This is a genomic window from Caballeronia sp. GACF4 (assembly GCF_023631025.1).
Taxonomy (GTDB): Bacteria; Pseudomonadota; Gammaproteobacteria; order Burkholderiales; family Burkholderiaceae; genus Caballeronia.
In genome coordinates this window covers 56,096-112,117 of the sequence record NZ_JALQDW010000014.1, presented here as the reverse complement: position 1 = coordinate 112,117, position 56,022 = coordinate 56,096, and the positions used below count along the sequence as shown (strand labels likewise).

Annotated in this window: 59 protein-coding genes and 1 riboswitch (2 of these 60 only partly in view); of the genes, 37 read left to right on the top strand and 22 right to left on the bottom strand. The window is 62.5% G+C overall.

What is annotated here, in order from left to right:
- Positions 1-6, bottom strand: partial view of a flagellar basal body P-ring formation chaperone FlgA gene (flgA, locus tag NCR40_RS13085; RefSeq protein WP_250509644.1) — the beginning only. 1,482 nt of this gene lie to the left of the window's left edge; 6 of the gene's 1,488 nt are visible here — the first part of the coding sequence; its start codon is at positions 4-6; the stop codon falls past the left edge of the window.
- 462 nt (positions 7-468) lie between these two features.
- Between flgA and flgB the strand changes: the two genes are divergently transcribed.
- From flgB to NCR40_RS13020, 13 genes are all read left to right on the top strand, one after another.
- Positions 469-972, top strand: coding sequence for a flagellar basal body rod protein FlgB (flgB, locus tag NCR40_RS13080; RefSeq protein WP_250509643.1), 504 nt, complete (start codon positions 469-471; stop codon positions 970-972).
- Between the two features lie 14 nt (positions 973-986).
- Positions 987-1,412: a flagellar basal body rod protein FlgC gene (gene flgC, locus NCR40_RS13075; protein ID WP_244826559.1), complete on the top strand. Its 426-nt coding sequence runs from the start codon at positions 987-989 to the stop codon at positions 1,410-1,412.
- An 11-nt stretch (positions 1,413-1,423) separates the two neighbouring features.
- Positions 1,424-2,155, top strand: coding sequence for a flagellar hook assembly protein FlgD (locus NCR40_RS13070; RefSeq protein WP_250466045.1), 732 nt, complete (start codon positions 1,424-1,426; stop codon positions 2,153-2,155).
- 27 nt (positions 2,156-2,182) lie between these two features.
- On the top strand, positions 2,183-3,400 hold the full coding sequence (flgE, locus tag NCR40_RS13065; RefSeq protein ID WP_244826557.1) for a flagellar hook protein FlgE: 1,218 nt from the start codon (positions 2,183-2,185) through the stop codon (positions 3,398-3,400).
- A 34-nt stretch (positions 3,401-3,434) separates the two neighbouring features.
- On the top strand, positions 3,435-4,187 hold the full coding sequence (gene flgF, locus NCR40_RS13060; protein WP_244826556.1) for a flagellar basal-body rod protein FlgF: 753 nt from the start codon (positions 3,435-3,437) through the stop codon (positions 4,185-4,187).
- A gap of 33 nt (positions 4,188-4,220) precedes the next feature.
- Positions 4,221-5,009, top strand: a complete 789-nt coding sequence (gene flgG, locus NCR40_RS13055) for a flagellar basal-body rod protein FlgG (protein WP_244826555.1) — start codon at positions 4,221-4,223, stop codon at positions 5,007-5,009.
- A gap of 27 nt (positions 5,010-5,036) precedes the next feature.
- On the top strand, positions 5,037-5,732 hold the full coding sequence (locus tag NCR40_RS13050; RefSeq protein ID WP_244826554.1) for a flagellar basal body L-ring protein FlgH: 696 nt from the start codon (positions 5,037-5,039) through the stop codon (positions 5,730-5,732).
- A gap of 6 nt (positions 5,733-5,738) precedes the next feature.
- A complete protein-coding gene (locus tag NCR40_RS13045) occupies positions 5,739-6,866 on the top strand; it encodes a flagellar basal body P-ring protein FlgI (protein ID WP_244826553.1) in 1,128 nt (375 codons plus the stop codon).
- A 13-nt stretch (positions 6,867-6,879) separates the two neighbouring features.
- Positions 6,880-7,920: a flagellar assembly peptidoglycan hydrolase FlgJ gene (gene flgJ / locus NCR40_RS13040; protein WP_244826552.1), complete on the top strand. Its 1,041-nt coding sequence runs from the start codon at positions 6,880-6,882 to the stop codon at positions 7,918-7,920.
- 307 nt (positions 7,921-8,227) lie between these two features.
- Positions 8,228-8,980 (top strand): flagellar brake protein, encoded by a 753-nt coding sequence (locus NCR40_RS13035; RefSeq protein ID WP_250509642.1) that lies wholly within the window; start codon positions 8,228-8,230, stop codon positions 8,978-8,980.
- 352 nt (positions 8,981-9,332) lie between these two features.
- A complete protein-coding gene (gene flgK, locus NCR40_RS13030) occupies positions 9,333-11,258 on the top strand; it encodes a flagellar hook-associated protein FlgK (RefSeq protein WP_250509641.1) in 1,926 nt (641 codons plus the stop codon).
- An 11-nt stretch (positions 11,259-11,269) separates the two neighbouring features.
- Positions 11,270-12,505: a flagellar hook-associated protein FlgL gene (gene flgL / locus NCR40_RS13025; protein ID WP_244826549.1), complete on the top strand. Its 1,236-nt coding sequence runs from the start codon at positions 11,270-11,272 to the stop codon at positions 12,503-12,505.
- A gap of 195 nt (positions 12,506-12,700) precedes the next feature.
- Positions 12,701-13,174 carry a hypothetical protein gene (locus NCR40_RS13020; protein ID WP_250509640.1) on the top strand — a complete coding sequence of 158 codons (474 nt, stop codon included), beginning with the start codon at positions 12,701-12,703 and terminating at the stop codon, positions 13,172-13,174.
- 23 nt (positions 13,175-13,197) lie between these two features.
- Here NCR40_RS13020 and fliR read toward each other — a convergent pair whose 3' ends face one another.
- Genes fliR through fliL form a run of 7 tightly spaced genes read right to left on the bottom strand, consistent with a single transcriptional unit; the run spans position 13,198 to position 17,549 of the window.
- Positions 13,198-13,995, bottom strand: a complete 798-nt coding sequence (gene fliR, locus NCR40_RS13015) for a flagellar biosynthetic protein FliR (RefSeq protein WP_250509639.1) — start codon at positions 13,993-13,995, stop codon at positions 13,198-13,200.
- An 8-nt stretch (positions 13,996-14,003) separates the two neighbouring features.
- A complete protein-coding gene (gene fliQ, locus NCR40_RS13010; RefSeq protein WP_244826546.1) occupies positions 14,004-14,273 on the bottom strand; it encodes a flagellar biosynthesis protein FliQ in 270 nt (89 codons plus the stop codon).
- A gap of 28 nt (positions 14,274-14,301) precedes the next feature.
- Complete coding sequence (fliP, locus tag NCR40_RS13005; RefSeq protein WP_250509638.1) at positions 14,302-15,072, bottom strand: flagellar type III secretion system pore protein FliP; 771 nt, start codon at positions 15,070-15,072, stop codon at positions 14,302-14,304.
- Complete coding sequence (gene fliO / locus NCR40_RS13000) at positions 15,072-15,587, bottom strand: flagellar biosynthetic protein FliO (protein WP_250509637.1); 516 nt, start codon at positions 15,585-15,587, stop codon at positions 15,072-15,074. The genes fliP and fliO overlap by 1 nt, the downstream gene beginning before the upstream one ends.
- On the bottom strand, positions 15,584-15,976 hold the full coding sequence (gene fliN / locus NCR40_RS12995; RefSeq protein WP_244828135.1) for a flagellar motor switch protein FliN: 393 nt from the start codon (positions 15,974-15,976) through the stop codon (positions 15,584-15,586). The genes fliO and fliN overlap by 4 nt, the downstream gene beginning before the upstream one ends.
- A 46-nt stretch (positions 15,977-16,022) precedes the next feature.
- Entirely contained in the window at positions 16,023-17,021 is a 999-nt protein-coding gene (gene fliM, locus NCR40_RS12990) for a flagellar motor switch protein FliM (protein ID WP_244826543.1), read from the bottom strand.
- 36 nt (positions 17,022-17,057) lie between these two features.
- Positions 17,058-17,549: a flagellar basal body-associated protein FliL gene (gene fliL, locus NCR40_RS12985; protein WP_244826542.1), complete on the bottom strand. Its 492-nt coding sequence runs from the start codon at positions 17,547-17,549 to the stop codon at positions 17,058-17,060.
- A 424-nt stretch (positions 17,550-17,973) separates the two neighbouring features.
- On the opposite strand from fliL, the gene NCR40_RS31290 reads away from it, so the two are divergent.
- The 3 genes from NCR40_RS31290 (at position 17,974) to NCR40_RS12975 (ending at position 19,757) form a co-directional block, all read left to right on the top strand.
- Positions 17,974-18,099 carry a hypothetical protein gene (locus NCR40_RS31290; protein ID WP_284507766.1) on the top strand — a complete coding sequence of 42 codons (126 nt, stop codon included), beginning with the start codon at positions 17,974-17,976 and terminating at the stop codon, positions 18,097-18,099.
- A 678-nt stretch (positions 18,100-18,777) separates the two neighbouring features.
- On the top strand, positions 18,778-19,386 hold the full coding sequence (locus tag NCR40_RS12980; protein ID WP_250509636.1) for a hypothetical protein: 609 nt from the start codon (positions 18,778-18,780) through the stop codon (positions 19,384-19,386).
- Positions 19,371-19,757 (top strand): DUF7079 family protein, encoded by a 387-nt coding sequence (locus tag NCR40_RS12975; protein ID WP_250509635.1) that lies wholly within the window; start codon positions 19,371-19,373, stop codon positions 19,755-19,757. The genes NCR40_RS12980 and NCR40_RS12975 overlap by 16 nt, the downstream gene beginning before the upstream one ends.
- Before the next feature lie 56 nt (positions 19,758-19,813).
- On the opposite strand, the gene NCR40_RS12970 is transcribed toward NCR40_RS12975, so the two are convergent.
- The 6 genes from NCR40_RS12970 to fliF all read right to left on the bottom strand — a co-directional run bounded on the left by NCR40_RS12970 (position 19,814) and on the right by fliF (position 26,774).
- A complete protein-coding gene (locus NCR40_RS12970; RefSeq protein WP_250509634.1) occupies positions 19,814-21,256 on the bottom strand; it encodes a flagellar hook-length control protein FliK in 1,443 nt (480 codons plus the stop codon).
- A gap of 31 nt (positions 21,257-21,287) precedes the next feature.
- Positions 21,288-21,737 (bottom strand): flagellar export protein FliJ, encoded by a 450-nt coding sequence (gene fliJ, locus NCR40_RS12965; RefSeq protein ID WP_244826537.1) that lies wholly within the window; start codon positions 21,735-21,737, stop codon positions 21,288-21,290.
- A 71-nt stretch (positions 21,738-21,808) separates the two neighbouring features.
- Positions 21,809-23,323: a flagellar protein export ATPase FliI gene (gene fliI / locus NCR40_RS12960; RefSeq protein WP_250466294.1), complete on the bottom strand. Its 1,515-nt coding sequence runs from the start codon at positions 23,321-23,323 to the stop codon at positions 21,809-21,811.
- Between the two features lie 8 nt (positions 23,324-23,331).
- Positions 23,332-24,003, bottom strand: coding sequence for a flagellar assembly protein FliH (fliH, locus tag NCR40_RS12955; RefSeq protein WP_250466034.1), 672 nt, complete (start codon positions 24,001-24,003; stop codon positions 23,332-23,334).
- Positions 23,996-24,991 (bottom strand): flagellar motor switch protein FliG, encoded by a 996-nt coding sequence (gene fliG, locus NCR40_RS12950; RefSeq protein ID WP_244826535.1) that lies wholly within the window; start codon positions 24,989-24,991, stop codon positions 23,996-23,998. The genes fliH and fliG overlap by 8 nt, the downstream gene beginning before the upstream one ends.
- A complete protein-coding gene (gene fliF, locus NCR40_RS12945) occupies positions 24,981-26,774 on the bottom strand; it encodes a flagellar basal-body MS-ring/collar protein FliF (RefSeq protein ID WP_244826534.1) in 1,794 nt (597 codons plus the stop codon). Before fliF ends, fliG begins: the two co-directional genes overlap by 11 nt.
- Before the next feature lie 297 nt (positions 26,775-27,071).
- Between fliF and fliE the strand changes: the two genes are divergently transcribed.
- The 5 genes from fliE to NCR40_RS12920 all read left to right on the top strand — a co-directional run bounded on the left by fliE (position 27,072) and on the right by NCR40_RS12920 (position 30,151).
- Positions 27,072-27,437, top strand: coding sequence for a flagellar hook-basal body complex protein FliE (gene fliE / locus NCR40_RS12940; RefSeq protein ID WP_244826533.1), 366 nt, complete (start codon positions 27,072-27,074; stop codon positions 27,435-27,437).
- Positions 27,438-27,678: 241 nt separating this feature from the next.
- On the top strand, positions 27,679-28,098 hold the full coding sequence (gene fliS, locus NCR40_RS12935; protein WP_244826532.1) for a flagellar export chaperone FliS: 420 nt from the start codon (positions 27,679-27,681) through the stop codon (positions 28,096-28,098).
- A gap of 29 nt (positions 28,099-28,127) precedes the next feature.
- Positions 28,128-28,457, top strand: a complete 330-nt coding sequence (locus NCR40_RS12930; RefSeq protein WP_244826531.1) for a flagellar protein FliT — start codon at positions 28,128-28,130, stop codon at positions 28,455-28,457.
- Positions 28,458-28,532: 75 nt separating this feature from the next.
- Positions 28,533-29,855: a flagellar hook-length control protein FliK gene (gene fliK / locus NCR40_RS12925; RefSeq protein ID WP_250509633.1), complete on the top strand. Its 1,323-nt coding sequence runs from the start codon at positions 28,533-28,535 to the stop codon at positions 29,853-29,855.
- A complete protein-coding gene (locus NCR40_RS12920) occupies positions 29,852-30,151 on the top strand; it encodes an EscU/YscU/HrcU family type III secretion system export apparatus switch protein (protein WP_244826529.1) in 300 nt (99 codons plus the stop codon). The genes fliK and NCR40_RS12920 overlap by 4 nt, the downstream gene beginning before the upstream one ends.
- On the opposite strand, the gene NCR40_RS12915 is transcribed toward NCR40_RS12920, so the two are convergent.
- Positions 30,148-31,836, bottom strand: a complete 1,689-nt coding sequence (locus tag NCR40_RS12915) for an isovaleryl-CoA dehydrogenase (RefSeq protein ID WP_250466028.1) — start codon at positions 31,834-31,836, stop codon at positions 30,148-30,150. The two genes, NCR40_RS12920 and NCR40_RS12915, sit on opposite strands and share 4 nt — an antisense overlap.
- 314 nt (positions 31,837-32,150) lie before the next feature.
- Between NCR40_RS12915 and NCR40_RS12910 the strand changes: the two genes are divergently transcribed.
- Entirely contained in the window at positions 32,151-33,860 is a 1,710-nt protein-coding gene (locus tag NCR40_RS12910; RefSeq protein WP_250509632.1) for an OmpA family protein, read from the top strand.
- Between the two features lie 118 nt (positions 33,861-33,978).
- On the opposite strand, the gene NCR40_RS12905 is transcribed toward NCR40_RS12910, so the two are convergent.
- Positions 33,979-34,920, bottom strand: coding sequence for a LysR family transcriptional regulator (locus tag NCR40_RS12905; protein WP_250509631.1), 942 nt, complete (start codon positions 34,918-34,920; stop codon positions 33,979-33,981).
- Positions 34,921-35,032: 112 nt separating this feature from the next.
- Here NCR40_RS12905 and NCR40_RS12900 point away from each other — a divergent pair, with 112 nt between their 5' ends.
- The 12 genes from NCR40_RS12900 to NCR40_RS12845 all read left to right on the top strand — a co-directional run bounded on the left by NCR40_RS12900 (position 35,033) and on the right by NCR40_RS12845 (position 47,736).
- Positions 35,033-35,491, top strand: coding sequence for a CidA/LrgA family protein (locus NCR40_RS12900; protein ID WP_250509630.1), 459 nt, complete (start codon positions 35,033-35,035; stop codon positions 35,489-35,491).
- 3 nt (positions 35,492-35,494) lie between these two features.
- Positions 35,495-36,217 (top strand): LrgB family protein, encoded by a 723-nt coding sequence (locus tag NCR40_RS12895; RefSeq protein WP_250466023.1) that lies wholly within the window; start codon positions 35,495-35,497, stop codon positions 36,215-36,217.
- A 97-nt stretch (positions 36,218-36,314) separates the two neighbouring features.
- Positions 36,315-37,073, top strand: coding sequence for a glycosyltransferase family 2 protein (locus NCR40_RS12890; RefSeq protein WP_250509629.1), 759 nt, complete (start codon positions 36,315-36,317; stop codon positions 37,071-37,073).
- A gap of 111 nt (positions 37,074-37,184) precedes the next feature.
- Positions 37,185-37,301, top strand: a riboswitch (S-adenosyl-L-homocysteine riboswitch).
- 32 nt (positions 37,302-37,333) lie between these two features.
- Positions 37,334-38,755, top strand: a complete 1,422-nt coding sequence (gene ahcY / locus NCR40_RS12885) for an adenosylhomocysteinase (protein WP_250509628.1) — start codon at positions 37,334-37,336, stop codon at positions 38,753-38,755.
- Between the two features lie 96 nt (positions 38,756-38,851).
- Positions 38,852-39,205, top strand: coding sequence for a phage holin family protein (locus NCR40_RS12880; RefSeq protein ID WP_244826521.1), 354 nt, complete (start codon positions 38,852-38,854; stop codon positions 39,203-39,205).
- Positions 39,206-39,246: 41 nt separating this feature from the next.
- Positions 39,247-40,086: a methylenetetrahydrofolate reductase [NAD(P)H] gene (gene metF, locus NCR40_RS12875; protein WP_244826520.1), complete on the top strand. Its 840-nt coding sequence runs from the start codon at positions 39,247-39,249 to the stop codon at positions 40,084-40,086.
- 366 nt (positions 40,087-40,452) lie between these two features.
- Complete coding sequence (locus NCR40_RS12870) at positions 40,453-42,084, top strand: ABC transporter substrate-binding protein (protein WP_244826519.1); 1,632 nt, start codon at positions 40,453-40,455, stop codon at positions 42,082-42,084.
- A 149-nt stretch (positions 42,085-42,233) separates the two neighbouring features.
- Positions 42,234-43,244: an ABC transporter permease subunit gene (locus NCR40_RS12865; protein WP_244826518.1), complete on the top strand. Its 1,011-nt coding sequence runs from the start codon at positions 42,234-42,236 to the stop codon at positions 43,242-43,244.
- A 345-nt stretch (positions 43,245-43,589) separates the two neighbouring features.
- Positions 43,590-44,510, top strand: a complete 921-nt coding sequence (locus tag NCR40_RS12860; protein ID WP_244826517.1) for an ABC transporter permease subunit — start codon at positions 43,590-43,592, stop codon at positions 44,508-44,510.
- A 1-nt stretch (position 44,511) separates the two neighbouring features.
- The gene (locus NCR40_RS12855) at positions 44,512-45,504 is read left to right on the top strand and encodes an ABC transporter ATP-binding protein (RefSeq protein WP_250509627.1); all 993 of its coding nucleotides are present in this window, start codon (positions 44,512-44,514) and stop codon (positions 45,502-45,504) included.
- Positions 45,501-46,505 carry a peptide ABC transporter ATP-binding protein gene (locus NCR40_RS12850; RefSeq protein WP_244826515.1) on the top strand — a complete coding sequence of 335 codons (1,005 nt, stop codon included), beginning with the start codon at positions 45,501-45,503 and terminating at the stop codon, positions 46,503-46,505. Before NCR40_RS12855 ends, NCR40_RS12850 begins: the two co-directional genes overlap by 4 nt.
- Positions 46,506-46,629: 124 nt before the next feature.
- A complete protein-coding gene (locus NCR40_RS12845) occupies positions 46,630-47,736 on the top strand; it encodes a TraB/GumN family protein (RefSeq protein WP_244826514.1) in 1,107 nt (368 codons plus the stop codon).
- A 13-nt stretch (positions 47,737-47,749) separates the two neighbouring features.
- Here NCR40_RS12845 and NCR40_RS12840 read toward each other — a convergent pair whose 3' ends face one another.
- The 5 genes from NCR40_RS12840 to pxpB all read right to left on the bottom strand — a co-directional run bounded on the left by NCR40_RS12840 (position 47,750) and on the right by pxpB (position 51,994).
- A complete protein-coding gene (locus NCR40_RS12840; RefSeq protein ID WP_250466013.1) occupies positions 47,750-48,706 on the bottom strand; it encodes a DUF979 domain-containing protein in 957 nt (318 codons plus the stop codon).
- Positions 48,703-49,422, bottom strand: a complete 720-nt coding sequence (locus NCR40_RS12835) for a DUF969 domain-containing protein (RefSeq protein ID WP_250509626.1) — start codon at positions 49,420-49,422, stop codon at positions 48,703-48,705. The genes NCR40_RS12840 and NCR40_RS12835 overlap by 4 nt, the downstream gene beginning before the upstream one ends.
- Positions 49,423-49,528: 106 nt before the next feature.
- A complete protein-coding gene (gene pxpA, locus NCR40_RS12830) occupies positions 49,529-50,275 on the bottom strand; it encodes a 5-oxoprolinase subunit PxpA (protein ID WP_250509625.1) in 747 nt (248 codons plus the stop codon).
- A 22-nt stretch (positions 50,276-50,297) separates the two neighbouring features.
- Positions 50,298-51,344: a 5-oxoprolinase subunit C family protein gene (locus NCR40_RS12825; RefSeq protein ID WP_244826511.1), complete on the bottom strand. Its 1,047-nt coding sequence runs from the start codon at positions 51,342-51,344 to the stop codon at positions 50,298-50,300.
- Positions 51,341-51,994, bottom strand: a complete 654-nt coding sequence (gene pxpB / locus NCR40_RS12820) for a 5-oxoprolinase subunit PxpB (protein ID WP_250466008.1) — start codon at positions 51,992-51,994, stop codon at positions 51,341-51,343. The genes NCR40_RS12825 and pxpB overlap by 4 nt, the downstream gene beginning before the upstream one ends.
- Positions 51,995-52,175: 181 nt before the next feature.
- Between pxpB and NCR40_RS12815 the strand changes: the two genes are divergently transcribed.
- A complete protein-coding gene (locus NCR40_RS12815) occupies positions 52,176-52,688 on the top strand; it encodes a winged helix DNA-binding protein (RefSeq protein ID WP_244826509.1) in 513 nt (170 codons plus the stop codon).
- Between the two features lies 1 nt (position 52,689).
- On the opposite strand, the gene NCR40_RS12810 is transcribed toward NCR40_RS12815, so the two are convergent.
- Positions 52,690-53,307 carry a 5-formyltetrahydrofolate cyclo-ligase gene (locus NCR40_RS12810; protein WP_502800983.1) on the bottom strand — a complete coding sequence of 206 codons (618 nt, stop codon included), beginning with the start codon at positions 53,305-53,307 and terminating at the stop codon, positions 52,690-52,692.
- A gap of 8 nt (positions 53,308-53,315) precedes the next feature.
- On the opposite strand from NCR40_RS12810, the gene NCR40_RS12805 reads away from it, so the two are divergent.
- Positions 53,316-55,283 carry a lytic transglycosylase domain-containing protein gene (locus tag NCR40_RS12805; RefSeq protein WP_250509623.1) on the top strand — a complete coding sequence of 656 codons (1,968 nt, stop codon included), beginning with the start codon at positions 53,316-53,318 and terminating at the stop codon, positions 55,281-55,283.
- Between the two features lie 120 nt (positions 55,284-55,403).
- A protein-coding gene (locus tag NCR40_RS12800; RefSeq protein WP_250509622.1) for a complex I NDUFA9 subunit family protein crosses the window boundary here: on the top strand, positions 55,404-56,022 show its 5' portion. 338 nt of this gene lie beyond the right edge of the window; 619 of the gene's 957 nt are visible here — the first part of the coding sequence; it begins with the start codon at positions 55,404-55,406; the stop codon falls past the right edge of the window.

Genomic DNA, 56,022 nt, shown 5'->3' with positions numbered 1-56,022 from the left:
GCTCATTACTTCTCTCCCTCGCGCGCCGCGAATGCCGCGACGGCGTTCTGATTCGATTGAGCCGTCCTGCCCTTTGCGGGGGCGCGGACAGGACGGCGACTGCAAACCGCTAACGACACGCCGCGATTTTCACGGCGGCACTCCCATTCGACTGACTCGTCTTGCCCAGGCCGGGGCGCGGACAAGACGGCAACTACACATCGCTGGACAAACCCCGCCGCAATGCCACGGCGGCCGAGCCCATCCACCCGAAGTCCCACGAACATCACAGCCGCTTCGACTCCCAAACCATTCCTTTCGACCACGAACCAGATTCTAGATAGACCGCGCGGCGATCAAGCGTCGAATAGAGGCCCCGTTTCCCGGTTATTCGTCGGATTAGTTGTTGCGCGCCGCTCCTAATATTCGTGTCATGCAAAAAGGTCTTGGCGATGCCGGACCCGGACCAAACATCTGTAGAGGACGGTGATGCTAGACAAACTCGACAAGGAATTCGCCTTCGGCCGCGAAGCGCTCGATGTCCGCGCGTATAGGCAGGAACTGCTTTCGTCGAATATCGCCAACGCGGACACGCCGGGCTACAAGGCGCGCGACGTCGATTTCTCGTCCGCCCTTGCTGGCGCGCTGAAGAAAGGCGGCGCCACTGGCACGGCGAGCAGCGCGGGCACGAGCAGCACCGGCACGCTGGCAATGGCGCAGCCGGTCAGCGTAAGCGCTGGCGAGGCAATGGCGGTCACGGCGCGCGGCCACATGTCGGGCACTTCGACGCTCACCGCAGCCGGCGGTTCGAGCGACGACTACGGCCGCCTCGCCTATCGCGTGCCGAACCAGCCGTCGCTCGACGGCAATACGGTCGATCTCGACTCCGAACGCGTGCAATTCGCGGACAACGCGCTGCACTTCGAAGCCGGCATGACGGTGTTGAGTTCGCAGATCAAGTCGATGCTTTCGGCGATCACGTCGAACAGTTAAGGAGCCAGAAAACCATGCCTTCTTTGATGAACATTTTCAGCGTGGCCGGTTCGGCGATGTCGGCTCAGGCGCAACGCCTGAACGTCACCGCGTCGAATCTGGCCAACGCGGACAGCACCACCGGCCCCGACGGCCAGGCGTACAAGGCGAAGCAGGTCGTGTTCGCGGTCGATCCGCTCGGCGGCGCGAAGAGCGGCTCCGGTCAGCAAGTCGGCGGCGTGCAGGTCACCGGCGTGATCGACGACCCGAGCCCGATGAAAACCAGTTACGACCCGAGCAACCCGGCGGCGAACGCGGACGGCTACGTGACGCTGCCGAACGTCGATCCGGTGCAGGAAATGGTCAACATGATGTCCGCGTCGCGTTCCTATCAGGCGAACGTCGAAACGCTCAATACCGCGAAGCAATTGATGCTCAAGACCCTCACCATCGGAACCTGAAGGAACATAACGTGACAACCAGCACAACCATCGGCAGCAACGGCACCACGGTGTCGCAGACGCTCCTCGACACCATGAACGGCGCGTCGTCGGCTTCCTCGACGTCGTCCAGCTCGAGCTCCAGTTCGACTTCGGGCACGTCCGCATCGGACCTGCAGAACACCTTTCTCACGCTGCTCGTGACGCAGTTGAAGAACCAGGACCCGACCAACCCCGCCGACAGCTCGCAGATGACTTCGCAGCTCGCGCAGATCAACACGGTGTCGGGCATCGGTCAGTTGAACACGTCGCTGTCCTCGCTCGCCACGCAGCTTTCCGCCGGCCAGTCGACGCAAGCGGCGATGCTCATCGGTTCGACCGTGCTCGCCTCGGGCAGCAACGTGTCGGTATCGAGTGGCGCGTCGTCGACTTTCGGCGTGCAGCTCGCCAACGACGTGAGCGACCTTCAGGTGGTCGTCAAGAACTCGTCCGGCCAGATCGTCAACACGCTCGACCTCGGCGCGCAGAGCGCAGGCGTCGTGCCGGTCTCGGGCTGGAAGCCGGTCGACTCGAAGGGCAACACGCTCGCCGACGGCACTTACACGATCACCGCGCAAGGCACGATCAACGGCCAGCAGGCAACGGCGACCACGCTCGCGGCCTCGCAAGTCCAGAGCGTCGTGCAGATGACGGGCGGCGCACCGGGTCTCAAGCTCGCGAACGGCTCCACGGTCGCACTGTCGAGCGTCGCCTCGATTCTTTAAACAAACAGACATTCCAGAGAGAAACACATGAGCTATCAACAAGCACTGAGCGGTCTGGGCGCTGCATCGAGCGACCTCGACGTGATCGGCAACAACATCGCGAACGCGAACACGGTCGGCTTCAAGCAAGGCCAGGCACAATTCGCCGATATGTACGCAAGCTCGATGGCCACCGCCGTCAGCAACCAGATCGGTATCGGCACGCGCCTGTCCGAAGTGCAGCAGCAGTTCTCGCAAGGCACGATCACCACGACCAACCAGGCGCTCGACGTCGCCATCAACGGCAACGGTTTCTATCAGTTGTCGAACAACGGTTCGACCGTGTACTCGCGTAACGGCGTGTTCCACCTTGACAACACCGGCAAGATCGTCAACTCGGCCGGCCTGCAACTGATGGGCTACGCGGCGGATTCGAACGGTGTGGTCAACAGCGCGAGCACGGTGCCGCTGTCGGTGCCGACGGCCAATATCGCGCCGACCGCGACGAAGACCATCACCGCGTCGTTCAACCTGAATTCGCAGGACGCAGTGAAGGACAAGGCCGCGTTCGATCCGACCAACGGCAACACGTACAACGCCTCGACCTCGGTCGATGCCTACGATTCGCTCGGCGGCACGCAGAAGGTCTCGGTGTACTTCACGAAGTCCGCGACGGGCTCGTGGGAGGCGTTCGCGGGTTACGGCGATCCGGTCACGCAAAAGTCGGATCTCGGCGCGGTCACGTTCGATACGTCGGGCAACCTGACGAGCAGCCCGAAATACACCTTCACGATTCCCAACGGCGCGGACCCGAGCGGCACGACCACGCAGTCGCTCACGCTCGACCTCACCGGCACGACGCAATACGGCGCGACGAGCGGTCTCGCGAATCTGCATCAGGACGGCAACAGCACGGGCGAACTGACCGGCTTCACGGTTGGCACGGACGGCATGCTGACGGGCAACTACTCGAACGGCCAGACCAAGTCGCTCGGCCAGATCGCGATTGCCAACTTCAACAACCAGAACGGTCTGCAGAACCTGGGCGGCAACGTCTACGCACAGACGGCGGCTTCGGGCGCGGCGCAGGTCGCGGTTCCGGGCTCGACCAACCACGGCGTGCTGCAAGGCGGCGCGGTGGAAGACTCGAACGTCGATCTGACGAGCGAACTCGTGAGCCTGATCACCGCGCAGCGCAACTATCAGGCGAACGCGCAGACGATCAAGACGCAGCAGGCCGTCGACCAAGCGGTCATCAACCTGTAAGCGTCGCCAAGTCAGTCAAGGAAGGAAGCGATTCATGGACCGTCTGATCTACACCGCGATGACCGGCGCAAGCCAGGCGCTAGAACAACAGAGCGTCGTGGCGAACAACCTGGCGAACGCATCGACCACGGGCTTCAAGGCTCAACTCGCGGCGTTCCGTCAAGTGCCGATGTCGTTCGAGAACCAGTCCGCCGATGGCACGACGCGCACTTTCGTGCTCTCGTCCACGCCGAACGCGGACTACTCGGCAGGCCCGATCTCGCAAACGGGCAATCCGCTCGATGTCGCGATTCAGGGACCCGGCTGGCTCTCCGTGCAAACGGCCGACGGCAACGAGGCCTACACGCGCGCCGGCAATCTGCACGTGGATCAGAACGGTCAGCTCGTCACGGCGAACAACTTGCCGGTGCTCGGCACGAGCGGCCCGCTGTCCATTCCGCCGGGCGCGGAAGTGACGGTCGGCAAGGACGGCACGGTGTCCGCGCTGATTCCGGGCGATCCGCCCACGGCGATCGCGACGGTGGATCAGCTGAAGCTCGTGAATCCCGATCCGTCGACGCTGTCGCGCGGCGATGACGGCCTCTTCCATACCGCCGATGGCGACCCCGCCGAAGCGGACCCGAATGTGGTCGTGGCAGGCGGCTCGCTCGAAGGCAGCAACGTGAACCCGGTCTCCGCGATGGTCTCGATGATCTCCAACGCACGCCAGTTCCAGATGCAGACCAAGCTGATGGAATCCGCGGACCAGAACGAACAATCGGCGAACAAGCTGCTGAACTTCAGCTAAGCCGCACAGCCAAGACATTAGGAAACGAACGACATGAACCGCTCCCTCTATATCGCCGCGACCGGCATGAATGCTCAGCAGTCGCAGATGGACGTGATCTCGAACAACCTCGCCAACGTGAGCACCAACGGCTTCAAGGGCTCGCGCGCGGTGTTCGAGGATCTGCTTTATCAGACCGTGCGTCAGCCGGGCGCGAACTCCACGCAGCAAACCGAACTCGCGTCGGGCAGCCAGCTCGGCACCGGCGTGCAGCAAGTCGCGACAGAACGCCTTTACACGCAGGGCAACCTGCAACAGACCGGCAACTCGAAGGACGTCGCGATCAACGGTCAAGGCTTCTTCCAGGTGACGATGCCCGACGGCACGACCGCCTACACCCGCGACGGTTCGTTCCAGACCAACGCGCAAGGCCAGCTCGTCACGTCGAGTGGCTATCAATTGAATCCGGCGATCACGATTCCGCAAAACGCGACCGCGATCACCATCGGCTCGGACGGCACGGTCTCGGTCACGCAGCCGAGCAGCACGGCCAGCACGACGGTCGGCCAGATCACGCTCGCGTCGTTCATCAACCCGGCCGGTCTCGAAGCGAAGGGCGAAAACCTCTTCGCCGAAACGGGCAGCTCGGGCGCGCCGAACGTTTCGCAACCGGGCCTGAATGGCACGGGCTCGCTGCAACAAGGCTATGTGGAAGCGTCGAACGTGAACGTGGTGCAGGAACTGGTCAACATGATCCAGACGCAGCGCGCCTACGAGATCAACAGCAAGGCCGTGACCACGTCCGACCAGATGCTGCAGACGCTTTCCCAGATGCAGGTTTGACGCAGAAGCATTAAACGGATCATCAAGATGTCGCCACTCAACACTATCGTTCGCGCGTCACGCCTTGCATCGCTTCTCGCGCTCGGCGCGGCGCTTGCCGCTTGCGGCCTCGTGCCGAAGGAACCGATCATCCAGCAGCCGATGACCGCGCGTCCGCCGCAGCCGCCCATCGGCACGCGCTCGCCCGGCGCGATCTACAACGCGGGCTACGCAGGCCGGCCGCTGTTCGAAGATCAGCGTCCGCGCAACGTCGGCGACATCCTGACCATCGTGATCTCGGAAAACGTCAACGCGACGAAGTCGTCGGCGGCGAACACCAACCGCACCGGCACGGGCGCGTTCGCCGTGCCGACCGTGCCGGGCGTCTTCGGCGGCCTCTTCAACAACACGAACCTGTCGGCCACGGGCGCCAACAAGTTCACGGCGGGCGGCGGCGCAAGCGCGGCCAACACGTTCAGCGGCACGCTCACCGTCACCGTCACCGAAGTGATGTCGAACGGCAATCTGATGGTCAGCGGCGAAAAGCAGATGCTCATCAACCAGGGTAACGAATACGTGCGTTTCTCGGGCGTCGTCAATCCGACGACCATCTCGGGCAGCAACACGGTCTACTCCACGCAGATCGCCGATGCGAAGATCGAATATTCGGCGAAGGGTTATATCGACGAAGCGCAAAACATGGGCTGGCTCCAGCGCTTCTTCCTCAACGTCGCGCCGTTCTGACCGATCATGAATTCGCTCCTTCGCTTCCTCTCGTTCTCGCTCGCGGCTGCTGTCGTCGCCATCGGCTCCGTTCCGCATGCGCACGCCGAGCGCCTGAAAGACCTCGTCTCCTTTCAAGGCGTGCGTGACAATCCGCTGATCGGTTATGGCCTCGTCGTCGGTCTCGACGGCACGGGCGACCAGACCATGCAGACGCCGTTCACCACGCAGAGCTTGACCAACATGCTCGGCAACCTGGGCATCACGGTGAATTCAGCGACCACATCGAACATGCAATTGAAGAACGTCGCCGCCGTGATGGTGACGGCTACGTTGCCGCCGTTCGCGCGTCCCGGCGAAGCGATCGACGTGACCGTGTCCTCGCTCGGCAACGCCAAGAGCCTGCGCGGCGGCACCTTGCTGATGTCGCCGCTGAAGGGCGCGGACGGTCAGGTCTACGCGATGGCGCAGGGCAACCTCGTCGTCGGCGGCGCGGGCGCAAGTGCGAACGGCAGCAAGGTGCAGGTCAATCAACTCGCGGTGGGCCGCATCTCCGGCGGCGCGCTCGTCGAACGCGCGGTGCAGAGCACGGTGCTGCAACAAGGCGGCACCATGCAGATGGAACTGCGCGAGATGGATTTCGACACGACCCAGCGCATCGTCGCGGCCGTGAACAACCAGTTCGGCACGGGCACGGCGCTCGCGCTCGACGGCCGCACGATTCAGTTGCGCGCGCCGTCCGAAGCGAGCGAACAGGTCTCGTTCATGGCGCAATTGCAAAACATCGACGTGCGTCCGGCGCAAGCCGCGGCCAAGGTCATTCTGAATGCACGCACCGGCTCCATCGTGATGAATCAGATGGTCACGCTGCAGAATTGCGCGGTCGCTCACGGCAACCTGTCGGTCGTCATCAACACGAAAACGGCGGTGAGCCAGCCTAACGCGTTCTCGAACGGCCAGACGGTCGCCGCGAAGGAATCGTCGATTCAGTTGAAGCAGGATAGCGGCGCGCTCAAGATGCTTTCGGCGGGCGCGAATCTGGCGGACGTGGTGAAGGGCTTGAACGCACTCGGCGCGACACCGGCCGATCTGATCTCGATCCTTCAGTCGATGAAGGCGGCGGGCGCACTGCGCGCCGACCTCGAAATCATCTAAGGGACGACGGCACATGAACTCGACTTCGAGCGGTATCGCCAACACGGCATTGGCATCTACCGAGACGGGCGGACTGTCGAACCTGACCAACCGCTTCGCGCTCGATACGCAGGGCTTCGACGCGTTGCGCGCGCAGGCCAACGCATCGCCGCAACAGGGTTTGAAGGCGGCAGCCAAGCAGTTCGATGCGGTCTTCACGACGATGATGCTCAAGAGCATGCGCGATGCGACGCCCTCGGACAGCCCGTTCGAGTCGAACGATACGAAGTCGTTCACGGCGATGCTCGACCAGCAGTTGTCGCAGCAGATGTCGTCGAAGGGTATTGGCGTGGCGGACGCGATGTACAAGCAGCTCATGCGCACGGCGGGCATCAAGGACACGTCGGCCACGGGCGGCGCGGCAAACGGCATGAACGCGATGAACGCGCTGTCGGGCGGCGGCGGCAGCAGCGACGCGAACGCGGGCAACATCGCCGCAATGAACGCAATGGCCAAGGCCTACGCCGCGGCGCAGGCCAACAAGAGCGGCGCATCGCTCAACAGCGGCAACGGCTACACGGGCGCCGACGCGCTCGATCCGGGCGTGCGCGGCAACGGTTCGGACAAGGTCAACGCGTTCGTCGAACGGCTGGCCACGCCCGCGCAAGCCGCGAGCGCGGCAACGGGCATTCCGGCGCGCTTCATCATCGGCCAGGCGGCGCTGGAATCGGGCTGGGGCAAGCGCGAGATCAAGTACGCGAACGGCGCGACGAGCCACAACATTTTCGGCATCAAGGCGACGTCGAGCTGGACCGGCAAGACAGTGGATTCGGTGACGACGGAATACGTCAACGGTCAGCCGAAGAAGGTCGTGGAGCGCTTTCGCGCCTACGATTCCTACGAAGCCGCGCTCACCGACTACGCGAGCGTCATCAAGAACAATCCGCGTTACGCGCCGGTCGTGGAGGCATCGCGCGATGTCGCGGGCTTCGCGCACGGCATGCAAAAGGCAGGCTACGCGACCGATCCCCAATACGCGAAAAAGTTGATCTCGATCATGCGTCAGATCGCCTGACGAAGCGTTTTCGAATTGACCGAAAGGCAGGCGTTTCGTCAACGGCGGAACGATCCTGCCTTTTTGCGCTCGGCGCTCAATACGTTGATTTAGAGCCATGCGCGCTCTTTGGCCTGCTTCGTGCATGTGCAAACGTTTTAGTCCTCGTAGGGACGGCGCGCCACATATTTTTCGGGGCTGCCTGTCTAAACTTTGCTGGCAGTTTGCCGCTATCCCTAAGAAGAAACTGCCGGTTCGAAGGTGAGCCGGTTCGACACGTGGCGTAGCGGAAATGGACGGTACGCGACCAATGAATACGGCCAGCACAATGAATATCAATCACATGCAGGACTTCGCCAACGACGACATTGCGCCGATCGTGGACTTTGGACGACGCAATCCGCTGGAGATCGGTGTGTCGTTGCGCAACCTTGCCCATCGCGGCGACTTTTTGACCGCGCAATACGGCGACGGGCAGATTGTTACGCGCCTTTTGGACGTCGATGTTACGGGACATCGCTTTACGTTCGACTGGGGCGGCATGGCGGAACAGAATCGTCACGTGCTGGCTGCGCCCAAGCTGATTTTCAGTTCGGCGCCGGACGGCGTGCGACTCGAATTCACCACGGGCGCCGCGCGTGAGACCGTGTTCGACGGACGTCCCGCTTTCGAGGCCGAGTTTCCGCCGGTGCTTTACTACATGCAGCGTCGCGAATATTTCCGCGTCGAAGCGCCGGTGCTCGACCCCTACATTTGCAGCGGTTCGCTGCCGGATGGCGAGCGCTTTCGCTTCGAAGTGCATGATCTTTCGCTTGGCGGCGTCGCGTTGCGAACCACGGACGAACGCGTGGCCGACCTGGAGATGGGCATCGTGATTCAGGATGCCGAACTGCACTTCACGACCACCGGCAAGGTGACCGTGGATATCAAGCTGGTGTCGCACAGGGAATCGACGACGGCCAAGGGAGATCGCCGCTTCACGCTCGGCTTCAAATTCATTTCGATGCCGGGATCGGCGGAAAACACGCTGCAGCGGCTCATTACGCAACTGGAAATGAAGCGGCGCGCGCTGGCGAAGTAAGGCGGCCGTTCATATTGGTTTCATCCCTCGCGGCGGCGCTGCTCTGAGCGCCGCCCGTCCTGCTGCAAGGTTTCCCGGCTTTTTCCATTCCCTCGCGTCGCGATACAGCCAAAAGCGCACGCCGGAATCCAATCCGAATAAGCCCCAAAACCCCCTTCAAATCGCCAAATTGCGCTTGCACGACGCGCTTGATAATGCCCAAGTCGAGCAAACCGTCCACGGTATCCGCGTTGAAGAACCGGTCCGCGAACGTTTGCCGAAACGCTCAACTTTCCCGGCGCTTCGCCGATAAACAAGGCAGCTATCCGGCGGCGTTGCATGACGCCATCGCCGCCAAGACAAGGATCAACGCATGTCCAACAACATCTTCAATATCGGCCTGTCGGGACTGAATGCGGCTCAATGGGGCCTGACAGTCACCGGGCAGAACATCAGCAATGCGGCGACGCCCGGCTATACGCTCGAAAAGGCTTCGTTTCAGGAGTCGTCGGGACAGTACACGGGTTCCGGCTATCTCGGCAGCGGCGTGCAGACGACTACCGTCACGCGTCAATACAGCCAGTATCTGACCACGCAGGTCAACAACACGACCGCGTCGAGCAGCGCCGCCAACACCTATTACTCGTTGATCTCGCAGCTGAACAACCTGGTTGGCGATCCCACCACCGGTATCGCAACCGGCATTAGCAACTATTTTTCGGGCATGCAGTCGGTGGCGAATTCGGCGAGCAGCACGTCGTCGCGCCAGTCGCTCATGAGCAACGCGCAGACGCTCGCGAATCAGCTCAATTCGGCAGGTGAGCAATACGACCAGTTGCGTTCGAGCGTCAACACGCAACTGACGAGCGCGGTCTCGTCGATCAACAGCTACACGCAACAGATCGCTGATCTCAACAAGCAGATCAACGTCGCCAGCGCGCAAGGTCAGCAGCCCAATCAGTTGATGGATCAGCGGGATCAGGCCGTCGCGAGTCTCAGCTCGATGGTCGGCGTGCAGGTCGTGCAAACGGATGGCAACTACAACATCTTCGTCGGTAACGGACAGCCGCTCGTCGTCGGCGGCACGGCTTCGGCATTGCAGACGGTGACATCGCCGACTGACCCGAGCGAATTGACGGTCGCGTTCAAGAGCAAGGACGGCACGACGCCGACCGCCGCGCAGACGCAATACCTCGATACCAGCGCGTTGTCGGGCGGCGTGGTTGGCGGCCTGATGGACTTCCGCTCGCAAACGCTCGATCCGGCGCAAGCGCAACTCGGCGCGATTGCGACGAGCTTTGCCGCGCAACTGAACGGACAGAACTCGCTCGGCCTCGATCTGAACGGCCAGGCTGGCGGCGCGCTCTTCTCGGCGGGTTCGCCCACCGTCTACGCCGACGCGCGCAACAAGGGCACCGGCACGGTCACGGCCGAGTTCTCCGATGCCACGCAGCCCACGTCCAGCGATCTCACGGTCACCTATAACGGCACCGGCTTCGACGTGACCGACACCCAGAGCGGCAAGGCGCTCGGCAGCTTCACGCCGCCCAACGCGTTCGACGGTCTGAAGATCACGCCGTCGGGCACGATGCAAGCGGGCGACTCGTTCTCCATTCAGCCGACGCGCGCCTCGCTCGACAACTTCCAGCTCGCGACGACCAACGGCTCCGCGATCGCGGCCGCTTCGCCCGCGGTGACATCGGCGGCGACCGCGAACACCGGTACGGCCACGATTTCCTCGGCGACGGTCGCGGCGGGTTACAGCACGCCTTCGGCTATCGCACTCACGTACAACTCGACGGCGGGCGGCTTCACGTCGAATGTCGCGGTGACCGTGGGCACCACGAATTACCCGGCCAACACGACCATTCCCTACGATTCGTCGAAGGGGCTCACTGTCACGTCGAACGGCATCAGCGCGACGATCAGCGGCAAGCCGGCCACCACGGACGTGTTCAACATCAATCCGAACACGGGCGGCACGAGCGACGGCAGCAACGCGCTCACCATGTCGAACCTGGTGTCGACCAAATCGATGAACGGCACCGACACGCTCACGAATTCCTATGCGAACTACGTGAACCAGATCGGCAACCAGACGAACCAGCTGAAGAGCACGAGCTCGTCCCAAACGGCGCTGCTCAGTCAGGCGACATCGGCGCAACAGTCCGTGCAGGGCGTGAACCTGAACGAGGAAGCGGCGAACCTCATGCAGTATCAGCAGCTTTATCAGGCGAACAGCAAAGTGATTCAGACGGCTTCGACGCTGTTTCAGACGCTGCTTGGCATCTTTAACTGAGGCATTTAGCGATGCGTATATCCAGTTCGCAGTATTTCAACATGAACGTCGCTTCGATGAGCGACCAGCAGAGCTCGCTTGCCTCGATGTATCAGCAGATCTCGTCGGGCAAGCGCATTCTGACCGCTTCCGACGACCCGCTCGGTGCCGCGCAGGCCGTGCAGCTCACGATGAAGACCGCCACGCTCACGCAATACAGCGCGAATCAGACCACGGCGCTTTCGTCGTTGCAGCAGGAAGATTCGACCTTGAGCGACGTGAGCGGCGTGCTGCAAAGCATTCAGACGCAAGTCGTGCGCGCGGGCGATGGCTCCCTCACGAACGCGGATCGCAAATCGATTGCGGATACGCTGCAGGGTTATCGCGACCAGTTGATGAGCGTCGCGAACACGACCGACAGCGAAGGCAATTACATTTTCTCGGGTTTAAAGGGCGGCACCGCGCCGTTTTCGAACAATGCTTCCGGCGTAGGCACGACGTATTCGGGCGATGCCGGCCAGCGCACGGTGCAGATCAGCTCGGGCCGCTCGATTCCCGTGGGCGACACCGGCTCGTCGATTTTCATGGGCGTGTCGCCCACGGATAGCGACGCGGTACCGTCGGCATCGGCGACCAATACGGGCACGGCCACGATCAGCAAGGTGAGCACGACCGATCCGGGCAACGCGAACAATGCGAGCACGTATTCGATCGCGTTTTCGGTATCGTCGACGGATGGTTCGACGAGCTACCTCGTGACCGCGACGCCGCCTGACTCGTCGTTGTCGACGACACCGACCGCATACACGGCCGGCACGGCGATTTCGTTCGGCGGTCAGAAGGTGACGGTCAGCGGCGCGCCCGCGAACGGCGACAGCTTCACGGTGCAGCCGGCGGCATCGGGCAACAACGATGTGTTCGCGACGCTCGACAATTTGATCAGCGCGCTCAAGCAGCCGACGGGCACGCCAGCCTCGGAAGCGACGTTGACCAACGCGTTGTCGACGGCTTCGACCAAGCTCGACAACACCTACACGAACGTGTTGTCTGCGCAGACGGTGGTGGGTGGCCGCGAGCAGGAAGTGAAGGCCACGCAGACGTCGATGGCGACTTCGCAGACGCAGACCGCCAGCGATCTTGCGAATCTGACGAGCATCGATCTGGTTTCGGCGATCAGTTCTTATGAGCTCACGCAGAACTCGTTGACGGCGGCACAGCAGGCGTTTTCGCAGATCCAGAAGTTGTCGTTGTTTAACTACCTCAGCTAATAAGAAGTCTTTGTCTCTCGTTTTTTAAGGGAACTTCGAGAAGGGCATCGTGCGGTTTGGCGATGCTCTTTTTTTCGTTTTTTCAGTGGAAGAAGCCGGGAACGATTGCCTATGATTGACGCACCGGACTTAAGTGCAACGTCGAGGATTCGTGCGTCATGAGATACCGACTGCTTGGTGAGACGGGTGACGGAAATGAGGATTGATCGCGCGCTCGTTGTGCTCGGTGCAATGACATGTCCGATCATGCTTGTCGCGTGTGGAAGCGGCTCGGATTCGCCGCCTGCCCGCGAGAACACGGCACAACTCGACGCCGGGCGGGCACAGTGGGCCGCGACGCTGCCGGAGCCGGACGCTGACTACGGTGAATATCCGTCGAATTATCAGGACATCATCAAGGCGGCCATGGCGAAGACGCTCAAAGACCCTGAGTCGGCGCGCTATGGCGATTTCTCCACGCCAACGAAGGATCAGGCTATCGAGAACATGACGGAGCACCGTGCCGTTTATGGTTATCTCGTGTGCACGGACATCAACGCGAAGAACAGCTATGGCGGTTACACGGGAGCCAAGCGCCGCTGGTTCCTTATTCGCAACGGCGCTGTCGTTCGGTATGGTGAACGGCCCATGTATGTCGGGCACGTCGCGCCGTGCATGCGCGCACCGTGAGCCACGATGCGGGCAATGAGGCGTCAAGGGCCCATCGAGCCCGCGATCCTTCCCACCTGTCCCAACCCCGCCTCGAAGATCCGCTGAAAAAACGGCATCAAATTAGGCACCATCAACTGAAGCAGCAACAAGCCGACGAGCATGGTGACCGGAAAACCCACCTGGAAGATGCCGATCTGCGGCGCCGCGCGATTCAGAATGCCGAGCGCGAGATTGGCGATAAGAAGCGCCGCCACGACCGGCAACGACAGCAACAACCCGGTGGAAAAAACCGAAGCGCCATAACCCACCATCACCCGCCAACCTTGCGCATGCGAAGCGGACGCCACGACATTGACATCGACGGGCACACTCTGGAAGGTCGTGATTAGTGCCGCGATCAGTTGCAGATGCCCGTCGAAGACGAGAAACGCCAGCATCGCCAGCGTGTTGAGATAGCGCGATACCACCACGGCATTGCCACCCGCGCGCGGATCGTAAAGCATCGCGAAACCGAGGCCCATTTGCTGTCCTATGAACTCGCCAGCCGCATCGACGGCGGCAAAGGCTATTTGCATCGTCATGCCAATGGCCGCGCCAATCAGGAACTGATTGACGATGATCCACACGCCCGCCGCTGAAAACACCGTGGCGTCGGGCATGGCGGGCAAGGTGGGCGTGACGATCAGCGTGATGAAGGCCGCCAGCGCGATCTTCACGCGCGTGGGCAACGCCATATGGTTCAGCACCGGCGCGGTGGCCATCAAGGCGAGGATGCGCACGAACGGCCACAGAAACGCCGTGAGCCAGCCGTTCAGTTGCGCATAAGTAACCGAGAACATCGAACGAATCAGCCCGTGATTGCAGGCGTGATGGTGAACACGTGCCGCATGTAATCGAGGATGGTCGTGAGCATCCACGGTCCCGCGATCACGAGCGTCACCGCCACGGCGATCAGCTTCGGAATGAAGGAGAGCGTCGATTCGTTGATCTGCGTGGCCGCCTGAAAGAGACTTACCACCAGACCCACGACGAGCGCGACCAGCAAGAGCGGGGCAGCCAGCAGCAACGCGACATACATCGCCTGATGCGCGATGGTCATGACCGATTCGGGTGTCATTCCAGCAACCTCAATAGAAACGATAACGTTACGAAACGAAGCTCTGCGCAAGCGAGCCGATCAGCAACTGCCAGCCATCGACGAGCACGAACAGCATGAGCTTGAAGGGCAGCGCTATCGTCGTGGGCGAGACCATCATCATGCCCATCGACATCAAGACGCTCGCCACCACCACGTCGATGATGAGGAACGGAATAAAGATGGTGAAGCCGATCTGAAACCCCGTCTTCAGTTCGCTCGTCACGAACGAAGGCACCAGCAGCGACAGCGGCACGTCTTCCGGACCGTTCATCGGCGCGGCCTTCGAGATGCGGGCGAACAGCGCGAGATCCGCTTCGCGCGTCTGCTTCAGCATGAACTGCTTGAAGGGCGCGACGCCGCGCTGCATGGCCTGATCCATCGCGATGGTGCCGTCGGAGAAGGGCTTGTATGCGTCGGTGTAGGCTTTGTCGAGCACCGGCGACATCACGAAAAACGAGAGAAACAACGCGAGGCCCACGAGCACTTGATTAGGCGGCGTGCTCGTCGTGCCGAGCGCCTGGCGCAAGAGCGACAGCACGATGATGATGCGCGTGAAGCTCGTCATCATCAGGACCATGGCCGGGAGGAACGAGAGCATCGTCAGCAGCAACATCGTCTGCACGCTGAGCGAGTACGTCGTGCCGCCGTTCGGGCCGGGGCTGGTATTGAAGGCGGGAAGACCCGCCGTGCTTTGCGCGAGCGCCGCGACCGGCAACAAGGCGATCACGACCGGCAGCACCAGTTTCACGCCGCGCACGATGTTACGACTGACCTGCATTACTTGCTCCCGCCCACGAACTTCTGAAGACGCTTGTTCGCTTCACCGGCGAGGGCATCGCGAAACCGCTGACCAAAACTGCCTTGCAACGTTTGCGCGGCCGACGGCGCTGGTTCGCCGCTTACGTCCGCATCCGCCGCTCCGGCGGGCATGGTATGCAGCAAGCGCACGTTGCCGGGCCCCGCGCCGAGCACGAGCCAGGTATCGCCTATTTCGACGACCGCCACGCGCTCCTTGTTGCCGAGCGACGCGCCGCCCACTACTTTCACGAGGCCGCCTTTCCTGCCGCCTTGGAAGCCGAACTTGCGAGCGAGCCACGCGCAACCGAACACGAAGCCGATCACGATGACGAGACCGAACAGCGTCTGCAACACCGCGCCGAAACCGAGCGACGGCACGGCGCTTCCCGCGCCGACGCTCGAAGCGATCTGCGCGGCGTGGTTCACGGCGTTCATATCGGCTGCGCGGGACAGCGCAGGCACGAAGACAATCAGGACGGCGGCAAAGCGTTTCATCGATTCAACTTCCGGATACGTTCGGACGGCGTGATGATGTCGGTCAGGCGAATACCGAACTTGTCGTTCACGACCACCACTTCGCCTTGCGCGATAAGACAGCCGTTCACGAGCACGTCCATTGGCTCGCCCGCCATGCCGTCGAGTTCCACGACCGAACCCTGCGCGAGTTGCAGCAGGTTGCGAATCGCGATCTTCGTGCGGCCGAGTTCCACCGTCATCTGCACGGGGATGTCGAGAATCATGTCGATGTCGTTGCGCGTCGAAGGCGCCGCGGCTTTCGACAAGGGCTGGAACACGCCCGCGCTGGCCACGGCAGGCGTTTCGTTGCCGTTCTGCTCGGCGAGCGCGCTCGCCCAGTCGTCCATCGACAACTCTTCCGCCTTCATGTCGCCCACGCCGGTCGAGCCGGGCAGTGTGCCTTCCTGCAAGAGATCACTCATATCCACCTTCCTTCATGTTGTCCGACGCGCTGACCATTTTCTGCACGCGCAGCGCGTATTGACCATTGAAAATTCCGTAGCCGCATTCCATCACCGGCACGCCGTCCACCTTGGCGACGACATGCTCGGGCACGTCGATCGGCAGCACGTCGCCCTTGCGCATGTTTAGCAGCCTTTCGAACGACGAACGGATCTCGGCGAGTTCCACCGTCAGTTCCACTTCCGCCGATTGCACTTGCTGCGAGAGCACGCGCACCCAGCGGCGATCCACTTCGAGCGCTTCGCCCTGAATCGGCGAGGAGAGCTGATCGCGAATCGGCTCGATCATCGAGTAGGGCATGCAGATATGCAGCGTGCCGCCCGTCGAACCGAATTCGATGGTGAACTGCGTCACGATGACGATTTCATTCGGCGTCGCCACGTTCGCGAACTGCGTGTGCATTTCCGAGCGCATGAATTCGAACTGCAGCGGACGCACGCTCTTCCACGAAGCGGAGTAGTGCTCGAATACCAGCGTGAGCAGCTTGTGGATGATGCGTTGCTCGGTCTGCGTGAACTCGCGGCCTTCGACGCGCGTATGGAAACGCCCGTCGCCGCCGAAGAGGTTGTCGACCACGAAGAACACGAGGTTCGGATCGAACACGAACAGCGACGTGCCGCGCAGAGGCTTCACATGGACCAGGTTGAGGTTGGTCGGGATCGGCAGATTGCGCGTGAATTCGCTGTACTTCTGCACCTTCACCGGGCCGACGGAGATTTCCGCCGAACGCCGCATGAAGTTGAAGATGCCCACGCGCAACAGGCGCGCGAAGCGGTCGTTGATGATTTCGAGGCCGGGCATCCGGCCGCGGACAATGCGTTCCTGCGTCGCGATGTTGTAAGGACGAACGCCGGCGGGCTTGCTGTCGTCTGAGACCTGATCGACTTCGCCGGTGACGCCCTTGAGGAGGGCATCGACCTCCTCCTGCGACATGAACTCTTCGTGGCCCATGACTCTTTTCCGTTTCCTTGAATCTGGTGCGCGGGCTTACTGCACGACGAATTCGGTGAACAACACTTCTTCGACGTGGGCGGGATGATCCGGCGCGCTGGCGGCCTTCTCGACGGCTTCGCGCAGTTCGTCGGCGAGCTTGCGCTTGCCTTCGACGGTTGCCATCTCTTCTGGGTGCTTGCCGGAGATGAGCATCAGCACGCGGCTGCGGATCTCAGGCATGCGTTCGGTGATCTGCACCTGAGCCTTTTCGTCCGCGAGCTTGAGCGACAGACCGACGCGCAGGTAGTGCATGATGCCGTCGTCGGCTTGCAGGTTGACGGTCAGCGAATCGAGCGGGAAGAACACGGGCGGCGGCACCGGTGCGGGCTTGGCGGGGCCGTGAGGCTGCTTGCCGAGCATGAAGTAAGCGCCGCCGGCGCCAGCACCCAGCAGAACGACCGCGCCAATGGCGATGATCAGAGTCTTCTTGAGCTTGCCGCTCTTCGCGGGAACGATGTCTTTCGGATTTGCAGTGGTGGTAGCCATGAATTCTTGCCCTCTTTCGATAGGTTGAATTGTTGGCTATAACGCCGTTGAGCGATGGGGCGAAAAGAGGGGGGATTTGGGGCTAACTCGTGGGTTAGGGCAGCTTGCTGGCGGATGCAGAGCCTTGCTATTCCGGTCTCGACGGCCCGTGAGCGAACGCTGAAAATGGGCGCGCGAACGCATTGCCGCGAGAAAGTTGCCCATGCACAGCATTTGGCACTATTTTTCAGCAAGGGCCCTTCGGTCATGTGAAACTGCGGTACGGGCGATACGCCAAGCGTTTCAGGCCGCTTTCTGGAAGGTTAGATGCGGCTATAACGCCTTCGCCTGAACGACGTTTCTTGCATTTAACGCGCATATCTACAAATCGACGTTAGACACGAACGTGTTGTCATCGCCGATGTACAAGAAAGGCAATAGCGAAATGACCGTCTATTACGCCGCCGTGGATGGCGACCCGCTCACCAGCGAAGAGGGGAGCTACGTAATCGCGCAAGGGCAACTCGGCGCATTGCGGACGAAAGCGGTCGACTGCGCGGCGGGGCAGTGATCGGCGACTTCGCCTTCTGCACAGCTTGCGAGAGCACAGGCGAAATTACCTATGGTGTCCATCTAACACCGGGCCGTAGACCTAAAGATCGGGGACGCGATTGGGCGCTTGGCGGTGACCGGGTTCTTTGCCAGTGCTCGACGTCTCCGATCATCTATCCGGCTCACGGAAGACGATGCCGGATATTCGATCACGCGCCCATCACGCGCTTCTCGTCGAGCAATGCTTCGGCAGAGCCGCCGGTACCTCCTGATGCAGACCACTGGATCAGCTTCACTCTGCGCGAGCCGGAAAGCTACGAAGGCATGTCATGCGTCGCACGCTTCGCGGACGGGTCCAGCGAGCGAGGCAGTATCGGCGGCGGCAACAACATCCGGTTCGCTAGATCGAACACCAGCGCATGCACACGTATCGAGATCGCGGTAAGCGTTTCTCCCAGTGAGGAAGCGACCGTATCTCAAGCACTTTTATCGATTATTCGAGCTTAATGCCAGACACAAGAGCGCCAGTAAGCGGCAGTACCATCAGAGGTTCTTTCGCGGCGAACAAAGATCACCAGATTGATTCCCGGATTCTGGCCGATGCGCGCGCCGCTCTCGAAGGCGCTGGAGCGTATTCTCCCAAAGCGTTATCAGCGACGCGAGCGTGCGAGCGCGTTATGCCGCTGGCATCGAGCGAATGAGCGAGACCGTTCAAACCGAAGTCAACGCTGGACGCATGACCGCTGCAGAGGGTGCGGCTTTCTGCCAGGACATGCGCAATCGCATCATGGAAGAGGCGAGGACGGCCACTTCGCCCACGAGTTTGGCAAAAGCACAGGCATATAAGGCAGAAGGGCTTGGCCTTGAAAAGCTTCTCGACAAGTACTCGGTTAAAAACTTCTCCAAGCCATTTCATGCATTAACCGAGTCTGAAAAAGACCGCGCTTACTTCTCGATAATCGAATCGGCGGGAAGGAGTAACGCCAAGGTCAACGCAAAAACGGCCCGAATGAGATTGATGGGCAAGGTCGGCCTCTTGATAACAGGAGTGCTCGCCGGATATGAGATTTTGAACGCCAGAGACAAGATAAGCGAAGCTGAACGCCAAATTGCGTCCATTGAAGGCGGGTTGATCGGCGGTGCGCTTGCGGGTCTTGCCGTAGGATCAATCTGCGGACCGGGAGTCCCAATATGTGCTCTCGGTGTCGTCTTGATCGGTTCAACTCTCGGTTCTGTCGTAACTCAAACGGCTCAGGACGCTTATCTCGACGAATTGGAGGAATTCCGCACGTGGGGCATCAGATAGACCAGCAGGCAAGGGAGCGTATTTGGACGACGATGGCGGAATTCTTCGTCGATAACAGAATCGACTACGACTACCAAGCATCGAAAATATGTGTCTATCCATTGAAAGAACTCAAAAAGATTTTCTTTCGGGAGGTTGCTCCAGTGTGCGGTCCGAACGCCTTGACTGCAGCGCCGCCGATCTGGCTTTCATTCGATGATCAAACGGTGATCGATGAAGTCAGGAAACTCCTCTTGAAACGCGACGCGTCTGCTTTCTTCCGTCTGCGACACGAACTCAGCGTTCTGTATCTTCGGGTGACACTCAACGGAATTTGGCAGGAAGTCGAAAAAGCGATCACGCGTCAGCGAGGACGCGCAACCTGCGCTTGATCAATGTGATTGCAATCGGTTCGTCCCAAGAAGCCAAATCGATTGCACCACGGTCATCAAGCAAACGTATCCACCAACCCGACCGTGCGCCGCACCGGCATCGTCACCGTGCTTGCCACGCCCGAATCGCTACCGCCGACGCCGCCAACACCGCCCACGCCGCGTCCGTTGCCCGACGACGAGCGGCCCTCGCCGCGGTCCTGTTGCGACGACTGGCGCGCGAATCCATCCGAAACGCTGGTGGAGCCTAGGCTGATACCGTTGGCTTCCATCGCCTCGCGCAGCTTCGGCATCGCGGCTTCGACCGCTTCGCGCACCTGCGCATGCTGCGACACGAAGAGCGCGTGCGCGTGGTTCTCGGAAACCTGCAGAGTGACCTGCAACGGGCCGAGATCCTTCGGATTGAGCGTCAACTCCGCACTCTGTTGCTGCGAATTCGAGAGGAAAACGACTTTCTGGCTGAACGCATCGTCCCAGCCGCCAGCGCCCACGTGCGGCGCAATCGCCGCGCTGGTCGCCGCCGTCATCTCGCCTTGCGCACTCGATACCGCCGACCCCGCCGATGCCGATTGCATCGCCACCGCGCGCGCCGCTGCATCGGCTTGCTGCGAGATGGCTTTGTACGCCGCGCTGCCCGCATCGGCTTGCGGGGTCAGCGCGGCCTGAACCGCTGCCGCATCGCTTGCCAGTGCCGCGGTCGTGGCCGGCGCCGCGTTGTCCCTGGCATCGCCGGCGAGCGCGTTAAGCAGGCCGCCCGAGCGATTACCCTTCGATCCTTCGCCGACCATGCCGCCCGACGGCTCGTCACTCTTTCCAGCGCCCGTGGCCGCGCCCGCGCCCGCATGCGCCGATGCCGCCGCGTTCATCGGCACGGCATTCGCCGGCACGTTGTTCATCGCGGCGAGCGCGGCCTGCAGCGCATCTTGCGCGGACTTGGCGTCGCCGCTCTTGTGCGTGTCGCCGGTCGCGGTCTTGTCGTCATCCGTCGATGCAACCGCCGTCGCGGCCGCATCGGTTACGTCGGACACGGTGGTATTCGCAGCTTCGGCGGCGTCCGCGCGCTCGGCCGCATCGGCGGCATCCGTCGCTTTCGCGGGCTTTGCCGGGGCGGCAGGCTTGGACGCATCCGCCGTTTCGGTCTTGCCCGAAGGCTTCGATGCCTCCTTCGTCGAATCCGTCTTGCCGCTCTTGTCGGCCGACGACGACGCCTGCGTGTCTGTCGCGCTATCGCTCTTCTTCACGTCGCTCGCGTCGTCCGACTTGCTGGCGCTCGCGGTGTCGTCGGACTTCGGCACGTCATGCACGCTCGACTTGGCCGCAGTGGACGAAGACAAGGACGACGCCGCCAGCGCCTTGGCTGCCTGTGCGTCGGCATTGGCCTTGTCGGTCATGCTCTGCAGCGTCAGGCCGAACGACGCGCCTGCGTCCGCTGCACGCTTTTTGGCAGCCGAAGATGACGAAACGCCCGACTGCGCGCCGATGGAAGAAACGGAGGACATGCGTTACCTCGAAAAAGTCCGGTAGTTAAATTCAGGCGCGTTCGGCGCGCATGCGCAGCACCTTGGCCGCGTGCTCGTCCGATTCGCGCTGTTCCACGCGCGCCGCCTTCTTGGCGAGCAACGCCTCGCCGCGCGCCGCGAGCACCTCGTAGCTGCCGACCTTCTGCTTCTTGAGACGCCATTCCGGCTTCGCTGCCTCGATGCGCTGGTCGGCCATCACGAGCAACGTGCGCTGTTGCGCAATCGCCGAGTCCAGCGTGTCGACGAACGCCTGGAAGTTACGCAGCGTCTGCGCCGTCGTGCCTTGCTGCGCCGACGCCGTGAAACGCGCGTGATATTCGTCGCGATACGTCACGAGCGAATTGAGTTGCCCCTCGATTTCGTTGCGCTCCTGCTGAAGCTTGCCCAGCTTCTTGGTCGCGGCGTCGAGTTCTTCCTGAGCGAGTTCGATCAGGGTGTTGATCGGCAGATTCTTTGACATGGACGAGTTGGTCTCTGTGGTCGCGCGGTTTTTTTAATAACTTATGACAAATATAGGTGCGGCTGCAAATACTAGTTGAAAAGTTGATGCAATAAATCAAGACTCGGTTCGAAATTCGCCTGCTCGCGAAAGCCTTGCTGTAAAAACGACTCCATTCGCGGATAAAGCGCGATGGCCCGGTCGAGCAGGGCATCGCGGCCGCTGGAATACGCGCCCACGTTGATCAGATCGCGATTGCGCTGATAACGCGAAAGCATCTGCTTGAAAAGGCGCACGTGCTCGAGATGCTTGTCGTCGATGAGCGCGGTCATCGCGCGGCTAATCGACTGTTCGATATCGATAGCCGGATAATGCCCCGCCTCGGCGAGCGAGCGGTTCAGCACGATATGGCCGTCGAGAATGGCGCGGGCCGAATCGGCGATCGGATCTTGCTGGTCGTCGCCTTCGGTGAGCACGGTGTAGAACGCGGTGATCGAACCGCCGCCTTCCGGGCCATTGCCGGTACGCTCGACGAGCGCGGGCAGCTTGGCGAACACCGACGGCGGATAACCCTTGGTCGCGGGCGGCTCGCCAATCGCAAGTGCGATCTCGCGCTGCGCCATCGCGTAACGCGTCAGCGAATCCATGAGCAGCAACACATGCTTGCCCTGATCGCGGAAATATTCGGCCAGCGAAGTCGCGTAAGTCGCGCCCTGCATGCGCAGCACCGGCGAAACGTCGGCCGGCGCGGCCACGACGACCGAACGCGCGAGACCGTCTTCGCCGAGAATCTGTTCGATGAATTCCTTCACTTCGCGGCCGCGTTCGCCGATCAGTCCGATCACGATCACTTCCGCGCTCGTGTAGCGCGCCATCGTGCCGAGCAGCACCGATTTACCGACGCCCGAGCCCGCGAACAGGCCCATGCGCTGGCCGCGTCCAACCGTCAGCAGCGAATTGATTGCGCGCACGCCGACGTCCAGCACTTTGTGAATCGGCTCGCGATTCAGCGGGTTGATGACCGGCGATGACAACGGCGCATCGACTTTTGCGCCGAGCGGGCCGAGTCCGTCGAGCGGACGGCCGGATGCATCGACCACGCGGCCGAGCATCTCCCAGCCGACCGGCAGACGTTTTGCGCCTGCCATCGGATCGTTGATCGGCGCGCTTTCCAGCGGATACACGCGCGCGCCGGGCAAGAGGCCGGCCATTTCCGTGGTCGGCATCAAAAAGAGTTTGTCGCCCGCGAAGCCGACGACTTCGGCTTCGGCGGTCGGAATGGCGCTGCCCGGCGGCAGTTCGATCATGCATTCGGAACCGACGCCCATCTTCAGTCCGACCGCTTCGAGCACGAGGCCGGCGGCGCGCGTGAGACGTCCGCACGGACGCAGCGGCTTGGCGATCGCGGTACGCGCCTTGAGGGCGTCGAGCTTGTCGCGCCAGGCGTCGATATGCGGATTGCCCGCCATGTTCGCGAGTTCCGCGATGGTCCGCGCAGCGAGTTCCTCCGGCGATTCTTCCTCGACGACAGCCTCCGGCCCGAACGACGCGCGCGCGATTTCCTGCTCCAGCTCGCTCAGCCCGTCCTGCGTGATGCGATGCGTCATTGCGCTATTTACCACGGCTTGTTCCTCCCCAATGCCGCCGCGACACGCTCCCAGCGCGACGCATTGGTCGAATCGATTTCGCCGCTCGCCGCGTGCGCGCGGCAGCCGCCGCGTTCCACGAGCGGGTCGGGCCGCACCATCCAGCCAGCCGCGCCGAGTTCTTCCTGCAAGTACGCATCGACGATAGGCAAATCGGCGGGATTCACGATCAGCGTCGGCGAACCCGTGAGTTCCGGCTCGGCCGCGATCACTTCGCGCGCCACGGTGACGAGCGCCGTCGGATCGTGCGCCAGATGCTGCCGCACCACTTGCTGCGCGATATCGACCGCGAGCGTGGCGAGCGTTTCCGCGATGGCGGCATCGGCGGCTTGCAGCGCGATCCTGAACGCATCGGCGATTTCCGCGAGACGCGCCGCTTCGGCGAGCGCTTCCTTGCGGCCGTCCTCGAAACCCTTGGCGTGCCCTTGTTCGAAACCGGCCTGATACCCGATCGCCTGTCCAGCCACATGACCCGTGGCGAGACCTTGCGCATGCGCGTCTTCCTCGACGCGGCGCAAATGCGCTTCGAGCGCTGCCTGATCCGCCGCGCTGTGGTCCACGGTGACGGGATCGAACGAAGCCATCTCCCAGCGTTGATACGCGGAGAGCGGCGCCTTCGGGTTCTGGGCCGGATTAGACATATGCATCCTCTGCCTTGCCGCCTAATTGAATCTGGCCGTTTTCCGCCAGATTACGCACCACCTGAAGCACCTTGCGTTGCTGCTGCTCGACTTCCGACACACGCACCGGACCGCGCGAATCGAGGTCTTCCGCAAGCAATTCGGCCGCGCGTTGCGACATGTTCGACAGGAACTTCTGACGCAACGCGGGCTGCGCGCCCTTGAGCGAGACGATCAGCGTTTCGGATTCCACTTCCTTCAGCAGCAACTGGATCGCGCGGTCTTCCAGGTCGAGCAGGTTCTCGAACACGAACATCTGGTCGATGATCTTCTGCGCGAGTTCCACGTCGTATTCCTTGACGTTGTTGATCACGCCCTCTTCATGGTTGCTCGACATGAAGTTGAGAATCTCGGCCGCCGTGCGGATACCGCCCATCGGCGCGCGTTTCAGGTTGTCGCTGCCGGAGAGAAGCGTGGTCAGCACATCGTCGAGTTCGCGCAACGCGGCGGGCTGAATACCGTCGAGCGTGGCGATACGCAGCAGCACGTCGTTACGCAGACGGTCGTTGAGCAGCGAGACGATTTCCGAAGCCTGATCGCGGTCCAGGTGCACGAGGATCGTCGCGATGATCTGCGGATGCTCGTTCTTGATGAGTTCCGCGACCGCGCCCGAGTCCATCCACTTCAGACCTTCGATACCGCTCGTATCGCTGCCTTGCAGAATCCGGTCGATGAGCGCGCCAGCCTTGGTTTCGCCGAGCGCCTTCGTGAGCACCGAGCGGATGTACTCGCTCGAATCGAGCGACAACGCGGTGTGCTGCTCCGCTTCGCTGACGAATTCGGTCAGCACGTTGTCGAGCTGCTCGCGCGTCACGTTCTTGAGCGCCGCCATGGTCGCGCCGATCTTCTGCACCTCGCGCGGAGCGAGATACTTGAAAACTTCGGCGGCTTCTTCCTCGCCGATCGACATCAGGAGGAGCGCGGCTTTATTGAGACCTTCAGCGTTCATCGGACACCCAGTTCTTCACGACCGTCGCCACGATTCTCGCGTCCTGACGCGCCACCATGCGCGCGTAGTCGAGATTGCGATCGAACTTGGCCTTGTTGCTTTCATGACCGAGGAGACTTACCTCGGCATCCTTGTCATCATCGTCATTCTTGGCGCCGCCTTCGAGCGTCGGGCCGTCGAGCAGCGAGAGTTCGTCTGGCGCGTTGAGCGAGGGCGCCGCCGGTTCCGGCACGGGGAAGGCGCGGCGCATTGCCGGCTTCACCATGCTGAAGTACAGGAACAGTGCGACGATGCCGATGCCCACGTACTTCGCCAACTGAATACCGCGCATGATCATGTCCGGCGTGCGCCACCACGGCACATCGGGCGTCACGTTCTGGTCGGAGTTGAACGCGCTGTTCACCACGTTGACCGAGTCGCCGCGCTTCTCGTCGTAGCCCATCGCGTCCTTCACGAGTTGCTGGACTTGCGCGAGCTTGTCGGCGGCGAGCGGCGTCATCGTGACGTTGCCCTTCGCATCGACCTGACGCTGATAGTTCACGACCACCGCCACCGAAAGACGCTTGATGCCGCCTGTCGCCTGTTCGTAGTGGCGCACCGTGCGGTCCACTTCGTAATTGGTCGTCGTGTCCTTGCGCAGGTTCTGCGGCGTGGACTTCGCGGCGGCAGCGCCGGTTGCGTCCGATGCTCCGCCCGTGACCGGCGCGGATGCCGGCTGCGGCGGCTGGTTCGACAGCGCGCCCGGCACTCCCGACGGGCCGCTGCCCGAGGTTTCGCTGGATTCGCTCGATTGCTGGCTGCGGATCGACGTGTTCTGCGGGTTGGCGTTCGGGCCGTAGCTTTCGGCGGTCTGTTCGAGCTTCGAGAAGTCGATGTCCGCGCTCACTTGCGAATGCGCGTTGCCGCCGCCGAAGAGCGGGGAAAGAATGGCGTCGATGCGCTTTTGCGTGTTGTGCTCGATCTGCTGCACGTACTTCAGTTGCGATGCGTCGAGACCGTTCGCGGCGCTCTGGTTCGTGAGCAGGTTGCCGTCCTGATCGACGATATTCACGTTCTTGACCGGCATGTCCGCCACGCCCGACGACACCATGTGCGCGATCGCCGAAACCTGTCCTTCGTCGAGCACGCGGCCGGGAAAGAGGTTGACCATGACGGACGCGGTCGGCAGTTCCTTGTCGCGCACGAACACGCTCGGCTTCGGAATGGCCAGATGCACGCGTGCCGACTTCACGGAGGAAATTGCGCCGATGGTGCGTTCCAGTTCGCCTTCGAGCGCGCGCTGGTAGTTGATCTGCTCCGCGAACTGGCTAATGCCGAACTTTTGGTTGTCCATCAGTTCGAAGCCGACCGAGCCGCTTTTCGGCAAGCCCTGGCTTGCGAGGCGCAGACGCGTTTCGTGCACCGACTCGGCCGGAACGAGGATCGCGCCGCCGCCGTCGGAGAGCTTGTAGGGAATGTTGCCCTGCTGGAGCGCGGCGACGATCGCACCGCCGTCGCGGTCGGAGAGATTCGAGAACAGCACGCGGTAGTCGGGCTGGCGCGTCCACATGACGAGCCCCGCCACGACCATCGCCAAGATCGCCACGGCGATGATGAGCGGCACGCGCGGGTTCGAGCGGAATTGCGAGAGCATCGGCATGCGCTGAGCGAAGCCGCCGAAGTCGGCGCCGCCAGCGCCGCCGGTGAGGCTGGGGCTCGCGGCGCTCGCCGAGGCGCCAGGCTGCGCGCCTGCCAGGCCCATTCTGGCGTCTGGCGTGATCAGTGAGTTGTTGGGCGTATCCATTTAGCGTCGAAGCTCCGAATCTTTTGCGTTCCCCTCTGGCCGGTCGTACTGCCCGTGATGCGGCGCCGGAGGACTTTTGACGAGATGGATTATCCGCAGAAGATTGCAAGTCGATTCGGCGAATAGAGCCGGGTTTCCCCCGTTCTTCCGGCGCTTTGGAAAATGCCGCGCTGCTAATCTTTCTCGTACTCGGTAAAAGCGTTCGGACGACCGTTCGCACGACGCCCCGAACCCGGCGACGAGCGTCTTTCGCACTTGGGCGCTGAACCGGCTCTTTACTTGTCAATCGGAGACACCATGAACTTCCCGATCAATCCGCTCACCTCCGCGCTGAGCACAATGCAGTCGATGGCGACGCAGGCCGCCGGCAGCCCCACGGTCGCCACGGGCGCCGTATCCGGACAGGACGCGGGAATCGGCCAGTCGGGCGCGGTGAGCGCGGGCACGTTCGCGGACGCGCTGCAGTCGTCGATCAGCAAGATCAGCGACAACCAGACGAAGGCGCTGTCCGAAGCGCACGCATTCGAAATCGGCGCGCCGAACGTTTCGCTCAACGACGTGATGGTCGATATGCAAAAGGCCAACGTCGGCATGCAGTTCGGCTTGCAAGTACGCAACAAGCTCGTGTCGGCCTACAACGACATCATGCAAATTTCGGTGTGACGCGCTGTGGCTGGCGCGTGCCTTTCGAATCCGTCCCCATCATGCCGATACGGCCCCAGAGCCTTGCGCCCTAAAGCTTTGCCGCGATTCTCCGATAACCTCGATAACAGCACGGCGAACGATGGTTCGATCGCCAGCACCGATTCTTACCGGTCGGACGAAGCGGCCTTTGCGCCGTCGTCCGAGCACCGCGCGCCACGTGCCGCGGGCGTTATTCGGTATCGCATAAGGAGAACCACGGATGTATTCCCCAGGACAGGCGGGAGCCAACGCATATGCACGCGTCGGCGTTCAGACAGGGGTGATGGGAGCGAGCCCGCACCGGCTGATCGTGATGCTCTATCAGGGCGCGCGGCAGTCGATTGCACAGGCGCGGATGCACTTGCAGCAGAAGAACGTGGGCGCGCGCGGAACGGCGATCAGCAAGGCGATCAACATCATCGAGACCGGGTTGCAGCAGGCGCTCAACAAGGAAGCGGGCGGCGAAGTCGCGCTGCGTCTGGACGCGCTGTACTCGTACATGGCACGCCGGCTCCTGGAAGCGAATCTGAACCAGGACGAGTCGATGCTCGTGGAAGTGGACAATCTGCTGGCTACGCTCGAAGAGGCGTGGGTCGGCATTGGACCGGAAGTGGCGAGAACGACCGCGGCAGCCGTCTGAGCGGCAGCCATGGCGACTGCCTGACAAGAATGAATACCACAGACGAATATTTCGCGCACTACGAGGCGATTGCTGCGCTGTCCGGCCAGATGCTGGCTGCGGCGCGCAGTGGCGAGTGGAGCGAATTGAAGACGATGCAGGGCAGGTATCGCGAGTTGATCGAACGGTTGAAGGACGTGGATACCGGCTCGGAACTCGACGACACCGCCCGTGCGCGCAAGCTGGACCTCGTGAAGAAGATCCTCGCCGACGACGCCGCGATTCGCGACCTCAGTTCGCCGAGCCTCGCGCGTCTTTCCGCGCTCTTCACGACCAACAGCCCGGCGCGCGTACTTAAAAAGATGATCGGACTGCGCTAGACAACGCGGCTTGCGACGGAAAACTCTTCCGGCGTCTGGCCCGGCCCTCGCGCGCGGTCTTTCCAGGATGCCGGCATGTCAGGACTCGATTCCGCGATCGCCACGATTATCGCCAGCCGGACCGAGCTCCTTCTGTCCGCGCTGCGCGCCAACGCCGGTTCGACCGGCCAGACGACCACGCAGACGGGCGTTTCCTTGTCCGTCGCGACGCCCGCCGGAACCGCGGCGGGCGCATCCGCGCCGACGCTCGCTCCGGTGGCGTCCGCGCAAACCGAACTGTCGAGCGTGGCCCGCACGCTCGATGTCATTTCCCGCCTGGGCGGCGCCGCGCCCGCGATTCTCGGTGATACCCCGCTCTGGCCGACACCGCCGCGTCCCGCGAGCGCGTTCGCCGCGCTGACCACGGGGCTTTTCGATACCGCTTTCTCCTCCAATGCCGCCGCCGTCGCGGCCGCGCGTGCGGCGAGCCAGAATCTGCCGCCGTTGCCGGCGTCCGCGCTGGCATCGGAGCTTGCGAAAACGGTGGCGCAAAGCGGCCTCTTCTACGAGTCGCATCTCGTGCAATGGATGGCCGGGCAGCGCAGCACGGCGTCGCTCGCGAGCGAACCGCAGGCGCGCATCGATCCGCGCGCGCTGACCTTGCTGCTCGATTTGCCGGGCGACGAAAGCATCGCGCGCGATACCGCCTTCGACGACACGCGCCCACCGGCGTTTGCCTCGACACAAACCGATCTGTCCGATCTGCACGCCGAAACGCATAACGTCGCGATGCCGCAAACGCCGCAGCAGGCGGCGGCGCTCGCGGCATCGGTACGGGATGCGCCCGCGCTGGCGCTGTCGAATTCGCAAAGCGCGCCGTCCGCGCCCGCTTCGCCGCTCGCCGCGCCGCAGCCGAGCCAGCATGAATCGGCGCTGCAGGCATCGCTCGATGCGGGTATTCATCCGGCGACGCTCACGGTCGTGCGTCAGCAACTCGACATACTCGCCAACGAGCAATTCCGCTGGCAGGGCGAAGCGTGGCCGGGGACGCGTTTCGAGTGGGAAATAGCGCGAGAGCCGCGTCCCGCCGTGGATACCAGCGAGGAACGCGCGTGGCGCACGCGCGTCACGTTGTCGTTGCCCGCGCTCGGCATGGTGGACGCCGAACTCGTGCTGACCGGCGACAAGCTGGTCGCGCGTCTGAGGGCGAGCGATACGGGCGCATCGCGTTTTTCCGCCGATGCCGCCGCGTTCCAGCGTCAGCTCGAAGCGGCGGGCATCGCGCTGGCGTCGTTCAGCGTGCGTTCGATGGATGGCTCGGGCGCCGCCACGGGCGACATCGACCTGGACGCGCCGAAACCGGTGCGTTCGCCGCTCGAGCATTTATTCCGCGCGCCGCCGGGTGGAGAAGTGACATGAGCAATCCACTGTATTCGCGCAAGCAGGCCACCGCGCTCACTTACGATGCGGGCAGCCGCGAAACGACGCCGCGCGTCGTGGCGAAGGGTTACGGCGTGGTCGCGGAAATGATCGTGCAGCGCGCGAAGGAAGCGGGCGTGTATGTCCATGACTCGCCGGAAATGGTGTCGCTCTTGATGCAGGTCGATCTCGATTCGCATATTCCCCCCGCGCTTTATCAGGCGGTGGCGGAGCTGCTGGCCTGGGTTTATCGGCTGGAGAACGAGGAGCCGGTGAGGGAAGCGGGACGCCGCTAAAACTCGAAAGCCCGCCTCACGATCGCCGCATGATCGAAGCGCGCGGGCAACGTGCCATACACGCGGCCGGTTTCGCCGCGCGCATCGCCCAAACGGGTTTCGATGAACGCCTGTGCCACCTCGTCCGGCGCATGTCTCGCCAGCAATACGCCTTGTGCACATAAGGTCAATTGCTGCGCGATGCGCCGCGCCGATGCCTCGCGCGACGCCGGATCGCTCGTCAAACTAGTCAAGAGCGTCTGCAAAGCCGCGCCGAGCGCCGGATGCGCGCTTGCCGTATCGCGCCAGTCGTCGAATAGTGCGTGCGCCGCGTCCTGCTCGCGCTCGAACGCACGCAGCACGTCTAGACACATGACGTTGCCCGAACCTTCCCAGATCGAATTGACCGGCGCCTCGCGATAAAACCTCGCCATCGGCCCGGTTTCGACGTAACCGTTGCCGCCCCAGACTTCCATCGCCTCGCCGGTGAATTCGAGCGCGCGCTTGCAGACCCAGAACTTCGCCGCAGGCGTGACGATGCGCCGCCACGCGCGTTCGCGCAACGCCGCTCCCGCCGAGGCGCTCTGCTCGAACGCCCCGGCCAGCCGCATGAACAGCACCGTCGCGGCTTCCGATTCCAGCGCGAGGTCGGCGAGCACGTTGCGCATCAAGGGCTGATCGGCGAGATGCGCGCCAAACGCGCTGCGATGCCGCGCATGATGGATCGCTTCGACCAGCGCCGCGCGCATCAACGCCGCGCTGCCGATCACGCAATCGAGCCGCGTGTAGTTCGCCATTTCGATGATGGTCGGCACGCCGCGTCCTTCATCGCCGATCATCACGCCGTAGGCATCGAGAAACTCGACTTCGCTGCTTGCGTTCGAGCGGTTACCGAGCTTGTCCTTCAGACGCTGCACGTGCACGGCGTTCTTGCGGCCGTCGGGCACAAAGCGCGGCACGTAGAAGCAGGAGAGTCCGCCTTCGTCCGCCGTGCGCGCGAGCACGAGATGCGCGTCGCACTGCGGCGCCGAGAAAAACCACTTGTGTCCGATTAACCGATAGTCCCCGCCGCGCCCGGGTGTGCCGAGCGCATGCGCGCGCGTGCGATTGCCGCGCACGTCGGAGCCGCCCTGCTTTTCGGTCATGCCCATGCCGATCAACATCGATCGCTTGCCGGCTTCGAGGGCGATGTCGCGCGAATCGTGCTCGCGCGACAAGAGCGGTGCGGCGAGCCGTTCATAAAGCGCGGGTTCATTGCGCAAAACGGGGATGCTCGCGAAGGTCATCGTGACCGGACACAGCGATCCGGATTCGAGTTGTCCGTGCAGAAAGTAACCGGCGGCGCGCGCGGCCATCGACCCGGCGCGCGCCGAAGGTTCGAACGGCAGCGCGTGCAGACCTTCTTGCCGCAGACGTCGCAGCAGTTCATGCCAGGCCGGATGAAACTCGATTGCGTCGATACGCTCGCCACGCGCGCTGTGCGTGCTCAGCTCCGGCGTATGCCGGTTGGCGAGATCGGCGAGCGCGAGCACTTCCGGTTGTGTAAGCGCGCGGCCGTCGCGGTGGAGCGCCTCGGCATGCCAGTGCGCGCCTTCGCGCTCGAGCGCGGCAACGAGCGCGCGGTCCGCGGCGAAGGCGTCGTAGTCAACAAGCGGCGGCGACTGATTCGTGACTTCGTGTGTCTCGAACAAGGGTGCGTGGTTCATCGTGTGTCTCCCGTGCGAGCTTGCGTCGGCTAATCGCAACACGCGTGGTCAAAAATGATCCTCTATCTCTATTTAACGATGATAGGCCGCACGCCCGACTAGCGTGTAGCGCTGCCGCTCGCTTCAATCTGGCCGGGCGCTCGCGTTTGGTCTTAAACCATTCCTATATTTTTCTGATGCGAACTCTTAAAGACCAACCGGATGAGAGAAATCCGATTGTTTGGCTACCACGGCTGACGGACAGGAGGCCGAACCTATAATCGCCGAGACCCTTATGGCCTGAGGTTTACAGGCCTCTTCTGGAAGTCTTCTCAATGAGCATCAACCTCAATCAACTCGTTCAAGGCGCCTTGACCGAGAGCGTATTGCAACACCTGGCTGCACGCGTTGGCTGCACGCAGGAGTCCGCGAGGCGCGTCGTCGGACTATGCGCGCCAGCACTCATCGGCTCGATGATGAACAAGGCGGCGTCGCTGGATGGCGCACGCAGTCTGTTTGCATCCGTCATGTCGCCGGGCGTGAACACGCATATCGCCGAGGAACTGCCGCACTTCGTTCTCAACGACGAAGGCATGCAAACGCTCCTCGCCACCCATTCGACGGTGGATGGCGTCATTGCCTCGCACGACAATCTCAATGCGCTCGCCGAGCGTATTTCCGAATACACGGGCGTGGCGGCGAGCGCATCGCGCACGTTGTCCGGCGTCGTGGGCGCGACCATTCTCGGTATCCTCAAGCGCTATTTCACGCAGCACAACGGCCATATCGGCCAGTTGCCCACGCTGCTCGGGCATCAATTGCCGGTCGTGCGGGCCAACATGACGGATTCGTTCGCGAATGCGCTGGGGCTCGGCTCGGTCGGCGCGTTCCTCGCGGGCGTGGCCTCGCGGCTGAAGGCGGTGTCCTCGCATCTCGGTCATCCGGCTACCCAAGAAGCAGCGTCGTTCCCCATTCATGGCGAACAAGAACCGGCCGTGGAAACCGCGCAAACAAACGACAAGGGTCCGCGCCGCAAATGGCTGTGGGTCGCCAACGCCGCTGCCCTCGCGTTGCTGGCCGCGCTCGTTGCGCGCGGCTGTTCGACCGAAAACAAGTCGAAAGACGTGACGGCCGAAACGCGCACGGACGCCTCGCCGGCATCCGACGCCGCATCTGCATCCAGCGCCAGCGCTAGCGCTAGCGCTAGCGACGATCAGGCATCGCAAGCCACGGCTGTGGCGCCCGATCAGGCATCGTTGCCGACCATTTTGCCGGGCAAGGACGCAAGCCTGTCCATGACGGTCGACGCCTCCGGCATTCCCACGCTGAAAGCCACGGTGAATAGCGAGCAGGAACGTCAACGCCTGATCGACATGCTGTCGGCCAAGCTCGGCGCGGACAAGTTCCACGCGAACGTGACCGTCGATCCCGACACGAAGCCCGCCGCTTGGCTCGACAAGCTCGAAGGCCTGCTGCCGTTGATGACGCTGCCGGGCGCCGATCTGCAGATTACCGGCGACACGATCACCCTGAGCGGCGGCGCAAGCGAGCCGAAGCTCGGCTGGGTCGACAAGCTGAAGGCGCTGTTCGGCGCCGGCTGGACGGTCGGCACGCAATCGGTTCCGGTTGCGGCTCCGGCATCGGAAGCGCAAGCCAATCAAGATGCGGATGCCTGCTCGGCTCCGGCTATCGTCAAGACGCTGAACCTGAAGCCGGTCAACTTCGGCACGGGTTCGAACACGCCGCCGCCGGTTGCCATGGCGGCGCTCGCTGCATCGGCGAAGGCGCTGAAGGCCTGCGACACGCAAGCAAAGCCAATTCGGCTTCAGATCGCGGGCTATTCGGACAACACGGGCGGCGCGGCGCTGAATCTTCAGTTGTCGAAGAAGCGTGCGGAAGCGGTGCGTTCGTACCTCGTTCAGCACGGCATTCCTTCTGATTCGCTGACAGCTCAAGGCTTTGGCGACGCCAATCCGGTCGCCGACAACTCGACCGCCGCTGGCCGCATGGCTAATCGACGTATCGAGTTCAAGCAAGCCGACTGAGCGTCACGCGCCATCTCGGCGCGATGCGTCGAAAAAGCGCCGGACCGCTCTAAAGCGGTTCGGCGCTTTTTTTACTGCGCACCAGGCGCGTCAGGCAAGGGAACTCCCGTTCAACGCATTACAGCGCCTCGCCACGCTTCAGCCGCGGAAAGCCATCGGCCATGAAATCCTGATCGACATTCGCGGGCAGTATTTCGCGCGCGACTTCGATCCACGCTCGCGCCGCATGCGACAGATATCCGTTGCGCCGCCAGCCGACGGCCATATCCCAGCGAATCTCGGGCGCGACGACCGGCCGGCAGGTGAACGCCTCGGCATCCAGGCGGCCACAATAAGGCGCGGGCAACAGCGCGATGCCGATGCCAGCCTGCACCAACGCCGCCATGAAATCCCAATGCCCGCTGCGACCGACGATCGTCGGCGCGAACCCCGCCGCGCGGCACGCGTTCAGCACGACGTCGTTGAGCGCGAGACTTTCGCCGTAGAACACAAAGGGTTCGGCTGCCAGATCGGTGAGCGCTACCTCGTTCAGACCGTCCCAGCGCGAACCTTTTTGCGCCACGAGCCACAAGAGTTGCCGGCTGACGGGCAGCACATCGAACGTTTCGGCATCGACTGGCTGCAGCACGCCGCCGAGTTCGAGTTCGCCTTCGATCAACGCAGCCTCGATCGCCTTTGACCCTTGCTCGAACAGCTTCAGCTCGATCTTCGGATACCGCTCCCTGAAAGCAGCAATGACGGGCGTGAAGAGCGCGCCGCCCATCGGCGGAATGCCGATCGTCAGCGTGCCGCGCCCGAACGTGCCCAGATCGTTCAGTTCCGCTTCGAGCCGCGCATGGGCCGCGAGCACATCGACGCCACGCTGATAGACGATTTGTCCGGCATCGGTCAGAACCATCTGACGGCCTTCCCGCAGTAAAAGCGGCGAGCCGACCTCGTCTTCCAGTGACTTGACCATTTTGCTGATGGTCGGCTGAGTGACGAACATATGCTCGGCGGCAGCAGTGAAGCTCTTTTGCTTAACCACCTCAATGAAATACCTCAACGCGCGCAGTTCCATGTGAGATTCCAGATTGGAATGATTTGGATAATGCTAAGTCATTTTTTTTATGTAAATGGTGCACTTATACTCCGTCTACAGGTTAACCCTAGTCATTTGCCCCGAGCCCGCCATGTCCACCGTTCTTTCCGCCCCATCCGCTTTCGCCAACGCCCGCATGGCGCTTGCTCGCGTGACGCGCATCGCGATTCAATCGGCGGCGCTCGCGGCGATCTGGTTCGTCGCGGACCTGGCCGCGCGCAAGCTGGCGCTGCCGGTGCCAGGTGGCGTCGTCGGACTAGTCGCGTTGTTGGCGCTTCTGTTCTGCGGCGGCGTGGCGCCGCGCTGGGTCAAGGCGGGCGCCGACTGGCTGCTGTCGGACATGCTGCTGTTCTTCATCCCGGCGGCCGTGGCGGCGGTGCAATACGGCGGGCTTTTCATGGAAGAAGGCTGGCGTTTGGCGCTGGTTGTCGTCGCGGGAACGCTCATGGTGATGGTGGCGGTGGCGTTCGCCGTGGATCGGGCGGCGCGCCTGGAGCGTCACCTCGCGCTGCGCCGGGCGCTCAACGCGCGGCAAGCGGCGCGCGCCTGAGCCATGAGCCACTTCTACGCTTCGCTGCTCCAAGACGACGCTGCACGCCTGATCGCTGCCGGATGCTTCGTGATGACCGTCGTCCTGTACTTCGTGTCGAAGCGTCTTTATGCGCGCTTCAAAAGTCCGTGGCTGACGCCGCTTCTGGCTGTCCCGGCGGTGCTTGCGGCGATCGTCGTGACGGCGCGCATTCCATACCCCGTCTATTTCGCCGATACGCGCTGGCTCATGTGGCTGCTCGGGCCAGCCACCGTCGCGTTCGCGGTGCCGATCTACGAGTACCGGTCGCTCCTGAAGCGGCACTGGATTTCGTTGAGCGTCGGAGTGACGGTTGGCATTCTGGTGGCGGTCGGCGGGTCGATTGCGCTTGCGAAGTTGCTGCATCTGTCGCCGGAACTGCAGCGCAGTCTCGCGACGCGTTCGATATCGACGCCATTTGCGCTCGCGGTATCCGACAAGATTCACGCGCCGCGCGATCTGACCGCGCTTTTCGTCATCGCGACGGGCGTGTGCGGCATGCTCTTCGGCGAGATCGTGCTGGCGCTGGTGCCGCTGCGCACGCGGCTTGCGCGCGGCGCGTTGTTCGGCGCGGCGGCGCATGGCGTCGGCACCGCGAAGGCGCGCGAACTCGGGAACGAAGAGGGCGTCGTCGCCAGCTTGACGATGATGATCGCGGGCGTGGTGATGGTGCTGCTCGCGCCGGTTTTGAGCATGTTGCCGATATAGGCAATTACGCGCATGCGCCGCTATTTAGGAGTTTTCGCTGGCGATTCGCGTGGCATCTCTTGCGACAATCCGGGCTCAATTTTTCCGTTCGAGCCAAATGTCACTAGTCTCCCAGCACCCTGGCGTCTCAGTCATCATCCCTTGTTTCAACTCGGCAAAAACGCTGGCACGCGCGCTCGAAAGTTGTCTTTCGCAAACCGATGCAGCGCAGATCATCGTGGTAGACGATGGCTCGCAGGACGCATCGGCGGCGGTTGCGAAGTTTTATTCCCTCAAGGACCGACGCGTCGAGCTGGTGCAGATGCCGGAAAACGGCGGTCCGGCTCGGGCGCGCAATCGCGGTGCGAACTTTGCGGCACACTCCATTCTTGCGTTCCTCGACGCCGACGACGAGTACCAGCCAGGCGCACTGGCGACTGCCGTACTTTATCTGCGCAACACGCCTCGGCAACCCGCAGTCCGTTTCAGCGCTGATTTCAGCGACTTTCCCGCCGATCTGCGTGCTTTCCCCGACTTCGAACGCCACGCCGACATCATGAGCGACACGGTGGCGAGCACGCTCGTGATTCAGCGTGCGACCTTCCTCGCGCTCGGCGGCTTCCCTACAGATGAAGTCTTCCGGCGTTATGGCGGCGAGGATTCGGCGCTTTCAAATGCAATCATCGACATTTACGGTTGTTATCGCCTGGAAGCCAGGAAAGGCGTTCGCGTCCACTATCATCCGGGGAGCCACGTGGCGTTGTATTTCAGCCGCGCAGGAGGCGCCGAAACGCCGTTCGACGAGCATTGGGCGACTACCGAGGCCATCCAACAGTTCGTCGCACGCGCCCGCGCGGCGATGTCCGGCAATTGCTGAGTCAATAGTCGATCGAGCCTGAACGCCTCCATACGCTTAGTCACCCCCATCAATCAGACTGCGCTTAATCCCGCATTCGCATTCCGCCGACTTTTGCTACAATCTTCGCTCGCCCCCGAGGAGCGTTGCGACGGGTTTCACCCGCCAGGCTCGGAGGCTTCAATCGGACGGTTCGAAGGCACATAAACAAGCCCGCTGAGCCACCGCATCGAACGGCGCTCACGTCAAAATTTCTAGTCTTTTTTAGAAAGGAGGGCGTGATGAACGCCGCAGTTCTCGATTCCAAGAATTCCCAGGATTACGTTGTTGCCGACATGTCGCTCGCCGCATGGGGCCGCAAGGAACTCGACATCGCCGAAACGGAGATGCCCGGTCTCATCCAGACGCGCGAGGAATACACGGCGCAACAGCCGCTGAAAGGCGCGCGCGTCGCAGGCTCGCTGCACATGACCATCCAGACCGGCGTGCTGATCGAAACGCTGACCGCACTCGGCGCCGACGTGCGCTGGGCATCGTGCAACATCTTCTCCACGCAGGATCACGCTGCCGCCGCCATCGCCGCGGGCGGCACGCCGGTGTTCGCGTTCAAGGGCGAATCGCTCGACGAATACTGGGAGTTCTCGCACCGCATCTTCGAATGGCCGAACGGCGAATTCGCCAACATGATTCTGGACGACGGCGGCGACGCCACGCTCTTGCTCATCCTCGGTTCGAAGGCCGAAAAAGACCGCTCGGTCATCGGCAAGCCCACGAATGAAGAAGAAGTCGCGCTGTACAAGTCGATCGCTTCGCACCTCGATACCGACCCGACCTGGTACTCCACGCGCCTCGCGCACATCCAGGGCGTGACGGAAGAAACGACCACGGGCGTGCATCGTCTGTATCAGATGGAGAAGGAAGGGCGTCTGCCGTTCCCGGCCATCAACGTGAACGATTCGGTCACGAAGTCGAAGTTCGACAATCTTTATGGCTGCCGCGAATCGCTCGTGGATGGCATCAAGCGCGCCACCGACGTGATGATCGCCGGCAAGATCGCGGTCGTGGCGGGCTACGGCGACGTGGGCAAGGGGTGCGCGCAGTCGCTGCGCGGTCTGGGCGCCACTGTCTGGGTCACGGAGATCGACCCGATCTGCGCGCTGCAAGCGGCAATGGAAGGCTACCGCGTCGTGACGATGGAATATGCCGCCGACAAGGCCGATATCTTCGTGACGGCAACGGGCAACTACCACGTCATCAACCACGACCACATGAAGGCGATGCGCAACAACGCCATCGTCTGCAACATCGGTCACTTCGACTCCGAAATCGATGTCGCTTCCACGCGCCAATACACGTGGGACAACATCAAGCCGCAAGTCGATCACATCATCTTCCCGGACGGCAAGCGCATCATTCTGCTGGCCGAAGGACGTCTCGTGAATCTCGGCTGCGCAACCGGCCATCCGTCGTTCGTGATGTCGAACTCGTTCACGAACCAGACGCTCGCGCAGATCGAACTGTTCACGCAAGGCGACAAGTACGAGAACAAGGTGTATGTGCTGCCGAAGCATCTCGACGAGAAGGTCGCGCGTCTGCATCTGGGACGTATCGGCGCGGAACTGACGGTGCTTTCGACGGAGCAGGCCGGTTATATCGGCGTCGACAAGAACGGTCCGTTCAAGCCGAACCACTACCGCTATTAATCCGCTACTGACAAGGCACGCGGCGGCGTGGCCGCGCACGGATCGGGAGGTTCGAGCGCGGTACAAAGACACATTGCATCAACCGGAGAACACTCGATGACCGTGCTGCTGACATGGCTGATCAACGCGCTCGCGCTTCTGATCATCACCTATCTCGTGCCGTCGATCCACATCCGCAGTTTCGGCACGGCGCTCATCGTGGCCGTGGTGCTCGGGCTCATCAACGCAGTGCTGCGCCCGGTGCTCATCATTCTCACGTTGCCCGTGACCATCCTGACGCTCGGCCTCTTCATCCTCGTGGTGAATGCGCTGTGTTTCTGGCTGTGCTCGTCGCTCTTGAAGGGCTTCGAGGTGACGGGTTTCTGGTCCGCGTTCTTTGGCTCGATTCTCTATAGCATCGTGTCGTGGCTTCTGTCGGCGCTCATCTTCGGACAGCGCAACTTCGGCTGACGCCGCGCACACCACGCCTCGCCGCGCGTACACACACCACCATGAAACCGATCGAACTTTCATTCGAGTTTTTCCCGCCGAAGACGCAGGAAGGTGTGGACAAACTGCGCGCCTCGCGCGCGCAACTGAAAACGCTCGCGCCGAAGTTCGTCTCCGTGACGTTCGGCGCGGGCGGCTCCACGCAGCAAGGCACGCTCGACACCGTGCTCGAAATGGCCGCGGAAGGCTTCGAAGCGGCGCCGCATCTGTCTTGCATCGGCTCGTCGAAAGACAGCCTGCGCGCGATTCTTTCGCAGTATCGGGAGCACGGCATTCGCCATATCGTCGCGTTGCGCGGTGACTTGCCTTCGGGCATGGGTGAAGTCGGCGAGTTGCGCTATGCGTCCGAACTCGTGGCGTTCATTCGCCAGGAGCACGGCGACTGGTTCAACATCGAAGTGGCGGCGTATCCGGAGTTTCATCCGCAATCGCGTTCGCCGCGCGCCGATCTCGAAAACTTCGCGCGCAAAGTGAAGGCGGGCGCGAACTCCGCGATCACGCAGTACTTCTTCAACGCGGACGCCTACTTCGAATTCGTCGATGAAGCGAAAAAGCTCGGCGTCGATGTGCCTATCGTGCCGGGCATCATGCCGATCACCAACTTCACGCAGTTGATGCGCTTTTCCGAGATGTGCGGCGCGGAAGTGCCGAAGTGGATCGCGCGCCGGCTCGAAAGTTACGGCGACGACCGCGAGTCGATCCGCGAATTCGGCGTCGATGTGGTGACGGGTCTGTGCCAGCGTCTGATCGACGGCGGCGCGCCCGGCTTGCATTTTTACACGCTCAACGGCGCGTGGGCGTCGAAGACGGTTTGCGAGCGGCTCGGCGTCAAGAGCGTCTGAGTTTGTTTTACCCGCGCGGCGTTCGTCCGCGCGGTCCTTACTTTCCTCCTCGTTTAGCACTTTTTTCGGGCGTTTTAGTACCCGACGGCGCACTTTGCGCAGGCTGCCGGCACCTTGCGCGGATATTTCGCCATCCGAGCTATCACGCTTAGACATAGGCGATAACCTAACCGCATCGAACCAACCGGCAGCCGTAAATCCAGTGGGGAAAACGACCACACACGTAATATTTGTTCATGCTAGGGTAGCGCCCGAATTTGCTTGCGCCGTTTCATCCGGCAGATTCGCACGGCTGGCAGCACCGCCGATGCGATCAAGTAATATCGCGCTACGTCAGTTGAAAGCTGGCATCGACCTGGAGGAAACATGAAGAAGAATGGCCTGTTGCGAGTCGCCCGCGTGTCGGCGCTCATGGGCGCCGTCGCCACGGCAACGCTATTCGCGGCGAACGTCGCGAATGCCGCCATCCCCAACAAGACGCTGGTGTACTGCTCGGAAGGCAGTCCCGCCGGTTTCGATCCCGCGCAATACACCACCGGCACCGACTTCACCGCGAACACGTTCACGGTTTATAACCGCCTCGTCGAATTCGAGCGCGGCGGCACGAAGGTCGAGCCGGGTCTCGCCGAAAAGTGGGATGTGTCGGCGGACGGTTTGACCTACACCTTCCATTTGCGTCACGGCGTGAAGTTCCAGACGACGTCGTACTTCAAGCCGACGCGCGAATTCAACGCGGATGACGTCCTCGTCACGTTCAACCGCATGCTCGACCCGAACCAGCCGTTCCGCAAGGCGTATCCGGTTGCGTTCCCGTACTTCACGGACATGGGCCTCGACAAGCTCATCGCGAAGGTGGAGAAGGTCGATCCCTACACCGTGAAGTTCACGCTCAAGGAAGTGAACGCGCCGTTCATCCAGAACATGGCGATGGAATACGCGTCCATTCTCTCGGCCGAATACACGGACAAGCTGGTGAAGGACGGCAAGGCCGCCGACATCAATCAGTATCCGGTTGGCACGGGACCGTTCATCTTCCGTAGCTATACAAAGGATGCGACCATTCGCTTCGACGGCAATCCGGATTACTGGAAGCCGAACGCGGTGCAGGTGTCGAAGCTGATCTTCTCGATCACGCCCGATGCCGCCGTGCGCGTTCAGAAGCTGAAAAGCAACGAATGCCAGGTGATGAGCTATCCGCGGCCAGGCGACATCGAGTCGCTCAAGTCCGCATCGAATCTCGATACGCCGTCGCAGGCCGGTTTCAACGAAGGTTACGTGGCCTATAACGTGACCAAGAAGGGGCTGGACAACACCGACGTGCGCCGCGCGCTCGACATGGCGATCAACAAGAAGGCGATCATCGATTCCGTGTATCAGGGCGCGGGCCAGGCGGCCACCGCTCCGATGGCGCCAACTCAATGGTCCTACGACAAGAACCTCAAGACGAGCCCGTACGATACGGCCAAGGCCAAGGATCTGCTCGCGAAGGCCGGCTTTCCGAACGGCATGGATATCGACCTTTGGGCCATGCCCGTGCAACGCGCGTACAACCCGAACGCACGTCTGATGGCCGAGATGATCCAGGCCGACTGGGCGAAGATCGGCGTGAAGGCAAAGATCGTGTCGTACGAATGGGGCGAGTATCTCAAGCGCGCGCACGCGGGCGAGCATCAGGCGCTCTTGATCGGCTGGACCGGCGACAACGGCGACCCCGACAACTGGCTCGGCACGCTGCTCGGTTGCGACGCGGTGAAGGGCAGCAACTTTTCGAAGTGGTGCTATAAGCCGTTCGACGATCTGGTCGTGAAGGGCCGTTCGACGAGCGACGTGGCGGCGCGCACGAAGGCTTACATGGACGCGCAGCAGATCTTCGCGCAACAGCTGCCGTTCTCGCCGATCGCGCATTCGACGGTGTATCAGCCGGCCAGCAAGAAGGTGACGGGCCTGAAGATCGAACCGCTCGGCTATGTGCGTTTCGACGGCGTGGGCATGCAGTAAAGCGAGAGCATCCGCAAAACGCAGCTTGTAAGCGGAACGCTTTTTGCACTAAACCATAATTAGTCGAACAGGACCGGCGGCGCGGGTCGAAAACGACCCGCCCCGCCGGTCACTCTTCCAAATCCCCAAGTACGAACCAAAGGGCGATCATGTTCCGATTCGTTTTGCGACGCATAGGAATGGTGATACCGACGTTCATCGGCATTACGATTCTCGCGTTCGCGCTCATCCACCTGATCCCGGGCGACCCCATCGAAGTGATGATGGGCGAACGCGGCGTGGACCCGGCGATGCACGCCGAAGCCATGAAGCGCTTAGGTCTCGACGAGCCTTTACCGCTTCAATATCTCCACTATGTCGGCCATGCGCTCAAGGGCGATCTCGGCATGTCGATCATCACCAATACGAGTGTGATGAGCGAATTCATGGCGCGCTTTCCGGCGACCGTCGAACTCTCCATCTGCGCGATGATCTTCGCGCTCATCGTCGGTCTGCCGGCGGGCGTGGCGGCGGCGCTCAAGCGCGGCACGGTGGTCGATCATGGCGTGATGGGCACCGCGCTCACGGGCTATTCGATGCCGATCTTCTGGTGGGGCTTGATCCTCATCATGTTCTTCTCGGCGAGGCTCGGCTGGACGCCGGTGTCGGGGCGGATCGCGGTGGAATACGACATTCCGCACGTCACGGGCTTCATGCTGATCGACTCGATCTTCTCCACCGATGAAGGCGCGTTCAAGTCCGCGGTGAGCCATCTGATATTGCCGACCATCGTGCTCGGCACGATTCCGCTCGCGGTGATTGCGCGCATGACGCGTTCGTCGATGCTCGAAGTGCTGCGCGAGGACTACATTCGCACGGCGCGCGCGAAGGGGCTTTCGCCGTTGCGCGTGGTGATCGTGCATGCGTTGCGCAATGCGCTGATTCCCGTGGTGACCGTGATCGGCTTGCAGGTTGGCACGTTGCTCGCGGGTGCGGTGTTGACGGAGACGTTGTTCTCGTGGCCGGGCGTCGGCAAGTGGCTGATCGATGCCATTTCGCGTCGCGATTATCCCGTCGTGCAGGGCGGCATTCTGATGATCGCGTCGCTCGTGATCTTCGTGAATCTGATCGTCGATCTGCTGTACGGCGTGTTGAATCCGCGCATTCGCCATACAAGGTGAACATGTACCACCCCCACGCTCACATTCGTTCGCTGCCCCCCAAGGGGGCGCATGCCTCTCTTGAGGCGGCTCGGCGAGAGGCATAAACATGTACCACCCCCACGCTCACATTCGTTCGCTGCCCCCCGAGGGGGCGCATGCCTCTCTTGAGGCGGCTCGGCGAGAGGCATAGACATGTACCACCCCCACGCTCACATTCGTTCGCTGCCCCCCAAGGGGGCGCATGCCTCTCTTGAGGCGGCTCGGCGAGAGGCATAAACATGTACCATCCCCACGCTCACATTCGTTCGCTGCCCCCCGAGGGGGCGCATGCCTCTCTTGAGGCGGCTCGGCGAGAGGCATGATATGGCCGACATTCAAAACAACCTACCTCCCCAGGCAGTAACACCGCCACCTAGCGGCCGCATGGTCGCGGGCCGCGAGTTCTGGGCGAACTTCTCGCGCAATCGCGGCGCGGTGGTCGCGGGCTTCATCGTGCTCGTGCTGATTCTGGTGGCGCTCACCGCGCCCGTGATCGCGCCGCACAGCCCCATCGAGCAATATCGCGAATACGTGAAGATTCCGCCCGCGTGGCTCGAAGGCGGCAACCGCATGTTCCTGCTCGGCACCGATGAAGCCGGCCGCGACATTCTCTCGCGTCTCATGTACGGCGCACGGCTGTCGTTCTGGATCGGCTTCGTATCGGTCGTGCTCGCGCTCATTCCTGGCGTCGTGCTGGGGCTCATGGCCGCGTTCTTCGGCTGGCTCGATACCCCGATCATGCGCATCATGGATGTGCTCCTCGCGCTGCCTTCGCTCTTGCTCGCGGTCGCCGTGGTCGCGATCATCGGGCCGGGGCTCGTCAACACCATGCTTGCCATCGCCATCGTCGCGCTGCCGGGTTATGTGCGTCTGACACGCGCATCGGCGCTCGGCGAATTGCAAAAGGAATACGTGACGGCATCGCGCGTCGCGGGTGCGGGCGTCGTGCGGCTGATGTTCTCGCAAGTGCTGCCGAACTGCGCCGCGCCGCTCATCGTGCAGGCGACGCTCGGGTTTTCATCGGCGATTCTGGACGCCGCCGCGCTCGGCTTTCTCGGCTTGGGCGTGCAACCGCCCGCGGCCGAGTGGGGCGCCATGCTGGCTTCGGCGCGCGATTACATCGAAAGCGCATGGTGGATCGTCACGATGCCCGGTCTCTCCATCCTGATCTCGGTGCTCGTCATCAATCTGCTCGGCGACGGTCTGCGCGACGCCCTCGACCCGAAACTGAAACGGATGGGATGACATGAACGATCTACTCACTATCCGTAATCTGCAAGTGACGTTCGGCGGCACACAGGCGGTCGATCGCATCGACCTGTCGGTCAAGCCGGGCGAAGTGGTCGGCGTGGTCGGCGAATCCGGCTCGGGCAAAAGCGTCACGATGATGGCGCTCATGGGCCTGATCGATGCACCCGGCAAGGTCTCGGCCGATCTGGTCACCTTCGATGGGCGCGATTTGCTGAAGGCCTCGGCGCGCGAGCGTCGCAAGATCATCGGCAAGGACATCGCGATGGTGTTTCAGGACGCGCTGACGAGCCTGAACCCGAGCTACACGGTCGGCTATCAGATCAAGGAATCGCTGAGACTGCACGAAGGCTTGCGCGGCGACGCACTCAACAAACGCGCGCTCGAACTGCTGGATCAAGTCGGCATTCCAGATGCGAAAAGCCGCATCGACGCGTTTCCGCATCAGATGTCGGGCGGCATGAATCAGCGCGTGATGATCGCAATGGCGGTCGCCTGCAATCCCAAACTTTTGATCGCCGACGAGCCCACGACCGCGCTCGACGTGACCATTCAGGCGCAGATCATGGAACTGCTCGTGCGCTTGCAAAAGGAACGCGGCATGGCGCTCGTGCTGATTTCGCACGATCTCGCGGTGGTGTCGGAAGTGGCGCAGCGCGTCGCGGTGATGTATGCGGGCGAGATCATCGAAACGAATCACGTCCCTGCCATTTTCGGCGAGCCGCATCATCCGTACACGGAAGCGTTGCTCGCCGCGATTCCGGAACATAGCCGCGGCGCGGATCGTCTGGCGGCGTTGCCGGGCATGGTGCCGGGCCGAGACGACAGACCCAGTGGATGCCTCTTTGCGCCGCGCTGCAAATATGCCGTCGAGGACTGCTGGAAGGGGCGGCCGAATCTGTTCCAGCTCGACCCCAACGACGCGGCCGTGCGCGCGCGTTGCATCAAGCCGTTGAATGTCGAAGTGGTGGTGGAAGGAGGCGCGCGATGAACGCCGTACCGAAGGAAATCAACAAGGACATCGTGCTCGCCGCCGATCAGCTCACGCGGCATTACAGCGTCAAGCGCAGCATGTTCGAACAGGGCACGGTGAAGGCGCTGAACGGCGTGTCGTTCGAGTTGCAGCGCGGGCGCACGCTTGCTGTCGTCGGCGAATCGGGCTGCGGTAAGTCCACGCTCGCGCGTCAGTTGACGATGATCGAAACGCCGACATCGGGCCGTCTTCTGATCGATGGCGAGGACGTGGCGGGCGCGAGCAAGGACAAGATCGCCGCGTTGCGGCAGCGCGTGCAGATGGTGTTCCAGAACCCGTTTGCCTCGCTCAATCCGCGCAAGACCGTCGAGCAGACGCTCGGCGAGCCGCTCGCCATCAACACGAAGCTCAACGCAACCGAACGCGCTCAACGCATTGCGCAGATGATGCGCACCGTCGGCCTGAGACCGGAACACGCGACGCGCTACCCGCACATGTTTTCGGGCGGTCAACGGCAACGCGTGGCGATTGCGCGCGCGATGATTCTCGACCCGCAAATCGTCGTCGCCGATGAACCCGTTTCCGCGCTCGATGTCTCGATCCAGGCGCAGATTCTCAATCTGTTCATGGACCTGCAAGCGCAGTTCGGCACGAGCTACGTGTTCATCTCGCACAACCTGTCGGTGGTCGAGCATATTGCCGATGACGTGATGGTGATGTACTTCGGCGGCGTGGCCGAACTCGGCGACAAGAAAACCATCTTCGCGCGACCGCGTCATCCGTACACGCGCGCCTTGATGTCGGCAACGCCCGCGTTGTTCGAGGAAGATCGCCGCATCAAGATCAAGCTGCAGGGCGAAATGCCTTCGCCGCTCAATCCGCCATCGGGCTGCACGTTTCATCAGCGCTGCCCGTACGCGATCGATCGTTGCAGAACCGAGGAACCGGCGCTGCGCGTCGTCGACGGGCGGCAAGTCTCGTGTCATCGCGCCGAGGAGGTAGGTGACGTGGAGGTTTGAATCGCATCGACGCGCGGTTTGACGCGCGCCAGCTTCGTTCAAAGAAGGCGGCGCGCGGTCAAGCTCCAAGTCGATCGTCTCGAAGCGACAGCGCGTGTCCAGCGGGTCGCGCGAATGTTTTAAGATGTCGCTCGTGCCGTATTCATATGACCAGCCGCGCGCCGCGCGCGTGGCGTCCGCCAGAGCGACAGCCATTGTGCTGTCGTTCGTACTGTTCATGGCAGGCGCGGTCGTTACGCCATCCGGTTTTGCGGTCGTCGGATCGCGTACGCCGGCAGGTGGCACTCCTCAGCCCGCAGGCGGCGCGGACGTAGCGGCGGCGCCGGGCGCATCGGCACCCGCGCCGGCCGTGGATCGATCCGATGGCACGACGGCAAGCGGTCCCGTGCGCGCGGCGCCGGCGCGCATGCCGTTCTACGTTGCGACCAAAGGCACGACCACCATCTATTTGCTCGGCACGCTGCATGTCGGTTTCGCGACCGACTATCCGGCCGAACAGCCGTTTCGCCAGTCGATACTGGCTGCGCTTTATGCATCGCCCACACTCGCGCTCGAAATCTCTCCCGACGAACTGCTCGTTTCGCAAGAGGACGTGAATCGCTTCGGCATGTGCCGCAGCGAATGTCTGATCGATTATTTGCCGGATTCGATGTGGCAGGCGGTGCAAGCGCGCATGCGCAACAATCCCGATGCGCTGAAGGAATTGCGGCACACGCGTCCGTGGCTCGCGTCGATGCTGATCGAAACATACGACACACTCAAGGCCGGTTTTCAGAGCGAGTACGGCACCGAGGCGCAGTTGCAGAATGTCTATCTGCATGTGCGAGGAAAAATCGTCGGGCTCGAAACCTTGAACGAACAGATATCGACGTTCACGCGTCTGACTTCCGCGCAACAGCGCGAGATGCTCGCACAGGATCTCGTGCAGACGCCAACCGAAAACATCGCCGACGTGAAAGAGCTGCACCGGCTCTGGCGAATCGGCGACGCGGACGCGCTCAAAGCCTGGGACGACGCTAAGGGCAACAAGCTTGCGCGCTCGAAGCCGCTCGCGGATCAGGTGGATAACCGCGTGGTATATGAGCGCAATCGCCGCTTCGTCGCGCGGATGGTGCAACTGGCAGCGCCCGACAAGCCGGTGTTCGTGGCTATCGGGGCGCTGCATCTCGGCGGGTCGCGCGGCGTGCTCGAACTGCTGAGAAAGCGCGGCTTCGTCGTGGTGGCTGGCTGAGCGCTTTGCCGATTCAGATGAACATCAGCCAGTTCAGCAAAAAGATGTTCACGATCAGAAGCGACAACGCCGTTGGCACCTGCACCTTGATCACCGCGTTCTTGTCGGGCAACTCCAGCAACGCCGCCGGAACCATGTTGAAGTTCGCGGCCATCGGCGTCATCAGCGTTCCGCAGTAGCCCGAGAACATGCCGATGGCGGCCATCGTCGCCGGATTGCCGTGGAACACGCCGACGAGAATCGGTACGCCGACACCGCCCGTCATCACTGGAAACGCGGCGAAGCCGTTGCCCATCACCATCGTGAAAAGCGCCATGCCGACGACATAGACCGTCACCGCGACGAGCCGATAGTCGAGGTTGATGTAGGCCGTCGTCACATGCGCGACCGCCTTGCCGACGCCTGCGTCCGAGAACACGAGCCCGAGCATGCCGAGCATTTGCGGCAGCACGGCGGCCCACGAAAGCGCGTCGATGAGACGGCGCGCCTCGCGCATCGACTGGCCGACGGTATCGCGCGTCATGACGCACGCCACCGCCAGCGCGATCACGCAGCCTATGCCGAAGCCGATCAGCGTCACGTTCTTCAACTCGATCAACGGTTGCCCGCCGAAGACGAGATGGCTCGCGCCGAGCGTCAGGATCACGGTGACGACCGGAATGGTCAGCGCGGGCACGAAGAGCTTGTTGCCGAGCCGCGCGGCGCTCTGCCGGCGCGTTTGCTCCGACAGCATTTTCGGCTTCGCGCCGGTCACGCCGCCGAGTCCGGCGATGAGCGCCATCGCGATCACGAGCACGCCGACGACCGCGGGCGGCAGCCAGTCGCCGATCAGGAACACGAGCGCATACACGAGCCAGAACACGCCCGTCGTCAGGCGGCGCGGATGCGACTTGTCGGTGAGGATCATGCCGGCGACCACCACCAGCACGATGCCGACGAGATAGAAGAGATAGTTGATGGTGAGCGTCATGCTTTCTCTCCCGCGAGATTGCGCGTGAGCGCGCCGAGTTCGCGCGTCAGGCGCCGGTCGAGCAGCCACAGCCGAAAGCCGTGGATGAGGAACGCGCAGATCGCGGTTGGAATGCCCCACACGGCAACATGCATGGGTTCCACGACGATGCCCGCTTCCTTGAGGAACGTGACCATCAGCACGATGGCGCCGAACGCCACGAAGATGTCCTCGCCGAAGAAGAGGCCGACGTTGTCGGTTGCCGCCGAATATGCGCGCAGCTTGTGGCGCACCGCGTCGGAGAGCTTGCCGTAACGCGTTTCGGCGGCGCCTTCGGCCATCGGCGCGAGGAGCGGTCGCACCATTTGCGGATGGCCGCCGAGACCCGTGAGGCCGACCGCCGCCGTCAGTTCGCGCACGAGCAGATAGACGATCAACAGGCGCCCGACCGTCGCCGCGCGAATGCTCGATATCCACGTCTGCGCGCGTTCGCGCAAGCCATGCCGTTCGAGCAGGCCGATCACCGCGAGCGGCAGCAAGATGATGAGCGGAATATTGCGCGTCTTTAGAAAGCCGGTGCCGATGGTGGTCAGAATGCGCTCCACGGGAAAGTGCGCCGCGAAGCCGGTGACGATCGCCGCTGCGGCGACGATCAGCATCGGATTGAAGCGCAGCACGAAGCCCACGATGATGACGGCCACGCCGATGAGCGGCCATAAGTTGACTGCGGTTGCCATGAGATCTCCAGACCAGGGGTTAGACATCGCGCCTCGAAGCGGACGCGTAAATAGCGCTTGTTAAAACGCCCCGGCAGGCGGGGCGTTCGATGCATCGGAAAATCGCTTATTCGGCGCGGGCGGCGCGGACATCGACGCCCGCATCGGCGAGCGCGCCGCGAATGCGTCGCGCGAATTCGAGTGCGTGCGCGCCATCGCCATGCAGGCAGATGGTCTGCGCCTTGAGCGGCACCCATTCGCCGGACACGGCCTGCACGCGTTGCTCGCGCACCATCGCGAGCGTGCGGTCGAGCACTTCGGTTTCATCCTCGAGCAGCGCGCCCGGTTCCTTGCGCGGCACGAGCGAGCCATCCGCGCGATAGCCGCGATCCGCGAAGACTTCCTCGATGGCGACCAAGCCCGCGCGCCGCGCCGCATCGACGAGACCGCTGTTGGCGAGACCGAAGATCAGCAGCGACGGATCGAAGTCATGCACGGCGGAGCAGATGGCATCCGCTATCCCGGGGCTTTTCGCGGCCTGGTTGTAGAGCGCGCCGTGCGGCTTCACATGCGCGATACGTCCGCCTTCCGCCCGCGCAATGGCCGACAGCGCGCCCAGTTGATACAGCACGCCCGCGTAGATTTCCTCGGGCGGCAAGTCCATTTCCTTGCGGCCGAAGTTCTCGGGATCGTTGAAGCTCGGATGCGCGCCGATCGCCACGCCTTTTTGCACCGCCCAGCGCACGCACTCGCGCATCGCGGTGGCGCCGCCCGCATGCCAGCCGCACGCGATGTTCGCGGAGCTGACGAGTTCGAGCAGCGCTTCGTCGGTGCCGCAGCCTTCGCCGAGATCGGCGTTCAGATCGATTTCCATGATGTCGTATCGTTCAAAGTCGTTACGTTGATTTAGCCAGACGCGCGCAGCGTTCCTCGTGCATCGCGATGGCCGTGCCCACCTGACTGACATAGCGCCGCTCTTCGGCGAGCGCATGGCGTGCTTCTTCCAGCGACGTTTCGATGAAGCGCACGCCGCCGTTCAACCGCACTTGCGCGAGCTTCCACAAATCCGCCTTGATGACCGCGCCGATCTTCGGATAGCCGCCCGTGGATTGCGCGTCGCCCATCAGGACGATGGGCTGGCCGTTCGGCGGCACTTGAATCGTGCCGGGCAGGACCGCGTGCGACAGCAGTTCGATCTTCTCGCCGCGTTCGAGCTCCGTGCCCGCAAGGCGAAAGCCCATGCGGTTGCTGTTTGGCGTGATGGTCCATTCCTCGTTCCAAAAGTCGCGCTGCGCCTTCTCCGTGAAGCTCGCGTATTCCGGACCGCGCAGCACGCGAATCGGCACGGCCCAGTCGACGCCCGGCGCATGTCGGCCGCGCCGCACGGGTTCATCGACGAGCACGAACTTGCACCACGCGGGCGCCTTCACGCCGAAGGCCGGTTCTTCCGGCGAAAACGCGATGCCCTTGTGCGGTTGCGGCACGCCGACAGGCAAACGGTCGCCGTCGGCAAGCGCGCGTCCGCCCAGGCCGCCGAAGCATGCGCCGAGGTCGGTGCTGCGCGAGCCGAGCATCGGCAAGACGTCGATACCGCCCGCAATGCACACGTAGCCGCGCATGCCGCGCTTGGCCGCGCGCAGCGTCAGCTCCTGGCCCGCGCGCACGGGCAAACTCCACCACGAATAAACCGGCTCGTCGTCGAGCGTCGCGCCGAAGTCCGTGCCGGTAATCGCCACGCGCGTCGCGCGCGAGAAGCGCAGCACGGTCGGCCCGAACGTGACTTCGATGCCCGCCGCATCCGCCTTGTTGCCGACGATACGATTGCCGATTTCCAGCGACAGCGCATCGAGCGCGCCGCCCGAACTCACGCCGAGATGCCGATAACCGTGGCGCCCGAGATCCTGCACGGACGAGAGCACGCCCGCGCGTTTTACTTCGATCATGCGCGCACCTCCAGCGCCGTGAAGCGCACGCGGTCGCCGGGCTGCATGAGCGTCGGCGGGTTGCGGGCCGGATCGAAAAGCTTGAGGTCGGTGCGGCCGAGCAGATTCCATCCACCGGGCGATACAGCGGGATAGATACCCGTCTGCGCCCCGCCGATGCCGACCGAACCCGCCGGCACTTCGAGGCGCGGTTCCGCGCGGCGCGGCGTGTGCAGCGCGGGATCGAGGCCGCCCATGTAGGCGAAGCCCGGCTGAAAACCGAGAAAAAAGACAACGTATTCGGCTTCGGTGTGACGCTTCACGACTTCATCGACGGAAAGGCCGACATGCTTGGCGAGCGAACTCAGATCGGGGCCGTCCGCGCCGCCGTAGCGCACCGGAATCTCGATCTCCGCGCCGCCTGTATCCGATGGCGTGGCCGCTTCCCAACCTTCTTCGAGTTGCGCCGCGAGGGCTTCGTAATCGGCTTCGAGCGGGTCGAAGACGATGGTCAGGTTGTTCATGCCCGGCACGACTTCGACGACGTGCGGCATGAGCCGCGCGATGTCGGCGAGCGCCCAGATGCGGCGCTGACAATCGAGCGTCGCCGGTGGCGCGGATTCGCACACGAGCGCGTTGTCGCCAAGCGGATGAATACGTGGTTTCGTCATGCCTCTCTGGTCCCTTGCGCGCGCCGTCCATGCGGCCAGCAACGCGTCAGAATGCTACATTGTCAATAAATTATCGACAATTTATCAATAAGCGTTTGTTCGGAGTGTAGTTCGTGACGCAAGGTCGCGGCTGCGCGATATCGTTCGGATACACTCCACGCACTTTTCAACGGTCCTCGCCATGTCGCGTCACCCTACCAAGATCGTCTCGTCCGAGCATCTCGTGTCAGAAGTCAGCGCCGAGTTATCGGAGTTCGAATACGCGCTCATCATGGTGAGCAACGCGTTCAATCGCTGGATGGTGCGTTGCATGTCGGCGGCGGGCGCGAAGGACATGACCGCCGTGGAAGTATCGCTGCTGCATCACGTGAGCCATCGCGATCGAAAGAAAAAGCTCGCCGATATCTGCTTCGTCCTCAATATCGAGGATACCCACGTTGCCACGTATGCACTCAAGAAACTGGTGGCGCGCGGTTACGTTAAAAGCGAGAAGACGGGCAAGGAAGTGTTCTTTTCCGCAACGGCGGCAGGGCGCGAGTTGTGCGGGAAGTATCGTGAAGTGCGGGAGAGCTGTCTCATGTCGACGCTGCGCGAGAGCGGGCTGACAAACGAGCAGATTGGCGACGCCGCGCAACTCATGCGCAACGCATCCGGTCTTTACGATACCGCCGCGCGCGCGGCGACATCGCTTTGAGTCAGTAGACGGCAGCCTCGGTGACGATGGCTCCAAGCGGCAAGTCGTGAGTCTCGCGCGGGAGCGCATCGCATTTGCCCGATTCGTAGGCAATCCCGATCGTCACGGGGCGCTCGCCATTCGGCCAGGCGGCGAGCGTGCGATCGTAGTAGCCGCCGCCGTAACCCAGTCTCAAGCGCTGCAGATCGAAACCGACGCATGGAATCAGCAACAAATCCGGCGTCACGCGGGTTTCCTGCGCAGGCACGGGAATGCGATAGCGGCCTTCGTTCATCGGCATTTGCGCATGCCATGCGTGGAAGGCCATCGGCGCCTTGGGCTCGACCACCACGGGCAACGCGGCGGCGCGCGTCGCGTCTGCCGCGAGCCAGCGAGTGAGCAAAGCGCGTGCATCGAATTCGCCCGCAACGGGCCAATAAAAGCCGATGCACTTGACCGCATGCTCCGCGAGCAACGCCTCGATGCGTGTCGCGAGCGCCTTGTTTCTTTCGGCTTGCGCGGGATCGTCACGCTGTGCTTCGCGGCTTGCGAGAAGCGTGGAACGCAATGCGCTTTTAGGTTCCGCGCAAACGTTGCGTGCTATGCTTTCAACCGATCTTTGGACCACCTCGCGCTCCAGTAATAACGATGTCAAAACGCCTCGACCGAGTATATCTTGCGGCTGGTACCGCACTTGCCGCAGTGACGCTCGTCGCTTGTGGAACAGCTTCCGCAGTTCGCCCCGACGAAGACTTCTCGCCGTCGTCCGACGACCGCATCTTCATGCAGTTGCGCGATGCCGCGCGCGCAAACGATCCGGCCAAAGCCGCCGTTCTTGCCGCGCAAATCCCGAACTATCCGGCGCCGAGTTACGTCGAGTACTTCACGATCAAGCCGCAACTCTTCGATTCGCAAGGCCACGCGCGCATCGACGCGCCCGATGCGCCGGTGCTCTCGTTCCTGCAGCGCAACGACGGCCAGGCCATTGCCGACCGCATGCGCAACGATTATCTCGTCGTGCTCGGCAGCCGTCACGACTGGAAGAACTTCGAGCAGCAATATGCCCGCTTCGTGCTCAACGACGACACGCAGGTCAAGTGCTATGCACTCGAAGCGCGTCTCTCGAAGGGCGAGAACGTCGCGGAAGCGGCGCGCGCGCTGCTCGTCGATCCCAAATGGTACGGCGACGGCTGCGTCGATCTCATCGGCGCGCTTGCGGAGTCAGGCCAGTTCACGAGCGACGACATCTGGCAGCAGATTCGCATCGCTTACGAACAGAACTACACGTCGACCGGATTAAATATCGTCGAAGCGCTCGGGCAGGAAAAGCCGAAAGGCTCGCTTCTCGACGACGCGGTCAACAAGCCGCCGCTTTACCTCGCGCGCGGCGTCATGCCGAACACGCCGGCGCACCAACTGACCTTGCTCGCCATCACGCGCATGGCTCGCAACGATCCGGCAATGGCCGCGGCCACGTTCAGTTCGGTCGCGCCGAGTCTCACCGCGCAGGAACGCGCGATCGGCTGGGGCACCATCGGCTATCAGGCGGCGATCAAGCGCATGCCGGCCGCGTCGGACTGGTATCGGCTATCGGCGAACGCGCAGTTGTCGAACCCCGCGTATGAATGGCGCACGCGCAGCGCGTTGCTCGCGGGCGACTGGAACATGGTGCGCTGGTCTATCGACCAGATGCCGCCCACCTTACGCAGCCAGCCTGCGTGGACTTACTGGCACGGCCGCGCGGTCAAGCAAGCGGGCGACGCCGCAACGGCCAATCAGGAATTCCAGTCGATCGCGGACCAATACAACTTTTACGGCCAGCTCGCGCTGGAAGAGACCGGCCAGAAGATCAGCGTCCCGCCGCGCACTACCGTGAGCGATGCTGAAATCGCGCAGATGCAGTCGGTGCCGGGCTTCGCGCTGTCGCAACGTTTCTACTCGCTGAACATGCGGCTCGAAGGCAACCGCGAGTGGAACTGGCCGTTGCGCAGCATGACGGACCGGCAACTCATCGCCGCCGCGCAGTATGCAAAGCGCATCGAACTGTTCGACCGCACGGTGAACACCGCCGACAAGACGAAGACCGAGCACGACTTCACGCTGCGTTATCTGTCGCCGTTCCGCGATATCGTCGAGCGCGATGCGCAAACCACCGGGCTCGATATCGAATGGGCATACGGGCTTATTCGCCAGGAATCGCGCTTCATCATCAACGCGCGTTCGGAAGTAGGCGCGGGCGGCTTGATGCAACTGATGCCTGGCACGGCGCAACTCGTCGCCAAGAAAATCGGCATGGGTCCGGTGTCGCGCGCGCAAATGAACGACATCAACACCAACATTCTGCTCGGCACAAATTACCTGTCGATGATCTACAATCAATTCGATAACTCACCCGTGCTCGCCACTGCCGGTTACAACGCAGGTCCCGGCCGGCCGAAGCAATGGCGGCAGGATTTGCGCGCGCCTGTCGAGGGCGCGATTTTTGCTGAAACCATTCCGTTCACCGAGACGCGCGATTACGTCAAGAACGTGCTGTCGAACACCGTCTATTACGCGGCATTGTTCGAAGGCCGTCCGCAATCGCTGAAGACGCGGCTGGGATATATCGCGCCGTAGTTCTTTTGCACCGCGCGTCGCGGTTTCGTTGCACGAATAAACGGAACGGGCGCGCGGCTGCCCCTTCGCCGTTCGCATTCGTCAAAGCGCACTCACAAAGCCGCGACTCAAGAGGCGAATATGCGACATCAAAAGGTAGCGCTCATCGGCGGTTCGGGTTTCATCGGAAGTCATCTCGTCAACGCGCTGGTCGATTTCGGCAAGAACGTGCGGATTGCCACGCGGCGCCGTTCCAACGCGGCGCATCTGACGCTTCTTCCCGTCGATGTCATCGAAACCGATATTCACGATCCCGCGCAACTCGCGGCTTTCGTCGCGGAGGCCGACGCGGTGATCAACCTCGTCGGCGTGCTGCAAGGGCGGCGCGGCGAGCCTTATGGGCCTGAGTTCGAGAAAGCGCACGTCGAGTTGCCGCGCAAGATCGCGGCGGCGTGCGCGGCGAAAGGCGTGCGCCGGCTGCTGCACATGAGCGCGATCGGCGCGGATTCGGAAGGTCCGAGCATGTATTTGCGCTCGAAGGGCGATGGCGAAAAGGCGGTGCGCGACTCGGGCCTCGACTGGACCATTTTTCGAAGCTCCGTCGTTTTCGGTCCCGAGGACAATCTGCTGAATCAGTTCGCCTTCCTCGAACGCATGTTCCCGGTGATTCCGCTGGCTTGCGCCGACGCGCAGTTCCAGCCTATTTTCGTCGGCGACGTGGCCAAGGCCATGGTCAACGTGCTCGACCTCGACGCGGCCA

Coding starts and splice junctions, on each gene's coding strand:
- flgB (WP_250509643.1), top strand. CDS start 469: ATGCTAGACAAACTCGACAAGGAATTCGCCTTCGGCCGCGAAGCGCTC.
- flgC (WP_244826559.1), top strand. CDS start 987: ATGCCTTCTTTGATGAACATTTTCAGCGTGGCCGGTTCGGCGATGTCG.
- flgE (WP_244826557.1), top strand. CDS start 2,183: ATGAGCTATCAACAAGCACTGAGCGGTCTGGGCGCTGCATCGAGCGAC.
- flgF (WP_244826556.1), top strand. CDS start 3,435: ATGGACCGTCTGATCTACACCGCGATGACCGGCGCAAGCCAGGCGCTA.
- flgG (WP_244826555.1), top strand. CDS start 4,221: ATGAACCGCTCCCTCTATATCGCCGCGACCGGCATGAATGCTCAGCAG.
- NCR40_RS13050 (WP_244826554.1), top strand. CDS start 5,037: ATGTCGCCACTCAACACTATCGTTCGCGCGTCACGCCTTGCATCGCTT.
- NCR40_RS13045 (WP_244826553.1), top strand. CDS start 5,739: ATGAATTCGCTCCTTCGCTTCCTCTCGTTCTCGCTCGCGGCTGCTGTC.
- flgJ (WP_244826552.1), top strand. CDS start 6,880: ATGAACTCGACTTCGAGCGGTATCGCCAACACGGCATTGGCATCTACC.
- NCR40_RS13035 (WP_250509642.1), top strand. CDS start 8,228: ATGAATATCAATCACATGCAGGACTTCGCCAACGACGACATTGCGCCG.
- flgK (WP_250509641.1), top strand. CDS start 9,333: ATGTCCAACAACATCTTCAATATCGGCCTGTCGGGACTGAATGCGGCT.
- flgL (WP_244826549.1), top strand. CDS start 11,270: ATGCGTATATCCAGTTCGCAGTATTTCAACATGAACGTCGCTTCGATG.
- NCR40_RS13020 (WP_250509640.1), top strand. CDS start 12,701: ATGAGGATTGATCGCGCGCTCGTTGTGCTCGGTGCAATGACATGTCCG.
- fliR (WP_250509639.1), bottom strand. CDS start 13,995: ATGTTCTCGGTTACTTATGCGCAACTGAACGGCTGGCTCACGGCGTTT.
- fliQ (WP_244826546.1), bottom strand. CDS start 14,273: ATGACACCCGAATCGGTCATGACCATCGCGCATCAGGCGATGTATGTC.
- fliP (WP_250509638.1), bottom strand. CDS start 15,072: ATGCAGGTCAGTCGTAACATCGTGCGCGGCGTGAAACTGGTGCTGCCG.
- fliO (WP_250509637.1), bottom strand. CDS start 15,587: ATGAAACGCTTTGCCGCCGTCCTGATTGTCTTCGTGCCTGCGCTGTCC.
- fliN (WP_244828135.1), bottom strand. CDS start 15,976: ATGAAGGCGGAAGAGTTGTCGATGGACGACTGGGCGAGCGCGCTCGCC.
- fliM (WP_244826543.1), bottom strand. CDS start 17,021: ATGGGCCACGAAGAGTTCATGTCGCAGGAGGAGGTCGATGCCCTCCTC.
- fliL (WP_244826542.1), bottom strand. CDS start 17,549: ATGGCTACCACCACTGCAAATCCGAAAGACATCGTTCCCGCGAAGAGC.
- NCR40_RS31290 (WP_284507766.1), top strand. CDS start 17,974: ATGACCGTCTATTACGCCGCCGTGGATGGCGACCCGCTCACCAGCGAA.
- NCR40_RS12980 (WP_250509636.1), top strand. CDS start 18,778: ATGAGCGAGACCGTTCAAACCGAAGTCAACGCTGGACGCATGACCGCT.
- NCR40_RS12970 (WP_250509634.1), bottom strand. CDS start 21,256: ATGTCCTCCGTTTCTTCCATCGGCGCGCAGTCGGGCGTTTCGTCATCT.
- fliJ (WP_244826537.1), bottom strand. CDS start 21,737: ATGTCAAAGAATCTGCCGATCAACACCCTGATCGAACTCGCTCAGGAA.
- fliI (WP_250466294.1), bottom strand. CDS start 23,323: ATGACGCATCGCATCACGCAGGACGGGCTGAGCGAGCTGGAGCAGGAA.
- fliH (WP_250466034.1), bottom strand. CDS start 24,003: ATGTCTAATCCGGCCCAGAACCCGAAGGCGCCGCTCTCCGCGTATCAA.
- fliG (WP_244826535.1), bottom strand. CDS start 24,991: ATGAACGCTGAAGGTCTCAATAAAGCCGCGCTCCTCCTGATGTCGATC.
- fliF (WP_244826534.1), bottom strand. CDS start 26,774: ATGGATACGCCCAACAACTCACTGATCACGCCAGACGCCAGAATGGGC.
- fliE (WP_244826533.1), top strand. CDS start 27,072: ATGAACTTCCCGATCAATCCGCTCACCTCCGCGCTGAGCACAATGCAG.
- fliS (WP_244826532.1), top strand. CDS start 27,679: ATGTATTCCCCAGGACAGGCGGGAGCCAACGCATATGCACGCGTCGGC.
- NCR40_RS12930 (WP_244826531.1), top strand. CDS start 28,128: ATGAATACCACAGACGAATATTTCGCGCACTACGAGGCGATTGCTGCG.
- fliK (WP_250509633.1), top strand. CDS start 28,533: ATGTCAGGACTCGATTCCGCGATCGCCACGATTATCGCCAGCCGGACC.
- NCR40_RS12920 (WP_244826529.1), top strand. CDS start 29,852: ATGAGCAATCCACTGTATTCGCGCAAGCAGGCCACCGCGCTCACTTAC.
- NCR40_RS12915 (WP_250466028.1), bottom strand. CDS start 31,836: ATGAACCACGCACCCTTGTTCGAGACACACGAAGTCACGAATCAGTCG.
- NCR40_RS12910 (WP_250509632.1), top strand. CDS start 32,151: ATGAGCATCAACCTCAATCAACTCGTTCAAGGCGCCTTGACCGAGAGC.
- NCR40_RS12905 (WP_250509631.1), bottom strand. CDS start 34,920: ATGGAACTGCGCGCGTTGAGGTATTTCATTGAGGTGGTTAAGCAAAAG.
- NCR40_RS12900 (WP_250509630.1), top strand. CDS start 35,033: ATGTCCACCGTTCTTTCCGCCCCATCCGCTTTCGCCAACGCCCGCATG.
- NCR40_RS12895 (WP_250466023.1), top strand. CDS start 35,495: ATGAGCCACTTCTACGCTTCGCTGCTCCAAGACGACGCTGCACGCCTG.
- NCR40_RS12890 (WP_250509629.1), top strand. CDS start 36,315: ATGTCACTAGTCTCCCAGCACCCTGGCGTCTCAGTCATCATCCCTTGT.
- ahcY (WP_250509628.1), top strand. CDS start 37,334: ATGAACGCCGCAGTTCTCGATTCCAAGAATTCCCAGGATTACGTTGTT.
- NCR40_RS12880 (WP_244826521.1), top strand. CDS start 38,852: ATGACCGTGCTGCTGACATGGCTGATCAACGCGCTCGCGCTTCTGATC.
- metF (WP_244826520.1), top strand. CDS start 39,247: ATGAAACCGATCGAACTTTCATTCGAGTTTTTCCCGCCGAAGACGCAG.
- NCR40_RS12870 (WP_244826519.1), top strand. CDS start 40,453: ATGAAGAAGAATGGCCTGTTGCGAGTCGCCCGCGTGTCGGCGCTCATG.
- NCR40_RS12865 (WP_244826518.1), top strand. CDS start 42,234: ATGTTCCGATTCGTTTTGCGACGCATAGGAATGGTGATACCGACGTTC.
- NCR40_RS12860 (WP_244826517.1), top strand. CDS start 43,590: ATGGCCGACATTCAAAACAACCTACCTCCCCAGGCAGTAACACCGCCA.
- NCR40_RS12855 (WP_250509627.1), top strand. CDS start 44,512: ATGAACGATCTACTCACTATCCGTAATCTGCAAGTGACGTTCGGCGGC.
- NCR40_RS12850 (WP_244826515.1), top strand. CDS start 45,501: ATGAACGCCGTACCGAAGGAAATCAACAAGGACATCGTGCTCGCCGCC.
- NCR40_RS12845 (WP_244826514.1), top strand. CDS start 46,630: ATGTCGCTCGTGCCGTATTCATATGACCAGCCGCGCGCCGCGCGCGTG.
- NCR40_RS12840 (WP_250466013.1), bottom strand. CDS start 48,706: ATGACGCTCACCATCAACTATCTCTTCTATCTCGTCGGCATCGTGCTG.
- NCR40_RS12835 (WP_250509626.1), bottom strand. CDS start 49,422: ATGGCAACCGCAGTCAACTTATGGCCGCTCATCGGCGTGGCCGTCATC.
- pxpA (WP_250509625.1), bottom strand. CDS start 50,275: ATGGAAATCGATCTGAACGCCGATCTCGGCGAAGGCTGCGGCACCGAC.
- NCR40_RS12825 (WP_244826511.1), bottom strand. CDS start 51,344: ATGATCGAAGTAAAACGCGCGGGCGTGCTCTCGTCCGTGCAGGATCTC.
- pxpB (WP_250466008.1), bottom strand. CDS start 51,994: ATGACGAAACCACGTATTCATCCGCTTGGCGACAACGCGCTCGTGTGC.
- NCR40_RS12815 (WP_244826509.1), top strand. CDS start 52,176: ATGTCGCGTCACCCTACCAAGATCGTCTCGTCCGAGCATCTCGTGTCA.
- NCR40_RS12805 (WP_250509623.1), top strand. CDS start 53,316: ATGTCAAAACGCCTCGACCGAGTATATCTTGCGGCTGGTACCGCACTT.